The organism is Geobacter sp. AOG1 (genome assembly GCF_019972315.1).
GTDB lineage: Bacteria > Desulfobacterota > Desulfuromonadia > Geobacterales > Geobacteraceae > Geomobilimonas.
This window is the reverse complement of the sequence record NZ_BLIZ01000001.1, coordinates 2,415,901-2,473,571: the sequence shown is the minus strand read 5'-3', so window position 1 is coordinate 2,473,571 and position 57,671 is coordinate 2,415,901. Positions and strand designations below refer to the sequence as shown.

General features: G+C 59.2%; 45 protein-coding genes (2 of these 45 only partly in view). 14 read left to right on the top strand and 31 right to left on the bottom strand.

Features of this window, described 5'->3' with window-relative positions; genetic code table 11:
* The 3 genes from LDN04_RS11270 to LDN04_RS11260 form a co-directional block, all read right to left on the bottom strand.
* A protein-coding gene (locus LDN04_RS11270) for a methyl-accepting chemotaxis protein (RefSeq protein ID WP_223910315.1) crosses the window boundary here: on the bottom strand, positions 1 to 1,039 show its 5' portion. 953 nt of this gene lie to the left of the window's left edge; the window shows 1,039 of its 1,992 coding nt (coding positions 1-1,039); its start codon is at positions 1,037 to 1,039; its stop codon lies off the left edge, out of view.
* A 121-nt stretch (positions 1,040 to 1,160) separates the two neighbouring features.
* On the bottom strand, positions 1,161 to 2,246 hold the full coding sequence (locus LDN04_RS11265) for a 6-phosphofructokinase (RefSeq protein ID WP_223910312.1): 1,086 nt from the start codon (positions 2,244 to 2,246) through the stop codon (positions 1,161 to 1,163).
* 43 nt (positions 2,247 to 2,289) lie between these two features.
* On the bottom strand, positions 2,290 to 2,775 hold the full coding sequence (locus LDN04_RS11260) for an HIT domain-containing protein (protein WP_223910309.1): 486 nt from the start codon (positions 2,773 to 2,775) through the stop codon (positions 2,290 to 2,292).
* A gap of 396 nt (positions 2,776 to 3,171) precedes the next feature.
* Between LDN04_RS11260 and LDN04_RS11255 the strand changes: the two genes are divergently transcribed.
* The gene (locus LDN04_RS11255; RefSeq protein WP_223910306.1) at positions 3,172 to 5,433 is read left to right on the top strand and encodes an NADP-dependent malic enzyme; all 2,262 of its coding nucleotides are present in this window, start codon (positions 3,172 to 3,174) and stop codon (positions 5,431 to 5,433) included.
* Positions 5,434 to 5,581: 148 nt separating this feature from the next.
* On the top strand, positions 5,582 to 6,262 hold the full coding sequence (locus tag LDN04_RS11250; protein WP_223910303.1) for an energy transducer TonB: 681 nt from the start codon (positions 5,582 to 5,584) through the stop codon (positions 6,260 to 6,262).
* A gap of 17 nt (positions 6,263 to 6,279) precedes the next feature.
* On the opposite strand, the gene LDN04_RS11245 is transcribed toward LDN04_RS11250, so the two are convergent.
* The 6 genes from LDN04_RS11245 to LDN04_RS11220 all read right to left on the bottom strand — a co-directional run bounded on the left by LDN04_RS11245 (position 6,280) and on the right by LDN04_RS11220 (position 14,337).
* Positions 6,280 to 8,820, bottom strand: coding sequence for a tetratricopeptide repeat protein (locus tag LDN04_RS11245; RefSeq protein WP_223910300.1), 2,541 nt, complete (start codon positions 8,818 to 8,820; stop codon positions 6,280 to 6,282).
* A gap of 68 nt (positions 8,821 to 8,888) precedes the next feature.
* The gene (locus tag LDN04_RS11240) at positions 8,889 to 10,793 is read right to left on the bottom strand and encodes a DUF3488 and transglutaminase-like domain-containing protein (protein ID WP_223910297.1); all 1,905 of its coding nucleotides are present in this window, start codon (positions 10,791 to 10,793) and stop codon (positions 8,889 to 8,891) included.
* Complete coding sequence (locus tag LDN04_RS11235) at positions 10,780 to 11,616, bottom strand: DUF58 domain-containing protein (protein WP_223910293.1); 837 nt, start codon at positions 11,614 to 11,616, stop codon at positions 10,780 to 10,782. Before LDN04_RS11235 ends, LDN04_RS11240 begins: the two co-directional genes overlap by 14 nt.
* 26 nt (positions 11,617 to 11,642) lie before the next feature.
* Positions 11,643 to 12,584 (bottom strand): MoxR family ATPase, encoded by a 942-nt coding sequence (locus LDN04_RS11230; RefSeq protein ID WP_223910290.1) that lies wholly within the window; start codon positions 12,582 to 12,584, stop codon positions 11,643 to 11,645.
* Positions 12,585 to 12,745: 161 nt separating this feature from the next.
* Positions 12,746 to 13,234, bottom strand: a complete 489-nt coding sequence (locus LDN04_RS11225; RefSeq protein ID WP_223910287.1) for a YchJ family protein — start codon at positions 13,232 to 13,234, stop codon at positions 12,746 to 12,748.
* 140 nt (positions 13,235 to 13,374) lie between these two features.
* Complete coding sequence (locus tag LDN04_RS11220; RefSeq protein ID WP_223910284.1) at positions 13,375 to 14,337, bottom strand: NADPH:quinone reductase; 963 nt, start codon at positions 14,335 to 14,337, stop codon at positions 13,375 to 13,377.
* A 551-nt stretch (positions 14,338 to 14,888) separates the two neighbouring features.
* Here LDN04_RS11220 and thrC point away from each other — a divergent pair.
* Entirely contained in the window at positions 14,889 to 16,274 is a 1,386-nt protein-coding gene (thrC, locus tag LDN04_RS11215; protein WP_223910281.1) for a threonine synthase, read from the top strand.
* 160 nt (positions 16,275 to 16,434) lie between these two features.
* A complete protein-coding gene (locus tag LDN04_RS11210) occupies positions 16,435 to 17,115 on the top strand; it encodes an HAD family hydrolase (RefSeq protein WP_223910278.1) in 681 nt (226 codons plus the stop codon).
* A gap of 302 nt (positions 17,116 to 17,417) precedes the next feature.
* On the opposite strand, the gene LDN04_RS11205 is transcribed toward LDN04_RS11210, so the two are convergent.
* From LDN04_RS11205 to LDN04_RS11165, 9 genes are all read right to left on the bottom strand, one after another.
* Positions 17,418 to 18,728, bottom strand: coding sequence for a homoserine dehydrogenase (locus LDN04_RS11205; protein ID WP_223910275.1), 1,311 nt, complete (start codon positions 18,726 to 18,728; stop codon positions 17,418 to 17,420).
* Positions 18,729 to 18,788: 60 nt separating this feature from the next.
* Positions 18,789 to 19,199: a transcription antitermination factor NusB gene (gene nusB / locus LDN04_RS11200; protein WP_223910272.1), complete on the bottom strand. Its 411-nt coding sequence runs from the start codon at positions 19,197 to 19,199 to the stop codon at positions 18,789 to 18,791.
* Positions 19,199 to 19,666 carry a 6,7-dimethyl-8-ribityllumazine synthase gene (gene ribE, locus LDN04_RS11195; RefSeq protein ID WP_223910269.1) on the bottom strand — a complete coding sequence of 156 codons (468 nt, stop codon included), beginning with the start codon at positions 19,664 to 19,666 and terminating at the stop codon, positions 19,199 to 19,201. Before ribE ends, nusB begins: the two co-directional genes overlap by 1 nt.
* A 73-nt stretch (positions 19,667 to 19,739) precedes the next feature.
* Positions 19,740 to 20,945, bottom strand: coding sequence for a bifunctional 3,4-dihydroxy-2-butanone-4-phosphate synthase/GTP cyclohydrolase II (locus tag LDN04_RS11190; RefSeq protein ID WP_223910266.1), 1,206 nt, complete (start codon positions 20,943 to 20,945; stop codon positions 19,740 to 19,742).
* Between the two features lie 98 nt (positions 20,946 to 21,043).
* Complete coding sequence (locus LDN04_RS11185) at positions 21,044 to 21,688, bottom strand: riboflavin synthase (RefSeq protein ID WP_223910263.1); 645 nt, start codon at positions 21,686 to 21,688, stop codon at positions 21,044 to 21,046.
* Positions 21,673 to 22,758, bottom strand: coding sequence for a bifunctional diaminohydroxyphosphoribosylaminopyrimidine deaminase/5-amino-6-(5-phosphoribosylamino)uracil reductase RibD (gene ribD, locus LDN04_RS11180; protein ID WP_223910260.1), 1,086 nt, complete (start codon positions 22,756 to 22,758; stop codon positions 21,673 to 21,675). The genes LDN04_RS11185 and ribD overlap by 16 nt, the downstream gene beginning before the upstream one ends.
* A gap of 254 nt (positions 22,759 to 23,012) precedes the next feature.
* Complete coding sequence (nrdR, locus tag LDN04_RS11175) at positions 23,013 to 23,465, bottom strand: transcriptional regulator NrdR (RefSeq protein ID WP_214174874.1); 453 nt, start codon at positions 23,463 to 23,465, stop codon at positions 23,013 to 23,015.
* Complete coding sequence (locus LDN04_RS11170; RefSeq protein ID WP_223910257.1) at positions 23,462 to 23,923, bottom strand: cytidine/deoxycytidylate deaminase family protein; 462 nt, start codon at positions 23,921 to 23,923, stop codon at positions 23,462 to 23,464. Before LDN04_RS11170 ends, nrdR begins: the two co-directional genes overlap by 4 nt.
* A gap of 84 nt (positions 23,924 to 24,007) precedes the next feature.
* The gene (locus tag LDN04_RS11165; RefSeq protein ID WP_223910254.1) at positions 24,008 to 24,334 is read right to left on the bottom strand and encodes a peptide chain release factor-like protein; all 327 of its coding nucleotides are present in this window, start codon (positions 24,332 to 24,334) and stop codon (positions 24,008 to 24,010) included.
* 88 nt (positions 24,335 to 24,422) lie between these two features.
* On the opposite strand from LDN04_RS11165, the gene LDN04_RS11160 reads away from it, so the two are divergent.
* The 4 genes from LDN04_RS11160 (at position 24,423) to LDN04_RS11145 (ending at position 28,228) form a co-directional block, all read left to right on the top strand.
* Complete coding sequence (locus LDN04_RS11160; protein WP_223910251.1) at positions 24,423 to 24,971, top strand: HD domain-containing protein; 549 nt, start codon at positions 24,423 to 24,425, stop codon at positions 24,969 to 24,971.
* 89 nt (positions 24,972 to 25,060) lie between these two features.
* Positions 25,061 to 26,518: an RtcB family protein gene (locus LDN04_RS11155; RefSeq protein WP_223910249.1), complete on the top strand. Its 1,458-nt coding sequence runs from the start codon at positions 25,061 to 25,063 to the stop codon at positions 26,516 to 26,518.
* Between the two features lie 174 nt (positions 26,519 to 26,692).
* Positions 26,693 to 27,784 carry a phosphotransacetylase family protein gene (locus LDN04_RS11150; protein ID WP_223910246.1) on the top strand — a complete coding sequence of 364 codons (1,092 nt, stop codon included), beginning with the start codon at positions 26,693 to 26,695 and terminating at the stop codon, positions 27,782 to 27,784.
* A gap of 12 nt (positions 27,785 to 27,796) precedes the next feature.
* Positions 27,797 to 28,228 carry an archease gene (locus LDN04_RS11145; protein ID WP_223910244.1) on the top strand — a complete coding sequence of 144 codons (432 nt, stop codon included), beginning with the start codon at positions 27,797 to 27,799 and terminating at the stop codon, positions 28,226 to 28,228.
* Between the two features lie 173 nt (positions 28,229 to 28,401).
* Here the strand turns inward: LDN04_RS11145 and LDN04_RS11140 are convergent, their stop codons facing one another.
* From LDN04_RS11140 to LDN04_RS11110, 7 genes are all read right to left on the bottom strand, one after another.
* Positions 28,402 to 30,945: a PocR ligand-binding domain-containing protein gene (locus LDN04_RS11140; RefSeq protein WP_223910241.1), complete on the bottom strand. Its 2,544-nt coding sequence runs from the start codon at positions 30,943 to 30,945 to the stop codon at positions 28,402 to 28,404.
* Positions 30,946 to 31,168: 223 nt separating this feature from the next.
* The gene (locus tag LDN04_RS11135; RefSeq protein WP_223910238.1) at positions 31,169 to 33,787 is read right to left on the bottom strand and encodes a cation-translocating P-type ATPase; all 2,619 of its coding nucleotides are present in this window, start codon (positions 33,785 to 33,787) and stop codon (positions 31,169 to 31,171) included.
* Between the two features lie 77 nt (positions 33,788 to 33,864).
* A complete protein-coding gene (locus LDN04_RS11130) occupies positions 33,865 to 36,339 on the bottom strand; it encodes an AMP-binding protein (protein WP_223910235.1) in 2,475 nt (824 codons plus the stop codon).
* Between the two features lie 298 nt (positions 36,340 to 36,637).
* Positions 36,638 to 38,035, bottom strand: coding sequence for an efflux transporter outer membrane subunit (locus LDN04_RS11125; protein WP_223910232.1), 1,398 nt, complete (start codon positions 38,033 to 38,035; stop codon positions 36,638 to 36,640).
* Between the two features lie 145 nt (positions 38,036 to 38,180).
* Positions 38,181 to 40,139, bottom strand: coding sequence for a MacB family efflux pump subunit (locus tag LDN04_RS11120; RefSeq protein WP_223910229.1), 1,959 nt, complete (start codon positions 40,137 to 40,139; stop codon positions 38,181 to 38,183).
* Between the two features lie 2 nt (positions 40,140 to 40,141).
* Positions 40,142 to 41,329, bottom strand: a complete 1,188-nt coding sequence (macA, locus tag LDN04_RS11115) for a macrolide transporter subunit MacA (protein ID WP_223910226.1) — start codon at positions 41,327 to 41,329, stop codon at positions 40,142 to 40,144.
* A 369-nt stretch (positions 41,330 to 41,698) separates the two neighbouring features.
* Positions 41,699 to 42,205 carry a Spy/CpxP family protein refolding chaperone gene (locus tag LDN04_RS11110; RefSeq protein ID WP_223910223.1) on the bottom strand — a complete coding sequence of 169 codons (507 nt, stop codon included), beginning with the start codon at positions 42,203 to 42,205 and terminating at the stop codon, positions 41,699 to 41,701.
* A gap of 212 nt (positions 42,206 to 42,417) precedes the next feature.
* Here LDN04_RS11110 and LDN04_RS11105 point away from each other — a divergent pair, with 212 nt between their 5' ends.
* Both LDN04_RS11105 and LDN04_RS11100 read left to right on the top strand, forming a co-directional pair.
* Positions 42,418 to 43,866, top strand: coding sequence for an ATP-binding protein (locus LDN04_RS11105; protein WP_223910220.1), 1,449 nt, complete (start codon positions 42,418 to 42,420; stop codon positions 43,864 to 43,866).
* Positions 43,863 to 44,546, top strand: a complete 684-nt coding sequence (locus LDN04_RS11100) for a response regulator (RefSeq protein WP_223910217.1) — start codon at positions 43,863 to 43,865, stop codon at positions 44,544 to 44,546. The genes LDN04_RS11105 and LDN04_RS11100 overlap by 4 nt, the downstream gene beginning before the upstream one ends.
* A gap of 104 nt (positions 44,547 to 44,650) precedes the next feature.
* Here LDN04_RS11100 and LDN04_RS11095 read toward each other — a convergent pair whose 3' ends face one another.
* The 4 genes from LDN04_RS11095 to LDN04_RS11080 form a co-directional block, all read right to left on the bottom strand.
* Positions 44,651 to 45,370 (bottom strand): FadR/GntR family transcriptional regulator, encoded by a 720-nt coding sequence (locus LDN04_RS11095; protein WP_223910214.1) that lies wholly within the window; start codon positions 45,368 to 45,370, stop codon positions 44,651 to 44,653.
* Positions 45,371 to 45,512: 142 nt separating this feature from the next.
* Positions 45,513 to 46,754 carry a (Fe-S)-binding protein gene (locus tag LDN04_RS11090; protein ID WP_223910211.1) on the bottom strand — a complete coding sequence of 414 codons (1,242 nt, stop codon included), beginning with the start codon at positions 46,752 to 46,754 and terminating at the stop codon, positions 45,513 to 45,515.
* Between the two features lie 74 nt (positions 46,755 to 46,828).
* Complete coding sequence (locus tag LDN04_RS11085) at positions 46,829 to 48,199, bottom strand: FAD-binding oxidoreductase (RefSeq protein ID WP_223910209.1); 1,371 nt, start codon at positions 48,197 to 48,199, stop codon at positions 46,829 to 46,831.
* 171 nt (positions 48,200 to 48,370) lie between these two features.
* Positions 48,371 to 50,371, bottom strand: a complete 2,001-nt coding sequence (locus LDN04_RS11080; RefSeq protein WP_223910206.1) for an L-lactate permease — start codon at positions 50,369 to 50,371, stop codon at positions 48,371 to 48,373.
* Between the two features lie 252 nt (positions 50,372 to 50,623).
* On the opposite strand from LDN04_RS11080, the gene LDN04_RS11075 reads away from it, so the two are divergent.
* Complete coding sequence (locus tag LDN04_RS11075) at positions 50,624 to 51,145, top strand: lactate utilization protein (RefSeq protein WP_223910203.1); 522 nt, start codon at positions 50,624 to 50,626, stop codon at positions 51,143 to 51,145.
* The gene (gene ldhH, locus LDN04_RS11070) at positions 51,130 to 53,328 is read left to right on the top strand and encodes an L-lactate dehydrogenase (quinone) large subunit LdhH (RefSeq protein WP_223910199.1); all 2,199 of its coding nucleotides are present in this window, start codon (positions 51,130 to 51,132) and stop codon (positions 53,326 to 53,328) included. Before LDN04_RS11075 ends, ldhH begins: the two co-directional genes overlap by 16 nt.
* A 40-nt stretch (positions 53,329 to 53,368) precedes the next feature.
* On the opposite strand, the gene LDN04_RS11065 is transcribed toward ldhH, so the two are convergent.
* Entirely contained in the window at positions 53,369 to 53,872 is a 504-nt protein-coding gene (locus tag LDN04_RS11065; RefSeq protein WP_223910196.1) for a nitroreductase, read from the bottom strand.
* 13 nt (positions 53,873 to 53,885) lie between these two features.
* Positions 53,886 to 55,727: a UbiD family decarboxylase gene (locus tag LDN04_RS11060; protein WP_223910193.1), complete on the bottom strand. Its 1,842-nt coding sequence runs from the start codon at positions 55,725 to 55,727 to the stop codon at positions 53,886 to 53,888.
* Between the two features lie 402 nt (positions 55,728 to 56,129).
* On the opposite strand from LDN04_RS11060, the gene LDN04_RS11055 reads away from it, so the two are divergent.
* Positions 56,130 to 57,284, top strand: coding sequence for an ABC transporter substrate-binding protein (locus LDN04_RS11055; RefSeq protein ID WP_223910190.1), 1,155 nt, complete (start codon positions 56,130 to 56,132; stop codon positions 57,282 to 57,284).
* Between the two features lie 88 nt (positions 57,285 to 57,372).
* Positions 57,373 to 57,671, top strand: the start of a protein-coding gene (locus LDN04_RS11050) for a branched-chain amino acid ABC transporter permease (RefSeq protein ID WP_223910187.1). It continues 568 nt past the right edge of the window; 299 of the gene's 867 nt are visible here — the first part of the coding sequence; it begins with the start codon at positions 57,373 to 57,375; its stop codon lies off the right edge, out of view.

The window sequence follows — 57,671 nt, the reverse complement described above, 5'->3', positions numbered from 1 at the left end:
CAGCGGAACTGGTTTCATCCACCGAAGAGAGAACGCTTTCCGAAGACGACGCGATGTGGGCGGTAGTATCCGCCAGCGAAGTGACGGCACTTATAAGGTTCTGCACGTTGCGGGAGTACACTTCGCGGTTTTTCAGGAGACCTGAAAAGGTGTTCCCCAACTCAACCGTCAGGGTGTCGATCGCTCCGAGCAGGTTTATGCGGGTTATGGCGGACGCGGCCTGGTCGGCAAACAGCTTGATGGTATCCACATCCGTATCGTTGAGGGAGCGATGACTGAACTTGTTGTCGATACCGAACACGCCGACAGACTGACCTTTCACAACGATGGGGCAGAGAACAAAGTTGCGGGAGCGGAGAGGGCGGATACTGTCGAAGGGGGGCTGCAACTGGTAATCCTTCGGGTAGGTATTGATGTCCTCGACAAAATAGAGGCGCTTGTCGCTGAAGCACTTGAAGATGATCCCGCTCCGTTCGTCGAGAGGGACGGTCACCCCGGTCGTGTCGAACCCTTCGGATGCGGTGGCGGTTACGAAGTGGAGCGAGTTCCGTCCCTCGTCGGCCATGAGGATATTGACTCGCTCGTAGCCGAGGACATCGTGCAGTCCCTCGGCGCAGAGGGATAAGACCTCTTCCACATTGATCGACCGCTGGATCCGGCTGCTGATCTGATGGAAGTTCTTGATGTTGTTGTCCAGTACCTTGTAACGGTTTTCGAAAACCTCTTTCTGTGACGCCACCTCACGATGGAGGCCATCCATTTCGACGGCCCGTTCATGGAGTTGGTCGGAGGCACGACCGATGAAAAACCCCAGACACGACATCACGCAGGCCGTTCCGACCCCCATATAGGTATAAAGAGCTATATGGTAGGAGCTTCTGGTAATATCGGAGAATATCTGCTGCCAAAGCGCCTGGGCCGGATCGGGAAACAGGATGAGCCGGATGACGGTCCACGCAAACGGTGCACCGATACCAAGAATGAATCCGACCAAGGCGTAGATAATGCTTCTGTTCTTTGAGGTTGTGTGCGGTTGCATGCGGTAACATCCCTCCTCTGCCAATGTGAACGGATCGGTGACGGCTACACCCTGACAATAACCGCCCTTGCGGGCATTCGCGCAGTCTATGTCAGGCATGGCACAATGTCAACATCAACCTTCAGCGCCCCAGCATGATCCCCAGTTCTTCTGCAGCCCGGACCATGTCACCGCCGGGATTAACCAACTTGAGTTTTCTGACCGCCTTTTCTATGGCCACCGACCGGATCTCCCTCCCTTTGAGACAGACCATCTGGCCGAACGCTCCCTTTTCTATCAGCTCAAGCGCCTTGATGCCGAAACGGCTGCCGAGGCAGCGGTCGAATGTGGTGGGGGACCCGCCCCGCTGCAAATGTCCCAGCACCGTAACGCGGGTATCCATGTCGAGACAGGTACCGATCTCCCTTGCCACGTACTCGCCGATGCCGCCGAGACGTTCGATCTGGTGGGCAGCTTCAGCCTTTTTCCGCACCACCCGTTCCCCACCGCGGGGGTATGCCCCTTCCGCGGCCACGATGATACTGAAACGCCGCCCCCGCCGGCGACGGTCATCGACTGCTCGACAGATCCTCTTGATCTCGAACGGGATCTCCGGAATCAGGATCACGTCGGCACCACCGGCGATACCCGATTCCAGGGCGATCCATCCGGCATATCGCCCCATCACCTCCAGGATCATGACCCGGTGATGACTCTCCGCAGTGGTATGAAGCTTGTCGATGGCATCGGTAGCCGTCTCCAGTGCCGTGTTGTACCCGAAGGTGACATCGGTCTCCAGGAGATCGTTATCGATGGTCTTGGGAACCGCAACGATGGGGACACCCTTCCGCATAAGTTCCTGGGCAATCTTCAGCGATCCGTCCCCCCCGACGACGATCAGTGCCTCAATGCCAAGTTCCTTCAAGGTTGCTACAACCTGGTCGGAGATATCGATGAATTCCGTTGTGCCGTTCTTTTCCACGGGAAAGGAGAAGGGATTCCCCCGGTTGGTCGTTCCGAGGATGGTACCCCCCCGGGGCAGAATGCCGCGTACGTCGTCGAGGGTCAGGAGGCGGCACTTGCTCTGGTCGAGGAGGCCGTCAAAACCATCCTCGATACCTATAACTTCCCACCCCCGACCTATCAACGCTCCTTTAACTACCCCCCGTATCACCGCATTCAAGCCGGGACAATCGCCACCACCGGTGAGAATCCCTATTCGTTTCATGCAATTTCCTCCAAACTCGAATTGGTCAGAATGGAAATCAATCTCATGCCCCTGACATGAATGCCGGTCTCAGCCGTTCGTATGTTGCAGTGAGGTTTTCCGGCATGACGCGCACATCGTCGAGAACCGACATGAAATTGGTGTCACCGTTCCAGCGGGGAACTATGTGCAGGTGAAGGTGCTCATCGACCCCGGCGCCAGCTGCACGCCCCAGGTTTATGCCGATATTGAACCCGCCCGGAGAGGCCGTCGCCTGTAAAACATTACGACAGAGGCGCAGGGTTGCGAACAGGTCGAGCATCTCCGCCTCGTCCAGCTCGTTCAAATCCGCGGTATGCCGGTAGGGAGCAATCAGGAGATGGCCGTTCGTATAGGGATAGCGGTTCATCATGACGAAGCTGAGGGGGGTCCTGTGGAGAATCAGGCGCTCACGATCCCGTTCCGGTGTTTCGGCTCCGCAGAAGATGCAATCGGACGGTTTATCATTTATAATGTAATCCATTCGCCAAGGTGCCCACAACCGTTCCATATCCTCTGCCCTCACTAAAGCTCAATGTCCCGCATTGGGCGCCTCTTCCGGCAAGCACCTCCGGAAAAAAACTACTGAGTAACGTGACTCTATGACAAGACCTGCGGCCACATTGGTGCAGATTACAACGACCGGCACCGGAAAGCTGCTCTTTGCGCGGCACCTGGATTATTCACGAAAAAGCCGGGTTTTTCAATATTTTAAATACGACAAAATAGGCACCGCACATAATAAAATGATTTTATATTTTACCGATAATAAATACTTGACAACATCCTGGCAAAGGCATAGGGTAGTGCAATACGTAGGAATATAGGCTGTTTAAGAAGAAGAACTGTTGTTTTAATAGAATATTTTTTTAACCTAAATAAAACACAAGCAAAGGAGAAGCGTGAAATGGGAAAGAAACAGGAGGCTTTGGATTACCACTCAAGCGGCCGCAAGGGGAAAATCGAGGTCATTTCATCCAAGCCATGCTCGACCTCCCGCGACCTGTCACTGGCCTATTCGCCGGGGGTAGCCGAGCCATGCCTCGAAATCGAAAAAAATCCTGAAGACGCCTACAAATATACCGCCAAGGGCAACCTCGTTGCCGTTGTCTCCAACGGCACCGCCGTTCTCGGCCTCGGCAACATCGGCGCCCTGGCCGGCAAACCGGTCATGGAAGGGAAAGGTGTCCTCTTCAAGCGCTTCGCCGATATCGATGTCTTCGACATAGAAGTCAACTCGGAAGACCCCGATGAGGTCATCAAGGTCTGCCAGCTCCTTGAACCCACCTTCGGGGGGATCAACCTGGAAGACATAAAGGCGCCCGAGTGCTTCTACATCGAGGAAGAGCTGAAGAAAACCATGAATATCCCGGTCTTCCACGACGACCAGCATGGCACCGCCATCATCTCGGCCGCCGCGCTCATAAATGCCCTCCAATTAATCAATAAAAAAATTGAAGAAATACGAATCGTAATTAACGGTGCGGGTGCAGCAGCCATTGCCTGCGCCAATCTGGCCATCTCCCTGGGGGTGAAGCCGGCAAATATGATCATGTGCGATACCAAGGGGGTCATTTACAAGGGACGTACCGAAGGTATGAACAAGTATAAGGAGCGGTTTGCCGTGGACACCCAGCTCCGCACCCTTGAAGAGGCTGCAGATGGGGCAGATGTACTGTTCGGTCTCTCTTCAAAAGGAGCTTTCACACCGGAGATGGTGCGCAAGATGACAGTCAACCCGATCATCTTCGCCATGGCCAACCCTGACCCGGAAATCACGCCGGAAGAGGCCCGGGCTGTTCGCGGTGACGTCCTCGTAGCCACCGGCCGCTCCGACTACCCAAACCAGGTGAACAACGTCCTCGGCTTCCCCTTTATCTTCCGCGGCGCCCTTGACGTGCGCGCCACCACCATCAACGAAGAGATGAAGAAGGCGGCGGTGTTCGCCCTGGCCGAACTGGCACGTGAAGAGTGCCCCGATTCGGTATGCCGTGCCTACGGCAACGTAAAGTTCTCCTTCGGCCGCGACTACATCATCCCCAAACCGTTCGATCCCCGCGCACTCCTGAGGGTTGCTCCGGCCATCGCCAAGGCAGCCATGGAGTCGGGTGTTGCCCGCCAGCCCATCGAGGATATGGAGAAGTACGTCGAACACCTTGAGTCCCTGCAGGGAAAAGCCAAGGAAACCCTCCGGATGATCATCAACAAGGCCAAGAGCGATCCGAAGCGGATCGTCTTTCCGGAAGGTGACAACGAAAAGATCCTCAGGGCGGCCCATATTCTTATGGAAGAGGAAATCGCCACACCGATCCTCCTCGGCAACCATGACAAGATCATGGCGCAGATCGACGAGTTGAGTCTCAACTTCAACGGCAACTCGCCGGTCATTATCGATCCCTCTTCCTACGAGAAATCGGAAGAGTACGCCCTGGAACTTTTCAACCTGCGGCAGCGCAAGGGACTGACCCTTTCCGAGGCGCGCCGCCTGATGACCCGCAAATCCCGCACCCATTTCGGCTGCATGATGGTCCGACAAGGTGATGCGGACACCCTTCTTTCCGGCATCGACACACACTATCCCGAGACCATCCGCCCCGCTCTCGAAGTCATCGGCAAGCAACAGGGGCTCTCCAGCGTGCACGGCCTCTACATGATGGTTTTCAAGAAGGGGATATTTCTTATGGCAGACACAACGGTCTGCATCGAACCGACCGCCGAGGAACTGGCCGAAACCGCCATTCTAGCCGCCGAAAAGGCCCGGATGCTCGATATCGAACCGACTATTGCCATGCTCTCCTTCTCCAACTTCGGGTCTGTCCAGCACCCCCAGGCCCTCAAGATCAAGCGTGCCGTGGAGATAGTCAAGGAAAAGGCGCCGGGACTCATCGTCGACGGAGAAATGCAGTCGGACACCGCAGTTGTCACGGAAATCCTGCAGAAGAGCTTCCCCTTCGCTTCACTCAAGGAAGCGGCCAACATCCTCATTTTCCCCGACCTGAACTCGGGGAACATCTGCTACAAGCTTCTCCACCACCTGGGTGGTGCCGAAGCCATCGGCCCGATCCTGATGGGGATGAAAAAACCGGTCCACGTCCTGCAGCGTGGCGACGACGTGACGGACATCGTCAACATGGCCGCCATCGCCGTAGTGGATGCCCAGAACTCGTAACCGGCTGTTTTCACAATATATCAAAAAGGGGACTGACAGATCGTCAGCCCCCTTTTCTTTTGTTGCCCCAACCTCGTACTATTTGTTACTATCTATCGTGATCGTTGAAATCCATGACGGTCCGATCCCCTGTTTCGGAGTCCGGGCAATGAACGCAGTATCACACTTTCAGCTGAAAAAGAATTTCTTCCCTCTCATGCTGGTCACATCCCTTCTATGCCACGCCCTGCTCTCCCTGTTCCTGCTGCAACCCCATCGGGTGGGAGACATGATACCGCCGGTTCCGGTATTCGACCTTACGATGACCACTCCCGTCATCCCTTCCCCGGTTGTCAAACCTGCGACAGCAGTGCAGCCAGTAGCTGCCGAACCAGAAGCACCCGCTTCACCGGCTCCGCGCGCGGCACAAACCGCCCAGAACACATCAACAACCACCCCGGCGGTACCGGAAGATCTCCACAAAAGCGGCATCGAACTTGGCCTGACGAACGGTTATTTCAGCGGGATCGGAGAAGGAGAAACCCTACGGGATGATATCCGGGAATACTACTTTGCTATGCTGCGGCAGATTAACGAAAAGTGGTGGCTTCAGCCGGGCAGCCATCAGGGAGCGGCAGGGAACGCCATCGTCAACCTCGTCATAGCCAAGGACGGCGTGGTAGTGCGGAGTCTGCTGGTTCAGGGATCGGGCAATCCGGTGTTCGACCGGCAGATACTTCAGGCGGTAACGGCAGCGAGCCCGCTCCCACCGCTGCCGGAATCATACGGAAACGATTTGTTCAGTGCACCGCTTCGTTTCAAGGCACCCCTGAGCCTCATGTCATCATAACGATGAACTTTCTGAAATCAGTCATCCTCAAAATCGAAGATGCTTAGTCCCTGGAACTCCGAATCCTCTCCACCCAGAGCGGCAATTCGGGCTGACGTATCACGGAACCCGCGGCCGATAGACCGAACCTCTAAGTAATAGGGCAACGCCTCAGTGGGGCGTCCCGTGGTTTCCAGCAGGTGTGCCAGTTCATAGGTGAGGCTTTGAATCTCACCCTTTCTCAGACTTTTCAGAGCCACACCGTTACGCAGAAGCTCCTCGGCCTTCACCGCATCCCCCTTCTCCCGGTAGCACATGGCCTGCAGGGTAAGGCTGTCAGCAATTCGCTGCGGATCGTGAGACGCCTGCTCGAACTCTCCGATCGCATCATCATAGAGTCCCATCTCCTTGTAGGCAATCCCCAGGTTAAAATGGGTTTCCGTGTCGCCACTTTCCACCTGCTGGTCAAGCCCCTTCTTGAACGCGGAAAAAAGTCCGTCCAGGCTGTACTTGTCGCTCGAACCCGTATCTGCTCCGGCATCCGTACCGCCATCGGCAAAGAGTTCCTCACCGAGGGTGGAGAGATCTACGTCATCACCCCAAAAGCCGGTCAACGCCTCTGTACCCTCGCCGGCCCCTTCGCCGAGGACGGTCGCTAATTCATCCAGTTCAACGCCGGTCTCCCCGCTGGCAATAACTTCCTCTACTACCTCGCCAGCAATGCCTTCCCGGGTCAGCCAGTCGTTTTCGGAGTCGATATTGAGAACGAGTGCAACGGTTCCATCTTCGGCCGGCAATGGTTCGGAATCTTCTGCCAACGTCTCCGCAACAACCCACCCTGCTTCTTCGCTCGGAGCCGCAGCGTCATCAACGACAGGTTCGAGTTGAAGCTCCTCCAGCTCATCGTCGGCGGTCTCTCCCTCGGTGAAAAGTTCCCCCATTTCGCCATAGTCAGGGACAAAAAGTTCGCCGGTGACGATTTCAGGCTCGTCAAGGGGCTCAGCCCTCAGCTCCAGGTCGGCAGGGAACTCTTCCTCCAAATCTTCTTCGAGCAGATCCTCGGGTTCAAGCGTCTCGTCGGCCAACGGGGCGGACAGTTCCTCAAGCTCTTCATCATCCGGCTCCGCTTCCAGGATCTCTTCCAGGATTTCTTCCGGCGCCTCTTCCATCAACTCAACTTCCGGCTCCAGTTCCAACTCTTCGATCTCATCAATCTCGGCAACGGGGACAACAGCCGCATCGGCCACTATCCCGGAATCAACAAACGGGGGGATTTCAACGGGCAGATCTTGGGTCGGGAGTTCAGAATCCAACTCCGGCTCCAGTTCCTCAGACCCACCGACCGGTTCCACCACATCGTCGGGAAGGGGGAGATCGATCTCTTCCTCCCAATCCGTAACCTCAGAGGTGGTCGGCACGGATACCGTCGCCATTCGCGGTTTTTCGTCAGCAACACCCTTCCTGGAAGTCAGCGCCTTCTCGGTGGTTTCCCGAGACACCGCAGGTGAAGTCTGCGGAGCCGGAGGAGGAGCCATTCGCGCCGCCAGAGCTGTCAGTTTCCCCTTGTCACCGGCCGCTTCGTAGAGTGCTCGTAACCCGTCGAAAACTCGCTTATCCTTCGGCAGCAATTTCTCGATTTCCGCGTAGAGCGCCTCCATACGACCGGCCTCGCCAGCGGCGACGAATGCCAGTACCGATCCTGAGAGAAACTCGAGGGCTCCCGGGATGTTACCGGCATTGAGATAAAGCATCACAAGATCCTCCCGGAGAGATGTCTCCCCCGGAAACAGCTTGATTATCTGCTGTAGCACCCCCTTCAGCTTTTCGGTTTCTCCCAACCTGCGGCAGACGTCAGCCAAGAGCCGCCAAGCGCGTAAATTGGCAACATCGGTGCGGATGAACTGCTGCAACTGGGGGATGACTCCCGCGGTTTCCCCCTTGTCCAAAAGGGTCGCGATGAAATCAAGCTGGAATTCTTTCTGCTCGGGAAAAAGAACCTGGATTCGGGTGCACACCTGGGAAAAGGCCTCGTGATTCCCCTGTTTCCAGAGCAACAACGCCAGTTGGGTAAATTCCTGGTAGGCCTTGTCAGTCTGGCCCGCGGAGAAATGCAATTCGGCAAACTGCAACTGTGTGGTGAGGTTTTCCGGGTCGAGGTTGAGCATGCTCTCCAACACCCCGAGGGCATCATTGAGCCTGCCTGCACGCTGGTAATGATTGAGCACAATGCCATATTCGGTAAGGGCATTGCCGGTCAACCCCTGCTTTTCGTTGAGTGTGGCAAGGGCAAGGGATATGTCGATGTCGGCGGGGGTAAGTTTCTGTATCTGCTTGTAGACTGCAATGGCTTTGAGGAAATAGGTATTGTCGGAATAATACTTGCCGATAGCCTTGTACTCGGCTACCGCCTCGTCCTTGCGGTTGATCTTTACCAGCAGCTCGGCAAGCCGCTGCCGATGGCGGATGTCGTTGGGGTCGAGAACGACAACCTGCTCGTAATCCTTTATTGCGCGGTCAATCTGACCTTTGGCAATGAATTTCTGGGCGCTCGCCAGATATTTTTCTTTGGCAGTACTCAAGGGAATCCGTGAAATATTTCTTTATTTTCTCGCAGTTAAACTAATTGAATCGGCACGGCATGTCAAGCCTAATGAGGTGCTGCGAGTAGTTCTGCCAGGAGAAACCGAAGCTGGACATATTCGTCTCGGGACAGTTTCCTGTCATGGTACACCGCTTTTCCGTAAATATGAACAAACCGGGTAATAAGCGGTTCGTCAAGAGTCCGGGCAAGATCATACAAGCCCTTGTCCGGCGGCCATTCCACTCCATACCGTCGCCGCACCAGTCTGAATAGGTTCTTCAACAGCCGCTCCTCCCTGCTGACCCTTTGCCAGACATATAATCGCCAGATCGAGAGCGCCACCAGGAGCGGTACGGCTATAAACAGCAATGGCCGAAGGGAAAGATGACTCGGAAACGACAGGTGACGAAGACGGCCAGCCCGATTGAACAGAGATATCTGGCGCTCCAGATCGTAATTGATTATCGTCAGGTTCCAGAAATAACTGAAGGCGTCGAGATACATCCGGACCCTGCGGTTGAGCCCCCGCTCCCCTGCCCCCTCCACTCCGGCAAAATTGACTGCCCAGGCACTCGGATCGACCATGACCCACCCCTTGCCGTCGAGGTAGGCCTCCACCCAGACATGAGCCCGGTCTTCGGTCACCACGTAATAGCCACCCACCTCATTGTACTCGCCGCCGTAGTACCCACCTACCAGCCGGGCAGGGACGTCGGCGGCACGGAGAAGAACTGCCAGGGTCGAGGCGAAGAACTCGCAGTGGCCAGGCTTTCCATCGAACAGGAATTGCCCGAGGGGATCGCTGCCGGTCGGCAGATTCATCGTTGAGTAACGGAGCTTGCGATCGACGAAATACCTTTCCAGGAGGTCTAGCCGGTCGGCATCCGTTTTCCCCCGTCGGGCTATCTGTCGCCCCAGGGAGACAAGCCGGTGCGACAGGTCGGAAGGGAGCCGCAGGTAGAACCCCCTGTCAATCCCGCGACTGGTGATAACCGCGCCGGGGACGGACTGGGTCTCATACCTGAGCCGCCGCCCGGAGGGCATGGCAGTATGCACGATATCGGAATCAGTGGCGAAACGGACACCGGTCAGATGACGTGGAACGTTCAGGGCAAGCAAGTAACGGGACCTGCCCGGCTCCGGGAAGATGGTCTGGCTCACCACGCTGCCCGGCCCCGGGATGCCCCTCTCTGCACCGGGAACCGGCTTCCGCACCCAACTGTCCCCTTCCAGGGTGTTGAGTACTATACCACGCCAGTAGAGCTGGTTTTTTGCCAAGGGGGGAGAATCGGCACGAAACACGACATTCTTGACCTCGGTGACGGCCGGAGCCGCCCCCGGCTGTACCTTGTCGCTCAGTCCGGTCGCAGCACCGGACGATACGTTGAGGACGTTCCAGAGGGGAAACGGGGTCCGGGGAAGGATGACGAAGAAGAGGAGAATAAGCGGCATGGCCGCAAGCGGCATGCTGGCGGCAACGGTTACAACCTTCACCATGTCGTCCCGGGCGATGACTGTGTCGCCGTCGCGGTCGTAGAAAGTCAGTAGCACGAGAGAAACCGCGATCAGGACGAGGAGCAAAAGAAGATAGACAAGGAAGGCGGCACTCAGGTTGAGAAGGGACGAGCCGGCCAGGGCAAACAGTGCCAGCGCATAGATCTGGAGATAGTGCCGGCTCCCCTTCTCGCTCGCGAGACGTACCGCCAGAAGAATGACGAGAAGATTCACCGCCGGTCCTACCAGATTGTCACGGGAAAACTGAATGCCAAAATAGATGAAAAAAAGGATGGATACGACCGTCGGCACGTGGCCGCGCAGCACCGCGCCGCGTCGGTCGGCAATGACTGCGAATAGGAGCACCGCCGGAAACAGGAACCGGGGGATATTGTCCAGATAGGCAACGAGCGGAACAAAGCCGAGAAGGGCAATGCCGTACGCCAGGATATCCAGTACCGATTTAATCCTTACCATACAACGCCAGTTCCGTCAGGAGCCGCAGCCGGTGTCCCCGGGAGTCGGCCGGCTTGAGCAGTCGCTTCCGCAGCTTGAGCCCCACTGGCCGCCCCTCACGCATCAACCGGTTCACGAGGTAGGTCGCGCAGGAGAGCTTCTCTTCCAGGTTCCTTGCCGGCAGCCGGTCGATGTCGATCACGAGGGGTTCCCGCGCCGTGGCACTCAGCTCCTTGACCTTCAGTTCGCCATGCCGAGCCGACAGGCGCCAGTGGATCATCTTGAGAGGGTCGCCACCGCTGTAAGCGACGATCCGGTCGACGTCTCCCTCGTGCCCCTTCCCCCGCGCGGACAGGGAACCGCTCCTGCCATGGCTGCGCGAATCTGCCGCACCCGGGCAGCCAAGGGGTGCGGGGAAGACCATGGTCCGCAGATCGAGGGGAAGGGTGCGGCAGCGGACGAAAAAATTGATGGGGAAGGGGGAACAGACCGTCACCACCTCGACGGTGTGGAGACCACGCCCCGCGAATGCCGTCATGAGGGATGAGATCGCCATCCCCTGGCGATCCATCAGCTTGAAATCGGCGGTCGCCCCGTCACAGTGGACCTGGAGCAGGAACGAAGGCAGCAGGCGCTTGCGGTTGGTGAGTCGCAGGGTAAACAGGGTGGAAACGCCGCTGTAGAGCTCGTCGGGAGGAGTCAGGACCGCATCGAGGCCATGGATGTTGAGCCAACCTAGGACGCCCGATACCGCCATAAAGCCGAGCAGGGCTGAAACGATGAAGAAGAGGAGGTTGTTTCCCGTATTCACCGCAGCGAAGCCGATCAGCAGGGTTATGGCCACGTAAAACGCGCCGGCCTTGGTAAGAGTCAGACCAGCGGTACCGGTATGCTTCCGAGGATGGCGGATAAGAGTTCCTCCTTGTTAATGCTCTCCTGCTCGGGGCGGCAGATGAGGCGATGGGAACCGACCGCCACCGCGACTTCTCTCACATCCTCGGGAACCACGTACTCCCGTCCCTCCAGGTAGGCATTGGCACGGGCGGCCTCGGCGATATTGATCCCTCCCCGGGTCGAGATGCCGGAGAGGAGCAGGTGATGGTTGCGGGTCGCCGTAACGATGGCGTAAATATAGTCCGTCACCTTATCTGACAGATACACCTTTTCTTTCACCGCCTGCCGGGCAGCCAGGATGTCGTCAGCGCTCACTAGCGGCTCGATGTGGCGGATGTCGTCCCGGATGCTGCCGTAGGAGATAATGGACTTTTCCAGCTCCTCGGGGGGGTAGCCGATGCCGGTTCTGATGGTGAACCGGTCCAACTGCGATTCGGGCAGGGGATAGGTTCCGACCTGCTCCAGGGGATTCTGAGTGGCAATGACGAGAAACGGTTCGGCCAAGGGATAGGTCACCCCCTCCACCGTAACCCGCCGCTCCTCCATCGCCTCCAGCATGGCGCTCTGGGTCTTGGGCATGGCCCGGTTCACCTCGTCCACCAGCACGATGCTGTTGAAGATAGGCCCCCGGATGAACTTGAAAGCACTCTCCTCCCGATTGAAAACGGAAAGCCCGGTTATATCCGACGGCAGCAGGTCGCTCGTGCACTGAATCCGGCCAAACGAGAGACCGAGCACGTTGGCCAGGGCCAAGGCCAAGGTCGTCTTGCCCAGACCGGGTATGTCCTCCAGCAGGATGTGCCCCCCCGTCAGAAGGGCGATCAGCGAGAGCCGGACCGCCTTGTCCTTCCCTTTCAGGTGCCTGCCGGTAAGTGTGTCCATGACGGTAAGTATTTCTGCGCGTTTGGGGAGGTTCATGGCAGTGTCGGTTCCTTCATGCTGAGATGGGAAAAGTGTATCACAGGATCGATGGATTGCAGAAGGGAGAGAAGACGATGGCGTACAAACAGGCGTGTTTCAGGAGGCTCTGGCTGCAGTAAAGCGACAGGGGGAATCCCCTGTCGCCATCAAGGGTCTACTCACTTACCGCAGCATTTCTTGAACTTGGCCCCGCTCCCGCAGGGGCAGGGATCGTTGCGCCCCACCTTCGGCTCGCTCCGTACGAGCGGTTTGGGTGCCACCAGATTTCCATCGGTGAAATACCATTTCCCGCCATCCTTCTCAAACAACGCCAGCTCATGGTGGACCTTGCGTCCACCCTTGTCCCGGTAGGTGGCCCTGAATTCCACCTCGCCGGAGGTATCGTCCCCCCCGCCATCCTTAGTGGCGACGATCTCCAGCTTCTCCCACTCCGCGCTCTCCGCCCACTCCCGGGTTCCCTTGTGGTCATACCCCTGGCGATGCTTCGGGTGGGTGGTCTCGAAAATATAATCCGTATCGACCGCCACATAGGCACTGTAGCGGGAACGCATGAGTTGTTCGGCGGTCTGGGCCGGCCGTTTTCCCCTGATGATTGATTCGCAGCAGTCGACAAAGGGGAGGTTCGAGCCGCAGGGACAATTGGACATGAAATACTCCTTGAAAGAAAATAGGAAGCCACCTCGACGACCGCGCAAAAACGGGTGCCGAGAGTGCGACACCCGCTGTATAAACTTTTCACGCCCCGGTTGTCAAGTAATGCATTGTAAATGAAATGAAAGGTACGGGACTAGGGGATGAGTACGATCTTGCCGAGCGTGCTCCCCTCCAGTACCGAATGGTGGGCTGCCGCTGCCTCGGCCAGGGGTAATTCCCGGCTCACCAGCGGCCGCAGGGTGCCATTGGCAAGACCTGCCGAAAAGGCGGCATGCATACTGGCCAGCTCTTTTTCCGTGGCATTGAAGAGGGTCATGCCGAGGATGGCTGCCTCCCGCCCCATGGCACTGCGCGGGTCAATCTCAACCCTGCCCCGGCTGCCGATGACCACGACCCGACCGTCTTTCGCCAGCGCGGCCAGGTCATGGTCCAGGTTCACGTTGGCCAGCATCTCGACGATAACGTCGACCCCCTTGCCACAGGTCAGTTCCGTCAGCTGCTCCATATACCCGGCGGTGTGGTGATTGAGGGCATGCCGGGCACCCTGAGCCAGCACCAGTTCCATCCCCTTATCAGAACCTGCGGTCCCGATCACGATGAGGCCGGCCGCAACGGCCAGTTGAAGGGCGGCGATACCCACCCCGCCGCTGGCACCATGAACCAGCACGGTCTCTCCCGCCAGGGCGTGCGCCCGCTGAAAGAGAGCACGATAGGCGGCTCCGTACGGGACCCCGATAGCTGCTCCCTGGCCAAACCCGATCCCTTCCGGCAGCGGATGGGTCTGGAACTCCCTGCAGAGGAGCTCTTCGGCGTAAGTGCCCGAAAGCGAGCCGGCGACATAGACCCGATCCCCCACCCGTCGATGGTTCACATCAGGACCGACGGCACTGATGACTCCGGCCGCATCGAGGCCGGGGGTATAGGGAAGCTTCATGTCCGGCCGGTACAGGCCGGAACGGATATAGGTATCCACCGGGTTTACCCCGATGGCAGAGACCTTGACGACCACCTGGCCCGGACCGGGGGTCAGACCGGGCACCTCCTCAAGGCGCATGGTTTCGGGAGGACCGAACTCATGGACACGTATCGCTTTCATGGATTTCTCTCCTTTCAGCAGCGTTTCGTCTATCTTTCGGAAATTCTGCACATTTCGATACAGTATAGCACCCTTACCCCGGAGGGCCACCTTCTCCACAGGGATAGAATTCCCGCGCGGGTTGACCACCGGGAAAACGCACCTAAACCATAGTTTCTAAGTTTTGCCCTACAAACATCCTACCACCATCACCACAACTCTAAGCAAAACCCTTTTTATTTGATAGTTATATAGTAATACCTCAACTTTCACCAAAGCATTTACCCTGCATTACACAGACATCACGGCAAACCTGCACCAACAACTGTAAGGACTACTCAACGTTAACATTTAGCTATCACGCCTCCACGCTAACACTTCATTTTCACGCTATTAAACAGACCACACGACACATATATCTACTTACCACAGTATCTGCTTACCTATATACACTCCGCAAGTTACCCGGCACTTCGCCACCCTGTTTCCCCACGTGCAAAGACTTCCCATTTCAGCAATTTCCTGCTAGACTACGGCCTCTTGCAGCGCTACTCCACGTACAGGATGAACCGATGAACTACATAAGCACCCGCGGCCAGATCGAACCGGTCAGCTTCAAAGACGCTGTCATGATGGGTCTCGCCACCGACGGCGGACTTCTCCTCCCCGAGCGGATACCGACACTCTCTGCGGCAACCCTGGACGTCTGGCGGGAGCTCTCCTACCAGCAGCTCGCATTCGAGCTCATTTCCCTCTATGCTACCGACATTCCGGCGGACGACTTGAAGGACCTCATCGACCGCTCCTATGCCACCTTCGACAACCGGGAGATCACGCCGGTGGTGCATGAGGACGGAGTCTACATTCTGGAGCTCTTCCACGGCCCGACCCTCGCCTTCAAAGATGTGGCACTGCAACTCCTGGGAAACCTGTTCACTTACCTGCTCAAGGAGCGAGGAGAGAAGATGAACATCGTGGGCGCCACCTCCGGTGACACGGGGAGCGCCGCCATCTACGGCGTGCGGGGAAAAGAAAACATCAACATCTTCATCCTCCATCCCCACCTGAAGACCTCTCCCATCCAGGCGCTGCAGATGACCACAGTCACCGACGCCAACGTTCACAATATCGCCGCCAAAGGGACCTTTGACGACTGCCAGAACATCGTCAAGAGCCTCTTCAACGACCTCCCCTTCAAGGAGAAATACGCCCTCGGGGCGGTCAATTCCATCAACTGGGCACGGGTTCTGGCACAGGTGGTCTACTATTTCTACGCCTGGTTCCGGGTGACCGACAACGGCGGCGCCAACATCGTCTTCTCCGTCCCGACGGGGAACTTCGGCGACATCTTCGCCGGTTACATCGCCAAAAGAATGGGGCTCCCGATCAGCAAGCTCCTGCTCGCCACCAACGAAAACAACATCCTCACCCGGTTCATCAATGATGGTGATTACTCACTCGGGGACGTGGTACAGACCGCCTCCCCCTCCATGGACATCCAACTGGCATCCAACTTCGAGCGCTACCTCTTCTACCTGTACGATGAAAATCCGGCACGGGTGCGGGACGCCTTCGTACAGCTTGCACAAACGGGACGGATTGCTTTCAGCGAGGCAGAACTGGCCCAGGTACGGAATGAATTCCTCTCCCGCTCCGTCAACCAAGTCGAGACCCTGGAGACCATCGCTACCTTCCATAAGGCCACCGGCTACCTCCTCGATCCCCACACAGCGGTGGGCGTCCGCGCCGCCCAGGAACTGGTGCCAACCGACGCCACTCCGATCTGCCTCGCCACTGCCCACCCGGCCAAGTTCGGCGAAGCGGTGGAACAGGCCACCGGCATCGCGCCACCCTTCCCCCAAGCCCTTGCGGGAATCGACAGGCTCCCGAGCCGCTGTGTGGTGCTGGATGCGGACCGGGCCGCGATCAAGGCATTCATAGAAGAAAAGGCCCTTTGACGGCCATATCCCTCGACATTCGGTATTCACGGTACACAGGTAAACATATGCACCGCCGTAACATGCCAACATATTTGATCAATCGCATCGACATTAGTAATGTCAACATCGTGGAGCTTTCATCCTGATTACTGAATATCCCTGTTAATTCCGATTTCCTATGCACATAAACTGGAAAGATATTGACACCGTTCTCCTCGACATGGATGGGACATTGCTGGATCGCCATTTCGACGACCACTTCTGGCTGGAGCACGTCCCCCACACCTATGCGCGAAAGCACGCTCTTTCCGTGCAGGAGGCGAAGGACATTCTCATTCCGCTGTTCCGCTCCCAGGAGAAGACCCTCAACTGGACCGACCTGGATTACTGGTCCGAGCGACTCGGGCTCGATATCCCGCTCCTTAAACGGGAAGTGGATCACCTGATCGCCGTCCACCCGGGGGTGGTGGAGTTTCTCCTTTTCCTTAGACAACATGAAAAGCGCATCTGCCTGGTGACCAACGCCCACAGCAAGACACTTGAGCTAAAGATGCGCAAAACCCGTGTCGGGCAGTACTTCACCGACATCATTTCAGCCCACGAACTGGGGCTCCCCAAGGAGGAACCTGCCTTCTGGGGGAAACTCAGGGAGAGGATACCCTACGACCCGGCACGCACACTTCTGGGAGAGGACAGCGAGACCAATCTCTCCACCGCCGCCGCGTATAACATTGGCTACCTCATCTACGTGAGCCGTTTCAGCTCCACCGCAACACCGATCCCCTCATCCAGCTTCACCTCAATCCACTACTTCAGCCAACTCATCCCGCCAGCGGGCTCCCTGTCGGTTCGATTGTAATATCTCCTCACCCATGAATATGGTCTTCCCACATTCCCGTGGACTTCCGTCGTGGTCTCGGGAGTGGAGGGAAAGTCCGAACGGCAAGCGGACGCCCGCCGAAATCAACTCCTACGAGCCATGCTGGATGCAGCTCTGCATGTCCTTCTCTCTGGGAACCAGTCAAGGTCCGCAGCGAAGGGCCGACCGTAGCGGACGAGATTGCGACGGATGTCCCTCGTTCACGGAATTACCAGATACTACGCAAAACGGGGCACCCCTGTGGGGGTGCCCCGTACTAAAAAATCGCTGAATGTGAAAATTTATTCCAGGTTGTCCTCGATCCGGATCAGGTTGCTCTTCTCCCTGATGAAATCCAGTTCGTCAATTTCGTTCAGAGCGGCGCGCACGTCCTTTTCCTGGGCCTCGTGGGTCATGATGACGATGGGGACCGTTTCGCCAGCACTCCTCCCTTTCTGGATCATGGACTCGATGCTGATGCCATGCCGCCCCAGTGCCCCCGCAATCTTTGCCAGAACACCCGGCTTGTCCAGGGTACTGAAGCGAAGACAGTACTTGCTGACGATCTCACCCATCGGCTTGATGCCGAGCGTCTTCACCCGCTCTTCCAGGTAGCCCAGAGGTGCGGTCCTCCGGCCGATGCCGGCCAGGATGTTGCGGGAAATGTCCATCAGGTCGCCCACGATGGCGCTGGCGGTAGGATCCATGCCGGCCCCGCGTCCGTAGAACATGACCGGACCGACGAAATCGCCGGACAGGCGGATGGCGTTGAAAACACCATCCACGTCGGCCAGGGGGTAGTTTACCGGGATCATGGTCGGATGGACGCGCGCCTCGATCCGGTCTCCGTCCCGCTTGCCTATGGCCAGGAGCTTGATCTTGTAGCCGAAATCCCGGGCGAAGTTGACGTCGATGGCGGAAATGGCGCTGATACCCTCGGTATGGATATGGTCGAAATCGACACGGGTACCGAAACAGAGGGAGAGGAGAAGGCTCAGCTTGTGGGCGGTATCGACCCCCTCGATGTCGAAGGTCGGATCCGCCTCGGCGTATCCCAGTTCCTGGGCATTCTTCAGCACTGCACCAAAATCCGCACCTTCCTGGGTCATGCGGGTAAGTATATAGTTACATGTACCATTCAGGATGCCGAAGACCGTGGCGAAGTTGTTCGCCGCCATGTTCCCCTTGATAGCCGAGAGGACAGGGATACCGCCACCTACCGCCGCCTCAAACAAAACCTCGACACCCTGCCGGGCAGCAGCCGCATATAACTCTTCCCCGTGCACCGCCAGAAGCGCCTTATTGGCAGTCACAATGTGCTTGCCGTGCTCTATGGCCCGGAGAACAAAGCGCTTGGCAGGGTCGTAGCCACCGATCAGCTCGATGACAATGGCGATTTCCGGGTCGGTCAGTACCTCGTCCACATTGGTGGTGAGCATTCCCGCCGGCAGGGAAATACCCCGGTCGGTGGTAATGTCCAGATCGGCAATCCGCTTCAGGACGAGCCGGGCACCGAGCTTCTCCTCGATCAGCTCACTATTATTCATCAGCAGCTTGGCCACGCCGGTACCGATGGTACCGAAACCAAGCAGACCGATCTTTATCTCCTGCATAACCCCTCGCATGTTTATATGTATATGAGCCGGGGCAATTCATGGATTGCCCCGCATGTATCACTTGTCCGGCGCGTTGGAGGCCACTTCGTCAATGATGCCGTTAATGAAGGCGGCGGATTCATCGGTGCCGAATTTCTTCGCTACCTCTATCGCCTCGTTGATGGTCACGTTTTTCGGTATGTCATGCCGGTAATGGAGCTCGTAAACCGCTATCCTGAGGATGTTAAGGTCGATCTTGGCCATGCGGCCGAGGCTCCAGTTCTTCGACTTCTCCTCGATAATCCGGTCTATCTCGTCCCGGTGCTCGGCCACGCCGAGCACGAGGTGCTCGGCAAAATCCCGGACTGTCGGCGCCGCCCGATTATGCTCCCAGAACAGCACAAGCGATTGCCTGAGTTCCATCGGATTGAGGTCGAAGGAGTAGAGAGCCTGCAGCGCCAGTTCGCGACTTTCCCGGCGTGATCCCACTATTTCAGACCCTTCAGCAAATTTACGGTCTCAATGGCGGTCATGGCCGCATCGAATCCCTTGTTCCCTGCCTTAGTGCCGGCCCGCTCCACCGCCTGCTCAATGGTATCGGTGGTAAGGACACCGAAGGCGACCGGCACACCGCTGGAGAGGGAAACCTGGGCGACTCCCTTGGAAACCTCCGCCGCCACATAATCGAAATGTGGGGTAGAGCCGCGAATGACGGCACCGAGGCAGATCAGGGCATCGTATTTGCCGGACTGGGCCATTCTGGCGGTTGCAAGGGGGATCTCAAATGCTCCCGGCACCCGGGCGACGTCTATACTCTTATCATCCGCACCGTGGCGAACCAGGGCGTCCAGCGCCCCTTCCAGTAGTCGTTCCGCGATGAAGCTGTTAAACCGTGCTACCACGATCCCGACCTTCAGCCCCTTGGCGTCCAGCTTTCCTTCAAAGAACTTGGGCATATCCTTGTTCCTCCTGGCAAATGATTCGTACTCTATCCCTTAAGGAACGTACAGATGCGGAAAAGTCACGCTCCTAAATATTCTCAAGCAGATGGCCCATCTTCTCGCGTTTGGTCTGTAAATACTTCAGGTTGGTCGTGGACGGCTCCGTCTCGATGGGGACCCGTTCCACGATGTTGATGCCATACCCTTCGAGTCCGATTACCTTCTTCGGGTTGTTGGTCATGAGCCGGATGCGCTTCACCCCGAGGTTGACGAGGATCTGTGCGCCTATCCCATAATCCCTCAGGTCTGCCTTGAATCCGAGAGCCAGGTTCGCTTCGACCGTATCCTTCCCCTGGTCCTGGAGGGCATAGGCCTTCAGCTTGTTGACAAGACCGATCCCCCGCCCTTCCTGGCGCATATAGAGGATGACACCCTTCCCTTCCCGCTCGATCATGGCCATGGCATCATGGAGCTGGTCGGCACAATCGCACCGTTTGCTGCCGAATACGTCACCGGTCAGACATTCGGAATGGACCCTCACGAGGACCGGCTCGTCACCCTTGATTTCCCCTTTCACCAAGGCCAGGTGCTCCAGCTTGTCCACGTCGTTCTCATAGGCGATGGCGCGGAAGTCGCCGCCGTAGCTGGTGGGGAGAATCACATCGGTCGCCCGGCGCACGAGTGATTCATGCTTCAGACGATAGGCAACCAGGTCGGCGATGGTGCAGATCTTGAGACCATGCTCCTTGGCGAATTTCTTCAGCTCGGGCATCCGGGACATGGTACCGTCATCGTTCATGATCTCGCAGATGACGCCGGCCGGCCTGAGCCCTGCCAGGCGAGCCATGTCGACAGAGCCTTCGGTCTGGCCGGCACGTACGAGCACACCTCCCGGCTTGGCCCGGAGAGGGAAAACATGGCCGGGGCGGGACAGATCCCCGGGGCGCGCGTCATCCGCCACTGCGGTGAGGATAGTGTGCGAGCGGTCGGCGGCAGAGATGCCGGTAGTGACGCCCCGGCGCGCCTCGATGGAGACGGTGAAGGCAGTCCCGAAGGAGGAGGTATTCTCACTCACCATGAGCGGCAAGTCAAGTTGGTTGCACTTCTCGGCGGTCATGGTGAGACAGATGAGCCCTCGGCCGAAACGGGCCATGAAGTTGATCGCCTCGGGCGTAACCATCTCTGCGGCCATGGTGAGGTCGCCCTCGTTCTCACGGTCCTCATCATCCACGAGGATCACCATCTTCCCCTGGCGTATGTCTTCTATCGCATCTTCAATTCTGGCTACTGTCATGTCCTGAATCCTGTCTATCCTGAGAACTAAAAACAACCTGAGGTACTGCACACTGAAAAACCGGGATACCACAAACCATTACAGCGTCGTTCTTTATGTCACAGAAAGCCGTTTTTGGCAAGGAGTTCCAGCGTCAGTCCCGTGCCGGCGTCCTTCTGTCCCCCAAGGAGTCGCTCCACGTACTTGCCCAGAATGTCGGTCTCGATGTTCACTTCGTCCCCCGGTTTCCGGAACTGCAGCGTGGTGCTCACCGCCGTATGGGGTATGATGTTGACGCTGAATCCGCCCTCGGTGACGGTGTTGACCGTCAGACTGATGCCGTCGATAGTCACTGATCCCTTTGCCACCACATAGCGAACGGCGTCGCGGGGGAGGCGGAAGTTAAAGACGGTATTGCCCGACTGTTCGCGCCGCTCGACGATAGTGGCCACGCAATCCACGTGACCGGTGACGATATGGCCGCCGAGCCGGTCGGAGAGACGCAACGCCCGTTCCAGGTTCACCGGCGTGCCGGGCTTGAACCCACGGAATGCGGTTCGCTCCAGGGTCTCGGGGGAAACATCGAAGACAAACGTTCCCCCACCCTGCGTGACAACGGTGAGGCAGACGCCGTTGATGGCAATGGAATCCCCCAGACGAACGGCATCGTCAGGAAACGTGGCGGCCACCGTGAGCCGGGCGGCGCTGCCGGTGCGGTCGAGCTGGACTACTTTCCCCACTACTTCGATCAGACCTGTGAACATGCAGCCTCCGGATACCCTTCCAACAAGATATCGTCGCCGAACCGCCGCGTGGCGATACGCGCCAGCCGCAGTGTTCGGTCGATCCGCTCCGCCCCCGGCCCGGCAAAGGGATCGAGTCCGTCTCCGCCGACGATCTTCGGTGCGTAGAAGAAGAGAAATTTGTCGATGAGGCCACGATGAAGCGCACTCCCCGCCAGTTCACGCCCTCCCTCCAGAAGCACCGACTGCACCCCCCGCTCTCCCAGTTGACGGAGCAGGTCCGTCAGGTCCACGTGGCCGTTAAATCCGGCACACCGCAGCACCTCGGCGCCTGCCGCTTCCAGCCGTACTATTTTCGCCTCGTCCCCCGACGTGGTGGCGATTACGGTTGGCGCCGATGAGTGGAGATGGAGCAGCCGGGCATGGAGTGGAATGCGCAGGGTACTGTCCACCACCACCCGCATCGGGTCCTTCCCACCAGGCAGGCGGGAGGTCAACTGGGGGTCGTCGGCCAGTACGGTCCCGGCCCCCACCATAACAGCATCCATCTCGCTCCGCAGTTTGTGGACGTACCGCCGTGACCGGTCATTGGTGATCCAGCGGGAATCTCCTGTCGCCGTGGCGATCTTGCCGTCCAGGGTCAACGCGCTCTTCAGAATGACGAAAGGACGGCCGGTGGTAACATGCTTGATGAATGGCTCGTTGAGTCGGTGGCATTCCTCTTCCAGCAGGCCGGACTCCGTCACGATTCCCGCACGCCGCAGCAGCTCAAGACCACGCCCCGCTACCAGCGGGTTGGGATCGACCATACCGACGAAGACCCGCCCCACCTTCGCCTCGACGAGCGCATCGGCACAGGGAGGGGTCTTGCCATGATGAGCGCACGGTTCCAGTGTCACGTAGACATCGGCTCCCCGGGCAGCATCCCCTGCCTGAGCCAGGGCATGTACTTCCGCATGGGGGGTCCCCGCCTTCCGGTGCCACCCTTCTCCCACGATCACGCCGTCTCTGACGACGACGCACCCCACCGCCGGATTGGGAGAGGTCTTCCCCACCCCCTTCCGGGCTAGGGCAAGGGCTCGCCGCATCATCTGCTTCTTAAAATTCTCATACGCTTCGGTATTCAAATCAAATTCCCATACCAACGAACGTGATTTTTTCACAAGGTCAAGGCACCCGAGGGATGACGCGGAGTCGTAGTACCAAACATCAAGAATAAAATCGCTACACCGCACAATTTCGCTTGCGAAATTAGACCGCGAAGGCGCCCCTGCGGGGGCGGTCGTCAGGCCGAGTCACAAGGAATCACGAAGGAAAACGCAGAGATTGCGGAAAAGGCGCGTTCCTACTTTTTGAGGAGGTCCTGCAGTTCCGACATGAACTCGTTGATATCCTTGAACGACCGGTAGACCGAGGCGAACCGGACGTAAGCCACCTGGTCCAGGTCGTGGAGCTCGTTCATCACCCATTCACCGATGGTAGTACTCGGCACTTCTTTTTCGCTGCTCTCCTGAAGCCGCGTCTCCAGACGGTCCACCATGTGTTCGATCGCCTCCGCCGACACCGGTCGCTTCTCGCACGCCTTCTGGATCCCGGCGATCAGCTTGAGGCGGTCGAAGGGCTCCCGCCGGCCATCCTTCTTCTCCACGAGGGGAAGAATATCCTCAACACGCTCGTGGGTGGTGAAGCGCTTGCCGCATGATTCGCATTCGCGGCGGCGGCGGATGGTGGAGCCCCCCTTGTCGGGACGGGAATCGACCACCTTGCTGTCGGCAAAGGAGCAGAACGGACATTTCATGGAGAGACTCCCGGTGTGGGGAATTTTTCGACGACCACTCCCGACTCGCGGACCATCTCCTCCGCCAGTTGGTCCGAATACCCCATTTCGTAGACGACGCGCCGGATACCGGCATTGATGATCATCTTGGAGCAGATGATGCACGGCATGGTGGTGCAGTAGAGGGTTGCGCCGTCGATGTTGGTGCCGTGTTTGGCGGCCTGGATGATGGCGTTCTGCTCGGCATGGAGGCCGCGGCAAAGTTCGTGGCGCTCTCCGGAAGGAATCTGCAGCTTTTCCCGCAGGCACCCCACCTCAAGACAGTGTGCCACGCCGGAAGGAGCACCGTTGTAGCCGGTGGTCAGGATGTTTTTGTCCTTCACCACCACCGCCCCGACCTGCCGCCGCAGGCAGGTTGAGCGCTTGGCGACAAGATGGGTGATCTCCATGAAGTATTCATCCCAGCTGGGACGGGTCATAGGGCGCTCCTCGGCAATTTATCAGCGTAAAATACCCCATTGGGGTCGAATGGTCAAGAAATTAGGGGGTTTACAAAACGCCGATCACTCGTCCCCTACCTGACGATGATGGCGGCGGGCGGCATTCCGCTTTTTCTCCGTAATCCGCCGTTCCTTTTCTCCCTTGGGAACCCGGGTAGCGAGCCGTTTTTTCACTTTTCGTTCACGCTTGCGGAGAGCTTCCTGAAGCCTCTCCATTGCCACCTCCCGGTTGCGGAGCTGGGAACGGTTCTCCGTGGCCTGGACCACGATGCCGGTCGGGAGGTGCCGGATGCGCACCGCCGAATCTGTGGTGTTGCGGTGCTGGCCGCCAGGGCCGGAAGCACGGAAAAATTCGATCTTCAGGTCCGTTTCTTTGATCTCTACCGACATGACATTCCTCGAAGCCGTTTCAGTTCCGATCGTTGACAGCAGACGCCGGACTGTTCCATAATACCCGTAATTTGCACCGAGGTAAACCATGGATCCCACAGCTCTTCTGCAACACTATTTCGCCGATGCACCCGAAGCCGGGACAATCGTGCTGGAACACAGCCGGCTAGTGGCGGCCAAGGCCCTGCAGATCACCGACCACTGCTGCATGGCAGGACTCGACCGGCAGTTCATCGAAGAAGCGGCACTCCTCCACGACATCGGCGTCTGTCGCGTCCATGCGCCGGGCATGGGCCTTATCGGCGCGAATCCCTATATCTGTCATGGCATTCTGGGGAGGGAAATTCTGGAACGTGAAGGGCTGGCGCGTCACGCGCTGGTCTGCGAGCGGCACATCGGGGTGGGACTTACTATCGAGGACATCCGAGCCCAGCAGCTCCCCCTCCCGCACCGGGATATGGTCCCCGTCAGCCGGGAGGAGCAGATCGTCTGCTGCGCAGATCTGTTCTATTCGAAGCATCCGGGCAAGATAGCCGTTGAAAAATCACTGGCTGATGTGAAGCAATCCCTCGCAAGATTCGGCAGCAACAAGGTGTCCACGTTCGAAACCTGGCAACAGCTCTTCTCCCTCACCTGACCATGAGCACCCGATTGCCCTTCCCTTGCGTTATGATAAAGTAGCACTGGTTGCCTGCAGCTGCTATCAAAAGGGAAGGTACACCTGCCATGCCCGTTCCGTCTACCCTCAGAAATATTTCCCCCACCGTCTGGGAACTCCCCGTCGGCCATAAGCCGGGGATGCTCGTGCCGGCACGGATCTTCGCGACGGAAAAGCTGCTGAACGCCATGGACGCCGGCGTGTTCGAACAGGTGTCCAACGTCGCCTGCCTCCCCGGCATCATCGACCACGCCTACTGCATGCCCGACGGCCACTGGGGATACGGTTTTCCCATCGGCGGGCTGGCCGCCATGGACCCGGAGTCGGGAGTCATCTCTCCCGGCGGCATCGGTTTCGACATCAATTGCGGCATGCGGCTCGTACTGACCAACCTTACCTACGACGAGGTGCAGCCCCAACTGCACCACCTGGTGGACCAGCTCTTTTACCGGGTTCCGGCTGGCGTGGGGGGGCATGGTTTCGTCAAACTCTCCCACGACGAGTTTTGCCAGGTGGTGGAACAAGGGTCCCGCTGGTGCCTGAAAAACGGCTATGCCTGGCCCGAGGACCTGGAAATGACCGAGGAGGGAGGATGCTTCGCCGGTGCCGATGCCACCAAGGTGAGCGCCAAGGCCATCGACCGGGGGTATAACCAGATCGGCACCCTGGGTTCGGGAAACCACTACCTGGAGATCCAGGTCGCCCGGCAGGAGAACGTCTTCGACGCGGAGACCGCCCGCACCTTCGGCATCGCCCGTCCCGACCAGGTGGTCATCATGTTTCACTGCGGCAGCCGCGGCTTCGGCCACCAGGTGGCGACCGACTATCTCCAGACGTTCCTCGGAGTCATGGAGAAGAAGTACGGTATCCGGGTCAACGACCGGGAGCTGGCCTGCGCCCCCTTCCGGTCCCGGGAAGGGCAGGACTACTTCGCCGCCATGAAGTGCGCCGTCAATATGGCCTTCGCCAACCGGCAGGTGATCCTCCACCGGATCAGGGAGGTGTTCGCCGACGTCTTCCATCGCGACCCCCGCGATCTGGGGATGAACATGGTCTACGATGTGGCCCACAACACCGCCAAGCTGGAGCGACACAGGGTACAAGGTAACATCATGGAAGTGCTTGTACACCGCAAGGGGGCGACCCGCGCCTTCGGCCCCGGCATGGAGGGAATCCCCGACTGCTACCGGGAGACCGGCCAACCGGTCATCATCGGCGGGAGCATGGAGACCGGCTCCTATCTTCTCGCCGGCATGGCCAGCGGAAACCAGGCCTTCTATACCACCGCCCACGGCAGCGGCCGGACCATGAGCCGCCACCAGGCAAAGAAGCTCTTCAAGGGGCAGAAGCTGCAGCGGGACATGGAAGCACGGGGCATCTATGTGCAGACCGCCTCCTACGGCGGGCTCGCCGAAGAGGCGGGAGCCGCCTACAAGGACATCGACGATGTGGTGGAAGCCACCGAACTGGCAGGGCTGAGCCGCCGTATCGTCAAGCTGATTCCGGTCGGCAACGTGAAGGGATAGATTGGCATAAGCCCACTGAACTCCCTCCCCCTTGATGGGGGAGGGCCGGGGTGGGGGCGAAAAAGCCTGGCAACTCTGCACTCCCGATCACCCTCCCGCTCACCCCTTCCCATCAAGGGAGGGGGAATAGACGTTAGTGCATGAACTGTCAATATTTCATATTACGGAGGGAGCATGGCAAAAAAGGTATTCATAGGTGCAACGGGACAAAACTGTGGCAAGACCACCATCAGCGTCTCGCTTATGCATCTGGCGCGCAAAAAATACAACCGGGTCGGCTTCATCAAGCCCATCGGTCCGAAGATTGAATATTACGACGATTTCATGGTGGACATGGACGCGGTGCTCATGGCAAAGGCCTACGGGCTCGAAGAAGACATCGCCCTCATGTCGCCGGTAGCACTCCACCAGAACTTTACCCGCGACTACCTCGCCGGCCGCCTTGCCGACCTGGACCTGGAAAAAAAGATCATGGAAGCGGTGGAGGAACTGGACGCCAAGTACGACCTTCTCATCATCGAAGGTGCCGGCCACGGCGGCGTCGGGTCGGTCATCGGCCTTAACAACGCGCGGGTGGCGAAAATGCTCGGCGCGCCGGTGTTCATCGTCACCGAAAGCGGCATCGGGCGGGCCATCGACGCCATCAACCTGAACCTCGCCCTCTACCGCCAGGAAGGGGCCGACGTCCGCTCCGTCATCATGAACAAGCTTCTCCCCGCCAAGCGGAACGATATTCTCGGATACCTGCACACCGCCTTTGACGGCAAGGGTATCCATGTGGTCGGCGGCTTCAACTACTCCCCCATCCTCGCCAACCCTACCCTCTCCCACATCGGCAAGCTCCTCAAGCTCCCTGTCCACGGCAATCCCGACGAACGGAGCCGGATCATCCACCACATCCAGTTGGGTGCCGCCTCGTCCCAGCGCGTAGTGGACGCCCTCCTGGAATCGACCCTGGTGGTGGTAACCGGTTCCCGGGACGAACTGCTCGTCACCCTCGCATCCCTCTACCACATCCCCGACTACCGGCACAAACTGGCTGGAATGGTGATCACCGGTCATGCCCCAGTTTCCAAGATCAGCCAACAGATCCTGGACGACAGCTCCATCCCCTACATCCGTGTCGAGGAAACCACCTCGACAATTTTTACTACTCTCATGGATGACGTGGCCAAGATCACCGCGGAAGACCAGGAAAAGCTCAACTGGATCAGGGCCAACGCCGAACAGGATATCGACTTCGCTGCGCTTGATGCACTGCTGTAGCGCGGAAACGCCATGCCCTACCGCTACATCGACGACATCGCCACCGCCGACGCCGCCTTTGCCCTCTGGGGTGAGAGCCGGGAAGAACTGTTCCGGTCCGCCGCCGAAGCACTCGTGCACGAGATGGTGGAAAACCTCGCCGCCATCCACCCCCGGGAAACGGTGGAGTTCACCCTTGAACAGGGCGCACTCGACCTGCTCCTCATGGACTTCCTCAGCGAGCTGATCTACCTGAAGGACGCACGACAGCTTCTGCTCAAAGTGGATGAGCTGGAGATCGGGGAGGGGCCAGACGGTTTCACGCTGCGATCCAGCTGTTGCGGCGAACGGATCGATCCGGCACGTCACCATCTGCTGGCGGACGTGAAGGCGGCGACCCTCTACCGGTTGCGGGTCGAACAGGTGGATGGGAGGTGGGAGGGAACCGTGGTGCTGGATATCTAGATCTCAAACCTGAACGGTCGGCTTCACGGGTCTGCTTGTCGCGATGGCCCCTTGAGGTTAAACTGGCCATCCCCGGCCGTTGACCTGTCGGGGATATTGGTCAGGCCCAGCGGTTGGTGGGAACAATGACTTTTTACCAGACGTTTCCTGGTCATCTGCAACGCAGTAAATAATTACTTCGTATTCAACCACGCATCCAGCTTGGCAAGTAAATCCTTCAAAGCAAACGGTTTGGAGAGATGATCGTTCATCCCGGCAGCTATGCATCTGTCAAAATCATCCTTCATGGCATTTCCGGTAAGCGCAATTACCGGAATGTCGTGCCGGCGCACGGGTGAAGTCGGATCGCGGATGATGGCGGTGGCTTCGTAGCCGTTCATTTCCGGCATCATGCAGTCCATCAGTACCAGGCCGTAGTCTGCTTCCTCAAGAGCCAGCAGTGCCTTCTTGCCATTACTGGCCACATCCACGTCGTAGCCGTACCGACCCAGCAGGGCTCGTACTAATTGTTGCGTGGTTGGATCGTCCTCTGCCAACAGTAGGCTGATTCTGCTGCCGACTGCCTGCCTCTTGATGGCGGGGTCGGGTGCGGAAATCGGTTTGGGCGGCACAAGCTCGCCTTGAACCAGCTTCTCCAAAACGACGGTGAACCAGAAGGTAGAGCCCTCACCCTCGGTACTCTCCACACCGATACTTCCCCCCATCAGTTCTGCAAGCCGCCTGCAAATCGCCAGACCTAACCCTGTGCCGCCGAATTTGCGGGTGGTGGAACTGTCGACCTGGGTGAACGGCTCGAATATATGTTCCAGCTTGTCGACCGGTATGCCGATGCCGCTGTCGTTAACCTGAAAGCGAAGAGTTGCTGAGTTTGCATCCTCTTGATCTTTCCGGATATGAAGCGTTACCGTGCCTTTGGGGGTGAACTTGATGGCATTCCCTACAATGTTGGTGATGATCTGACGAAGTCGCCCAGCATCGCCTTTTACGGCAGTCGGCACGTCGCTATCTATCGACGAGACCAGTAGTACCGCTTTTTCCCGTGCCTGCAGCGACAGGAGGTTGATGGTATCGGAAATCACCGGTCTCAGGTCAAATGCAGAAAGGTCCAGTTCCAGTTTGTCCGCTTCGACCTTGGAGAGATCGAGGATGTCGTTAAGCAGGTGTACCAGTTCTACGCCGGAATTTTTGGCGCTTTCGGCGTAACTGTGCTGTTCAGTGGTCAGTTCGGTGTGTTCAAGCAATTCGAGCATGCCGATAACGCCATTCATCGGCGTACGGATTTCGTGGCTCATGGTAGCCAGGAAGCGACTCTTGGCGATGTTGGCGGCTTCGGCGGCGGCTTTGGCCTGCTGCAACTCCCGCTCTGTCTGCTTGAGATCGGTGACATCGTGTACCATCCCCTCGGAGCGGATAATCTTGCCTGACGCATCTCGTAGATGTTCGCATTTTTCATACACATAGCGAATCTGTCCGGTGTCCTTGCGGATAATCCGGTGCTCGATCTCGTAACCGTCTTTGCCTTCCTGTATTGAACCTTCATACGCCGAATTAACAGCATCGCGATCTTCCGGATGCACCGCCTCGAGAAAGGCTTCATAGGTGGCGGTAAATTCCTGTTGTTGCAGGCCAAATATGCGATAGATTTCGTCAGACCAGACTAGCCGGTTTGTCATAAGATCAAGTGACCAGGAACCTAACTGACCAATTTCCTGCGCCTTGTTCAATAGACGCTCACTTTCCTTAAGTTCGGCCTCTGCCTGCTTGCGCTCGCTTATATCGCGGACAAAGGAGCAGTTGAGTTCCCTGTTGCCCAGCTTGACATAGTTGTCGACGACCTCCACCGGGAACACCCCGCCGTCTTTTGCGATCAACTGGTTTTCAAATGTTAACGTACCCCTGCGTCTGAGGTCGTCAAAATACTGCGGCCACTTTTCGGCATTGAAGCGGGTATTGACGTCGGGGACATGCAGCCGGAGCAATTCATCCCTCGTATAGCCGAGAGAGCGGCAGGCAGCTTCGTTGACATCCACGATACTGGCGTCGGGCGCCACCCAGAAGAGTGCATCGGATGCGACCTCCACACTCGTGCGCGTCAATCGCAGTGCCTCCTCCGCCCGCTCCCGTCTGGCCAAGGTATCCGCAAGGATCACATTGTTGTAGTTCGCCTTGGAGATCATCCGGGCAAGTTTTGCATAGAATTCCATGGCTTTGCTGACAGTCTCCCGACTCCAGCGCGGTACCCGGTCCAGTGCCGCCAGGTACTCTGTCTCGTCATAGCCATAACGCCGTGCCTGGGTGCGAAACAGCTCATAATCCGGTTCCTCGTCCTCATAGAGAAACTGTCCCAGAAAAACGTTGCCGATATGCATGTCACCCAGCATGACCGGTGTGACGATATCCCACATGTTGTTTTTGCAGCGGTACTCCTTGAAGGTTCCCGGCGGGACGCCACTGGAGAGGGATATGTCGCTTTCGTGGCAGAAGGCGCAGGATTCCGGAACTGCCCTGTGGAACTTGACGCAGATATCCTGCCATCCGGTGCCTACCAGAACATTGCCTTTAAGGTCGATGATACCGATACCGATACCGGTAAGAGCATAATAGTTGTCCATCATCTCCTGGAGGGCACGAGCATCGATGACGTCTGACAGCTCGACATCCGAAAAATCCGGCAGATCCGACTTGTTCTGCTGAAGCTGTTCCTGAGGCATCGCCATAATTCCCTCTGTATGTTCTGACCTAAAAAAACTTATATCGTACTGCTTCAGGCTGGCATGTTGTGACGGTCCCAGGAAGTGTCAGTTGAGGTTTCTCAGCCCCATAATGCATCGCTGTTGAATACCCACTATACGGAAGTTACGATAAAAATATTTCAATAAGAATGCACTATATATATTTACTGACCATTCTTGTCAATGATGAAGGCATGCTTATTGAGTCTCAACGCTGCAACAGCCGGAGCAGGTACTTTTCACCTTCCCCCACCGCCAGCATGCCGACGGCAAGGATAAGGGTCATGGCCAGTTCTACAGGAGCGAGGGGAACAGTGGTAAAGAGGTGATTGAACACCGGCAGGTAGACAGCAGCCAGTTGCAGCACGAGGGTCAGGAGAACGGCAGCTACGAGCAGCCGGTTACTGAACATTCCGATCGTGAAGAGGGACTGCCGCTTGGAGCGTACGATGAAGGCGACCGCCATCCGGTTCACCACCAGGAAGGTAAAGATCATGGTCTGCCAGGCCATGCCGTTAGTCATGGCGTAATGCTGGAGGAGCAGGGCGACGATCCCGATCTGGAGACCGAAGCCGGCGATGAACCAGCCACGACCACCGGCAAAGACCTCCTCGTCCGGTTTCACGGGAGGCCGTTCCATGACATCGGGCTCCGCTGGTTCTGCCGCCAGTGCCAAGCCGGGGAGGCTGTCGCAGAGCAGGTTGAGCCAGAGGATCTGGATGGGAAGGAGCGGCAGCGGCAGCCCCATCAAGGGTGCGCAGCAGATGGCGACGAGGGTGCCGGTGTTGGAAGTAATGGAATAGACGATAAACTTGAGGATGTTGGCGTAGATCCGCCGCCCTTCCCTGACCGCCTTGACGATGGTAGCGAAGTTGTCGTCCAGGAGGATCATGGCCGACGCCTCCTTCGCCACATCGGTGCCGGTTATCCCCATGGCGACCCCGATGTCGGCCCGCTGCAGGGCCGGCGCATCGTTCACTCCGTCGCCGGTCATGGCGACGTAATGTCCCTTATCCTGGAGCGCCCGGACGATCTTCAGCTTCTGCTCCGGGGCGACCCGTGCGTAGACCCGCACTCTCTCGACTTCCCGCTCCAGTTCCTCCAGCTGCATATCCTCCAGGTCCCTGCCGGTAAGCACCAGCTCACCCCCGTCGGTGAGAATGCCGACCCGCCGGGCGATGACCCGGGCCGTGACGGGATGGTCGCCCGTGATCATCACCGGTGTGATCCCCGCCCCGCGACAGAGGGCTACCGCCGCCACCGCCTCCTCGCGGGGGGGATCCAGCATGCCGACCAGGCCTATGAGGGTAAGACCGGTTTCCGCATCCGTTTCCAGCAGGTCGGGCACCCCTTCCCAGCAGCGCATGGCCAAGGCCAGCACCCGCAGTCCCTGATCGGCCATAAACTCACTGGCACGGTGCAACTCCTCTCGATCAAAGGGGGAGGGACCGGCGGCTGTCAGGAGGTGGGTGGAGCGTGCCAGCACCACCTCCGCTGCGCCCTTGGTGAAGGCAACAAACCCTCCCTCCCCCCGGTGAAAGGTGGTCATGCACCTGCGTCCGGCATCGAAGGGGAGTTCCGCCAGCCGGGGGAAGCGGTGGACCAACTCCTTCTTGTCGTACCCTCCTGCCGCAGCCATGGCGTAAAGGGCCACCTCGGTGGGGTCCCCCACCCCCGCAGCAGCACCGGCATAATGGACATCGTTGCAGAGGGCTGATGCCGCCAGCAGCCATTCACCAGGGGTCACGGCAGGGGGGCCTGCCGGCGCCGGCAGTTCGACCGGGGAAATAAGTCGCCCCTCCAGCCATACCTGTTCGACGGTCATCCGGTTCAGAGTGAGGGTGCCGGTCTTGTCGGAGCAGATGTGGGTCACGGAACCGAGGGTCTCCACCGCCGGCAGGCGGCGGATGAGGGCGTTTTGCTGCACCATCTTGCGCGCCCCGAGGGCGAGGGAGATGGTGACCACGGCGGGGAGCGCTTCGGGAATGGCGGCAACGGCGAGGGAAACGGCGGTAAGGAACATGAGGAGGGGCGGTTCCCCCCGAAGGAACCCGAGCAGAAAGACTGCAGCGCAGACGAGCAGGATCACTAGGGCGAGCCGCCGGCCGAAACCCGCCAGCCGCTTCTGCAAGGGGGTCTTCACCTCTCCCATCGTCTGGAGCATGGCGGCGATCTTCCCCAACTCCGTCTCCATGCCGGTGGCAATAACCACCCCCCTCCCCCGCCCGGTCACCACCACCGTCCCCTTGTAGGTGAGGTTCATCCGGTCCCCCAGGGGAAGGCGGTCTCCGGCAAGGGGATCAACGTTTTTTTCAACGGGAACCGACTCGCCGGTCAGGGCAGACTCCTCCGCCTGGAGCCGTACCGCCTCTACAAGCCGCAGATCTGCCGGCACCACGTTTCCCGCCTCCAGAAGCACCACATCCCCCGGCACGATGAGTACCGCAGGAATCTGCACCGGCACGCCATCACGCAGCACCGTAGCCGAGGGTGCCGCCATCCGTTTCAGGGCGGCAATCGCCTTTTCCGCCCGGTATTCCTGGATAAAACCGATCACCGCATTGAGAACGACGATGGCCAGGATCGCCAGGGCATCGTGGAAGTCCCCCAGCGCCGCCGACAGGATCGCTGCCCCGAGGAGCACCAGGATGGCGAAATCGATGAACTGGGCAAGGAGCATGGCCAGCGGCGTGCGGGCCCGCTTTTCCACGAGTTCGTTGGGACCGTGGACAGCCAGCCGCGCCGCCGCCTCCTCCGCGGTGAGTCCCGCGAGAGAGGAGCCGAGATCGGCAACGGTATCGGCGATACTCTTTCGATGCCACTCCATGGTTTAAACCCTTCTGGGCAACTCTCTACGTCCCCTGCGTCCCCTGCGTCCTCTTTGTCACCTATGTCCTCTATAACTTACAATTTTTCTATCGCCTGCCGCGTCGCTGCAACGATCTCCTCCGCCCCTTCCCCCCGGAAGCGGAGCGGCTCGCCGAATGTGACCGTCACATCACCCCGCTTCGGCCAGAACGCCCCGCGGGGGTAGACATACTCCAGCCCCCGTATCCTGACCGGCACCACCGGCATTTCCAGTTCCTGGACCATGATGCCGAGCCCCTGTTTGAACGGAAGCAGGGTGCCGTCCTCTGACCGCTCCCCTTCCGGGAAGACCAGCAGGTTTATGCCGTGGTCCGCCAGCCGCCCCATGAAGCGAAGAGAGCTGCGAAAGCCGCGGGTCTGGGGGAGGGGAAAGAGGTTGAGGGCGATGGTGCCGTACTCGTAGGTAGAACGCTTCCAGAGCTGCTGAAAGATGTTGCGAAAATTCTGGAAGAAGAACTCGGCCCAGACTGCCGTGGCGGTCCGGTAGCGCAGGGAGCTTGGCAGAGCAGACATGATGGTCGGCTGGTCGAAATAGCTGAGATGGTTGGCGGCAAACAGCACCGGCCCGTCAAGATCCGCCAGCCGGTGGGAACCCTCGACCCACAACCGGACGAAACAGGCAAGGAGCGGCCGGTGAACAACGAGGTCACAGGCCATCCGGATGAAGCGCCCCCAGGGACGGTTCGGCCAGAACCGGAACCGGTCGCGGCTTTCCACCTTTTCCCGCCGGGCAACGATGGCACGCAGGTCGTTCACCCGGGTCTGGGGTCCGATGAGTGAATCTTCCAGGTCGAGGCGGAACTCCTGCTCCAGGAAATTAACCAACTCCAGCCGGCCGATGGAGGTAAGCCCCAGATCCGCAACCAGGAAAGCATCCTCGCGGATTTCCGCTGGGGAAGCCCCGGTGGCACGAGCGATGAGACCGACAAGGAGGTCCGCGACCTCGCCGCTCGGCACTTCACGCCCCTGCTTGAGTTTCTCCTTCACCATGAACTTGCGGACCTTGAGGGTGGTGGTCTTGGGGAATTCCGCCTCGGGCCAGAGGGAAAAGCCGGTGATCTGGTGCAGCGTATCCAGGCCGGCATTGGCCTCCCGGACGATCTCGTCGGCGGGTCGGCCGCTCCCGTCCAGAATGAGGACCGCATGCACTTCCTCCCCCGCCCCCCGGTCGAGACCGATCACGCACCCCTCTCGCACCCCCCTGACCCGGCCGAGCACCCCCTCAACTTCGTCGGGATAGACGTTGATTCCCGCCCCCGTGACGATGAGTTCCTTCTCCCGCCCCCGGATATGGAGCCACCCTTCGGCATCGATCTCCCCCAGATCACCGGTCCTGAACCAGCCATCAGGGGTGAAGGCGGCGCGCGTGGCGCCATCGTTGCCGTAATAACCGGGGAAAACGTTCGCGCCACGGGCCAGAACCTGGCGCTCGTCAAGCCTGATCTCAACACCTGGCAGCGGCATACCGACCGACCCGACCAGCTGGCGCTCCATGGTATTGGCGGTCAGGACCGGTGCGCATTCGGTCAGTCCATACCCCTCCACCACCGCGAAGCCGAGGCCGCTCCAGAACCGGAACACCTCCGGGTCAAGGGGGGCGCCGCCGGAGACGAAGAGGGTGAAATGGGGGCCGAACTTGCGCTGGATGGGAAAGAAGAGCCGTTTCCTGGTGGCCGGGGAAAGCCCCGCTGAACGCTCCAAAAGCCAGCCGACCGGCCTTTTCAGATGCCGTGCCGCCAGCTCCCCCATGATGGAGGTCTGCAGCAGCTGCAACAGACGGGGAACGGCAATGACGGCGTAGACATCCTCTTCCGCCAGCGCTTCCATGATGGCCGACGGCTTGAGCGTGCGGAGGTAGACGATGGCACTCCCCCGATAGAGGGGGGTGAAAAAGCCCCCCATCTGCTCGAACATATGGGAGAGGGGAAGGAGGGAAAGGAACCTGAACCGGTCCGTCACGACGGGGATATGGCCGTTCACCTGGAGGAGATTGGCCATCAGGTTGCGGTGGGTGAGAATCACCCCCTTGGGGTTGCCGGTGGTCCCCGAGGTGTAGATGAGCTGGGCCATGTCGTCCGGGTTCGGGGTTGCGGTGTCCGCCAAGGGAGGCGTATCGGCAAGGAGGTACGGCAACTCTTCCAGCATGACCGACGGCCAGCCGGTCAGCCGTTCCGCCTTGAAGCGGCTCTGGATGACCAACCGGGCGTCGGTCAGGCGGGCAATGGTCTCGGCCCGCTCCCGACCCGACATGAAATCCACCGGTACCACCACCGCTCCCCGGGCCGTGAGTCCCCAGAAAGCAGTCACCCACCAGGGTGAATTGGGCCCCCAGATGACGACCCGGTCCCCCGCCCCGACCCCCTGGGCCGCCAGCCATCCATTCATCCGGAGGGACAAATCGGCGAGCTCCCGGTAGGAAAGGGAGAGACGGCGCACGCCGGTTCGATAGACCAGCGCGCTCTTCTCTCCGCGGGAGTGGAACGTGTGGAACAGGTCGAGCAGGGTCTGCATCGGGCTCCTCGGTAAAAGCTTGATGGTGTGGACTCTGCTAGCAAGAGTAGTCAATATTTCAGGATTGTCAAAGCACGAGGGGCTGTTTACAAAGGGCCGCGATGCAGGGAGGTACCGCACCGCGGCCAATGGTTCCCCGACCTGGTGCCGTGGATACCATGGAATGGTGGTGTTATACCAATTTCTGATCAAGGATGAAATCAAGGCGGCGAGGATTGAGGCGACGCAGGCGTACAGACAGTACGTTGAGGAGCCGAAGACGAGCCAACGCAGATAGCGCCTTGATGTGGAATTGGTATTATCGCAGGTTCGTACCTCCTCCGAGGGACTGGTACAGTTTCATCTGGCTGGTGAGACGATTCAGCCGGTTCTGCGCCAACGATTTTTCCGCGCTCCGCCGGCTCTCCTGGGCATCCAGCCATGACTGCAAAGGGGTCGCCCCTGCACGATAGCGGACTTCGGCCAGTTCCTCCGCCTTCCGCGCCAAGGCCAGAGACTCTTCCAGGAGCTTGTTCTCCTCTTCGTAACGGGTTCGGCCCGCCAAGGCGTTCTCCACGTCGCTCAGGGCGGAGTAGAGTGTCTGGCGGAAGTTTACGACCGCCTCCTCGTACTCCGTCTTCGAGATCTTCACGTTCAGCTTCATGGTATTCCACTGGATGAACGGCAGCGTCAAACCCGCTCCCAAGGCGGCGTAAGGGTTTTGCAGAACGTTTAACAGACTGGTGCTGCTCGTACCAAGGGTGCCGGTGAGGGTGAAAGCCGGATAGTAACTCGCCCGGGTATTGTCGATGTTAGCCAGGAATTTTCTGAGCCTCTGTTCCGCCGCCTTCAGATCGGGGCGTTGAGCCAGCAGGCTTGCAGGGAGTCCGGCAGAAACCGTCGGAAGTGCTTCGTCCGGCAATCGTTGCCGTTCGGGCACGCTGTTCTCCGGCGCCTGGTCGAACAGGATCGCCAAGGCGTTGCGTGCCTCCGTGCGCTGCCGAAGAAGCTGCGTCAATTCGGCACGCTGGGAGGCGACTGTCTGCCTGGCCTGAACCAGATCCAGGGAGGAAACGGCCCCGGCCTGGTATTTCACTTCCACCAATTCCAGGATCTTCTCGGCATAAGCGATGCTCGCGTGGGCGGTGTCAATCAGCTCGTTCAGGTAGGCGATCTGCCAGTAATCGGCTGCCGTGGTGCCGATCAGCGCCAGTGCCGTGCTCTGCCGGTCAGACTCGGTCGCCTCCGCTTCCCATCGGCTGGCGTCGCGTGCGCTGGCAAGCCTTCCCCACAGATCCAGCTCATAGCTTGCGGTACCGGTGGCACCGCTTGACTTGCTATCCACGTGATTCTTCAGGTCGTGGCTTATGCTGCTGCTGGCCGTTACACTCACGGAGGGGCTAAGGTTGGTATCGGAGAGACTGGCATTCAGCTGGGCGCGACGCACCTTGATGGCGGCTGCCGCCAGGTCGTTGTTGGTTGTGAGCGCCCGTTCAATTAGTTCGGTCAGGGTCGAATCGTTGAAATCACGCCACCACTGCTCTTTTGTGGCGACGGATGAGCCGGTGACGGTTGATGCCTGCCACTGCTGCGGCACTGCCACGTCCGGCCGGACGTACTGGCTGCGCGGAAGCAGGCCACTACATCCTCCCAGGAGGAGAGATAGTACCAACAGCATCAGGGTGGTGATTCGGTTTTCGTTTGTTTGGTGCTTCACAACTTCCTCCAATTTCCTCCCATGACTGGGCAAAAAGCTCCAGATGCAAGGCTTGCGAGATCTGAGGAATGAGGCGTACTACTGGTACGCCGCAGTGACGAGGGTCGAGCGTAACGCAGCAGATGGACTTTTTGCACAGCCATGCCTACTCCCGTGCCAGCGCTTCGATCGGATCCAACCGCGCCGCGTTACGCGCCGGAAGGAAACCAAAGATGACACCGATCAAAGTTGAACAGAAAAATGCCGAGACAATGGACATGACCGAAAACTGCATGGCGAAGCTCGTCACGAACAGGGAGAACACCTTGCCGACTCCCCAGGAGCAGACAATGCCTATCATCCCCCCCAACAGGCAGACCAGGACCGACTCGATGAGGAACTGCTGCATGATATCCTCCTGACGTGCCCCGACCGCCATCCGGATGCCGATCTCGTGGGTCCGTTCCGTCACCGATACCAGCATGATGTTCATGACGCCGATGCCGCCGACGATGAGGGAGATGACGGCAATGGCCGAGATCATCAGCTTCAGCGTGGTGGTGGTCTTGTTGATGGTCTTCATGATGCTGTCACTGCTGTTCGTATAGAAGTCCTTGCGGCCGTGACGCTGGGTGATCAGCTTTGTGATGCTCTGTTCCGCCACCTGGTTGGAGATGCCGTCCTTGACACGCACCGAGATGGAGCTGAAATACTGCTGCCCCAGCAGACGGTTCATTGCAGAGCTGTAGGGAATCCAGACCTCAAGGTTCGAGCTGTTCCCCATGGGGCCGTCCTTCTCCTTGGTGACACCGATCACCCGGCAGGGGAGTTCGCCGATGAAGAGTATCTTGCCGATGGGGTCTTCCGTGGAGAAAAACTTCTTGCGGGTGTTCTGGTCGATCACCACCACCTGGGCCTGCTGTTTCACCTCATCAGCGGTAAAGGCGATGCCGTCGGCGATGTCGTACCCCTTGACCCGGAAGTACTGTTCGCTCACGCCGTTCACCGAAGCATTGGCGGTGGCGTTTCGGTAGCGAAGCAACTGGCTCCCCCCGGTTGCCGGGGAGGCGCTGTCCACGTATACCTGTGCTTTCAGCGCCTCCAGGTCGGACTGCACGAGGGTCTGGATACTGGCAGCGTCCTCGTCCCCCCAATCCTTGCCGGGGTTTACGTCGATAACGTTCGTCCCCATAGCACTGATGTCCTTGATGACCTTCTGCTGCGCCCCCTGCCCCAGCGCCACCACCGAAACAACCGAGGTGATGCCGATGATGATCCCGAGCATGGTCAGCAGGGTCCGCATGCGGTGGGAAAGCATGGCGATGAGGGCCATCTTAAAAGCCTCAGCAAATCTTCCCCAATTGGCTTGGACAAAGTTGACCGACCGCTCGGCTGAAATCTTTGTTGGCAGAGTGGCAGTCGTTGTTGCCTGTCGGTCCGGGTTGGCCTGATCACGGACAATCGTGCCGTCGCTGATCTCGATGATCCGTTCGGCATGGGCGGCCACCTGCTGGTCGTGGGTGACCAGAATGATGGTGTGGCCGTTGGCGTGCAGTTCATGCAGGACCGCCATCATTTCCTTGCCGCTCTTACTGTCCAGAGCGCCGGTAGGTTCATCCGCCAGGATGACGTCACCGCCGTTCATCAGCGCCCTGGCGATACTGACCCGCTGTTGCTGACCGCCGGAAAGCTGGTTGGGACGATGCTCGCTCCGATCACCAAGACCAAGGCGCTCAAGAAGCTTGCGGGAACGTTCCTGCCGGGAATGTTTGTTGATACCGGCGTAGATTGCCGGTATCTCGGTATTCTGAGCAGCGGTCAGGTGCGGCAGCAGGTGGTAACGCTGGAAGATAAACCCGAAGTAGTCCCGCCGGAGGCTGGCAAGTTCATCATCGGAGAGGCTGCCGGTCTCACGTCCGTCGATCCGGTAGCTCCCCTCGCTGGGGCGGTCCAGACAGCCGAGGATATTCATCAGCGTGGATTTGCCCGAACCGGACGCGCCGACAATCGCCACCATTTCCCCGGCCCGAATGGTCAGGTCAATCCCTTTGAGAACGTCGATCTGCTGATCCCCCGTCGAGAAGCGGCGCACCAGACCGTATATTTCCAGGAGCGGCTTCCCCATGGCTACCGTCTCCCCGGAGGGGGCATTTTGCTTGAATCGGTTTTCGGCAGGCTGGAACTGTCGCCGATGATTACCTTTTCCCCCTCTTTCAAGCCGTCCAGAACCTGAATCTGCACATTGTTGGAGATGCCGGTGCGGATCGTCCGGGTTTCCGGCTGTTCCCCCGCCAACACCCGAACAGTCGCCGTGCCGTCCTTCTGCTTTTCCCCAAGAGCCGAAACCGGGATGCAGAGCGCCTGTTTCGCCTGATTCAGCACCACCGCCACCTGGGTGGTCATGGACACTTTCAGCTTGTTATCGGGATTGGGCACTTCAAAGAGGCCGTAGTAGTAAATTGCCGAACTGGAACTGCTGGTGCTGCTCGTTCCGGTAGTTGAGGTCCCGTTTACCGGACCGGGCTCTATGGCCCGCAGCCTCCCGTAATACCGGGTATCGCTGTCCCCCAGCAGGGTGAAGTAGGTCGAAAGTCCGGGCTTGACCCGCGTCACATCCGCTTCGGAAATTTTTGCCTTGACCGTCATGGTATCCAGGGTGGCCAGGGTCAGAATTGTCGTGGCCGACTGGTTCGATACCACGGTCTGCCCCTCTTCGGTGTCGATGGAGATGACGGTCCCGTCGATGGGGGCATGGATACGGGTGTAACCCAGGTTGGCCCTGGCCGTATCAACCGCAATGATCGCCTTTTTGATCTGGGCCACCAGGGAGGTGATGTCACACCGGGTGCTCTCAAGCTGGGCTTGCGCACTCTCAAGGTCGGCACGGGAACCGGCATCCTTGGCGTTCATCTGGCTCTGGCGCTGGTAGGCCAGCTCGTACTGCTTCAGGAGAGCCTGCTTCGAGCGCTTCTGCGCCTGCAGGTTCTCCACCTGGGCTTCGGCGTCCTTGAGGGTGTTCTGCGGGAGGACCGGGTCAATCTCCGCCAGCAGTTGCCCTTTCTTCACCTTGTCGCCCAGGGCGACGTGGAGAGTCTTGAGCTGCCCATTGACCTGGGCCCCAACCGCGACCGTCTTGAATGCCTTCAGGATACCGGTGGCGAGCACGCTCTCCTCCAGGGCAAGGCGGGAGGCCGGTGCAGTGATGTAGGTGATCTTCTGGGGTGCGAAGAACTTCCTGGCGGCCGCAGCCCCGGCCGATACCACGAGAATGACAATGATGGCGATTATGACCGTCTTCTTTTTGGGAACATTCATGGCTTGTTTCCTTTGCTGCGAATTGCATTACTACCGGCCCGGGCGAACGTGATCACGTGGTCGGTAAAGGCAGGCGTGCCTAGAATCTGCTTAAAATGAATACCTGTCCCCCGGAACCGGAATAACCGGTAACGTTCGTTCCAAAAGTCGCAATGTCTGCCACCGATAGGTGTATCGCGAGGTGCAGTGTTCGTTGGGACATATGGGCTGTCGCTCATCTGCGTCACAGCTAAAAGCCCGTTGGCAGCTAAAACACCAGAAATAATAGGTCGTTGCCATATTTTTGGTCACCTTTCTGCAGATGCATTTTTCGAAAACCGGCACATGCCACCCCCGGCTGCCATACAGCCGGGGGTGGTCGTCACGAAATCAGGGAAGGGGCTCGTCGTCAGGAGGGGGAGGAAGCCTTTCCCCTTTCCCCATGGGGGGGCGAAGTTTTTCGAGCTTTTGCCGCTGCTCAGGGGTGAGTATGCCGTTGATCTGGCTCTGTATCCGGGCACGGGATACTGCCAACTCGACCTCGACCTGAGCCTGGTTCGTGGCAACAGTTCGGACAGCCGCCTCGTCAAAGGGAGTGGCCTTCGCAGCATCATGGAGCTGCTTCCGGTACGCCTTCATTTTTTCCATGAGCGGCCCGTTCTTCTCCCGCTCTGCCGCAAAAATGGCCTTGATCTGTGCCTGCTGGGCATCACTCAAACCCAGTTCCCGGGCCATGCGGGCAAGGCGTTTCTCAGGGAACATCTCCCCCGTCGGTCCTCGCCCTTCCTGCATCCCCTTTGCCGGCCTGGTAGTGGCAGCGCTCACCTCCCACGTGCCGTAGCTCCCCCCTGCCAGCGTCGCCGCCAAAAAAGTACCAATGATGATCTGTCGTTTCACGATGTTTCTCCTTTCGTCACTCTTTATGGACGCCACCGACGCGACGTCATGCGCTGGGAAAACAAATACCAGGGAAATGTGGCTGAATTGTGGAGGAAATGAGGAAAGGCGGTAATGCACCATTTTGAAGATGGTTATCCGCCAATTTCTTGTGATAAAGTTCAATCAGCGGGTTACTGAAAACGAGACGTGGGCTCACATGGGGTAGAGCAATGAAGATCGGCATCACTCAGCGGCTTTTCCTGGCGATCCTGGCCGCCGCGTTCCTGTCAGTGGTCAGCATGTTCATCATCATGCAGTGGAGCATCGACCGAGGATTCAAGCGCTATGTGGGGAGCATCGAGCAGACGCGCCTCACCAGGCTTGCCGGACAACTGGAAGAGCGTTACGCGACGCAGGAAAGCTGGGATTTCCTGAAAAACGACCCGGGCGCGTGGCGTCGCATCCTTGTCGCCTCCATTCCCGACGAGGAACCGGGCACTCCGGACCGAGCACGGCGGGGTCAGAACGCCTCTCCACCTGACGGAAAGGACTCTCGCCCTCCCCTGCCACCCCACCTGGGGCGTGGCTTCGCCATGCGGGTTTTCCTGCTCGATACCGGCAAACTGCCACTCATCGGTCCGAAGGATATCCCCGCCAATGCCGTGACCAGGCCACTCCATCATCAGGACCAGATCGTGGGATACCTGGGGCTCCTGCCGCGCAAACAGCTGTCTGACGAGCACCAGGTCCGTTTTCTGAAAGAGCAGAAATTCGCCCTTGCCATGGTGGCGGGAATGGTAGTACTGGTGGCCGCTGGCTTCTCCCTCCTCCTGGCACGCCGTCTGGTCCGGCCGATCCGGGCCTTGGCCACTGCCACCGACCGCCTGGCGGCCGGGGAATTCGCCGCGCGGGTACCGGTAACCTCCGGCGACGAACTGGGTCATCTCGCCCGCGATTTCAACGCCCTTGCCCTGACCCTTGAAAAAAACGATCAGGCAAGGCGCCAGTGGGTCGCGGACATCTCCCACGAGCTGCGCACCCCCCTGACCGTCCTGCGGGGAGAAATCGAGGCACTCCAGGATGGCGTCCGGCCGGTGAACCCGCCGGCAATCCATTCCCTCCATGGGGAGGTGCTCCGCCTGGGACGCCTGGTGGACGACCTCTACCAGCTTTCGCTCTCCGACCTGGGGGCATTGACCTACCACAAGGAAGAACTTGACCTGACCAGCCTCATCTCTACCGCGCTTGCCCCCTACCGCCAGGAATTCGCCCGCAAAAACATCACGCTCGCCACCGCCGTCCCCTGGGAAAAGCCGGCAATGATCTTCGCCGACGCCGAACGGCTTCACCAGCTCTTCACCAACCTGCTGGACAACGCGCTGAAATACACCGACCCGGGGGGAGAGGTCGCAATTCGTCTCACCTGTAGTGACGGCATGGCAAAGGTCGACATGGAGGATTCGGCACCAGGAGTGGCGAAGGAAGACTTGGACAGGCTGTTCGACCGGCTCTATCGGGTGGAGACATCCCGGAATCGCGCCGCCGGAGGTGCCGGACTCGGCCTGGCCATCTGCCGGAACATCGTCGAGGCCCACGCCGGCAGCATCGCCGCTCGGAATTCGGCGCGGGGTGGTATAGAAATCAGCGTTACGCTGCCGCTTGCGGAGGGAAACCGATGACCGGAAAGGTTCTGGTTGTGGAGGATGAGCAGAAGCTTGCGGAACTGTTGCGGGATTACCTGCGGCAGGGGGGGTTCGATCCGTTCTGCCTGGCAACCGGTGGAGAGGTGGTCCCCTGGGTCCGGGAACGGATGCCCGATCTCATCCTGCTCGACCTGATGCTGCCGGGTCGTGACGGCTTGGAGATCTGCAAGGAGATCCGCACCTTTTCCTCGGTGCCGATCATCATGGTCACCGCCCGCATCGAGGAGATCGACCGCCTGCTGGGGCTGGAACTGGGAGCCGACGACTACATCTGCAAGCCGTACAGCCCGCGGGAGGTTGTGGCCAGGGTGAAGGCAGTCCTGCGCCGTACCGGCGGGGGGCAGACACTTCAGTCGTCCGGACTGGTTCTCGACGAGTCACGCCTGCAGGCGACACTCAACGGCCACGACCTGGAGTTGACGGCGGTGGAATTCAAGCTGCTGCAGTTCCTGGCCGCCAATCCTGGCCGCATCTACGGCCGGCAGCTGCTCATGGACCGGATCTACCCCGACCAGCGCATCGTCAGCGACCGCACCATCGACAGCCACATCAAGAAGCTGCGCAGAAAGATCGAAGAAGTGAGCCCCGGCGCAGATATCATCCATTCGGTCTACGGCGTCGGCTATAAATACGAGGCAGTGCAGCCGGACGAATAATGCGGGAGCCGGCTCCTGTTACCACTTCTTAAAAACGTTCCCGGACCTGAAAAAGGCCCACCTGCCGAAACGGGTGGGCCTTTCACGTTCATATGAAGGTACTATCAGTTTTTTGCCTGCCGGACGTAGGCGCTGCTCCGCTGTTCGGCAAAAGTGAGGTGGGCCAGCATGGCGTCCCGAGCCCGCTCCGGGTCACGGTCCCTGATGGCCAGGAAGATGGCCTGGTGCTGGCCGAACAGGGTGCGGTGGTCCTCTCCGGCCATGTAGACCGCCCGCCAGACACTATTCTGGAACTCCTGCATGGCATCGAAGATGCTCTGCATGAGGTGCTGCCAGACCACGTTATGGGTGGCCCGGGCGATGACGATATGGAAATTGGCGTCCAGATCCTGCGACGGCTTCATACCGTCCAGATTCCGCTCCATCTGGGCAACTATTTCCTCCAATTTCCGCACATCCTCCGGAAGGGCCCGCTGGGCCGCATAGTAGGCAGTCCAGGTCTCCATCCCCTTCCGTACCTCGACGACGTCCAGCGCCCGCGCCCGTTCCACCTTGATGAGATCGGAGAGCGTATTGCCGGCCGAGGTCTCCACGAGGGACTTGACCACCGTCCCCCCACCCTGGTAGGACTCCACCAGGCCAGATGCCGCCAGCATGTTGAGGGCCTCCCGCACCGACGGGCGGGAAACGCCGAACATCTCGGCCAGCTCCCGCTCGGGGGGGAGCTTGTCACCCGGATTGAACTCCCCGGCCAGGATCGAGGTGCGGATCTGGTCAGCTATCTGGGTGGAAACCTTCTTCGGTTTGATCGGTTTGAAATTCATACTGTTCCAATAAAAAAAAGGGCTAATTTCAGCCCTTTTTAATACTACATTACCCCGCCGATGGCAACAAGATTACGGTTAAAATGCGCCATGGTACGGCTGGTGGAGTTGTCCTGGCTTGCTTCGGACAGCTTCTGCCGAATCAGCCGGTCATGCTCGTCTGTAACAGTTCGGTCAGATGGATGACCCGGACCTGGGGTTCCGTCCGGGCGAGGGCCTGTTTCAGCTGCAGCAGGCAACCGGGATTGCTCGTCACCAGGTACTCGGCGCCGGTGTTCCGGATCGTGTCGAGCTTGCGCCGGAGCACCCGGTCGGCCATCTCCGGTCGCTCGATGTTGTAGGTACCGGCACTGCCGCAGCAGGCATCCGCATCGGCAAGTTCCCGATAGTCGAGGCCCGGCACCATCCGGAGAAGCTGCCGCGGCTCGTTCCTGATTCCCTGGCAGTGGGCGATATGACAGGGGTCGTGGTAGGTGACCCGGTACGGCAGGGGGTGCAGCTTCTCCCCGAGCAGAGCCGCCCCTTCGACGAGCACCTGGGAGATGTCGCGCACCTTGGCGCTGAAAATAGCCGCATGGCCGTCACCTTCCAGGTGGTGGCCGTACTTCTTCAGTTCGGCACCGCAGCCGCCGCAATCGGTCACGATGAAGTCGAGGTCGTAGCTGCTGAACAGTTCCACGTTAAAGCGGGCCATCTCTTCCATGCCCGCCCGGTCGGAGGCGAGCATGTTCGGTGCACCGCAGCATTTCTGGGCCTTCGGGGTGATAACCCGGTAGCCGAGGGCGGAAAGGAGCTGGACGGTGGCGAAGCTCGCCTCGGAAAAGACCAGGCTCATGACGCAGCCAAGGAAAAAACCGACGGTCCCCCGCTCTTCCCCCTGGGCCGGCGTAACTTCCTGGAGAGTACGCCTGAGCGGGCTGGCCGGCAGTTCGGGGAGAAGTCCCTCCATCCGCGACAGGCGGGGTGGAAACATCTTGAGCAGCCCTAGTTTGCGCACTACTCTCTGCAGGCCGGAGCGTTGGTAGAGCTTCAGGGGGGATACCGCCGTCTCCAGGCGGTCCGGGTGGGGGAGGAGCCGGTGCAAAACGAGTTCCTCCATGAAGGTGAGTCCATCCCGGTCCTTCTTCTCGCACTTGAATTCGGCAACCAGTTCGCCGGCGTTCACCCCGCAGGGGCAGGCGGACGCACAGGCCTGGCAGTCGAGACAGAGGGAGAGATAGTCGAGGAACCGCTCGCTCGCCTCCAATTCCCCTTCCTGGAACTTGCGGACCAGCGCCACCCTCCCGCGGGGAGAAGCTGTCTCCAGGAAGGTCTCCTTGTAGGTCGGGCAGTGGGGAAGACACATGCCGCAGCGCATGCAGTTGATCAGTTTTTCGTAATCCATTGGAAACCCCGTGACCCGGGACTGGGGACCCGGGACCAGTAAAATCTTACCGGTCCCTGATCACCGGTCACCGTTTAAAACATTTTGCCGGGATTGAGAATCCCCTTCGGGTCAAATGCCGTCTTGATATCCCGCATCACCCTGATCCCTGATTCCCCCACCAGCTTCGGCAGGTACTTTTTCTTCGCCAGGCCGACGCCGTGCTCCCCGGTGATGGTCCCCCCCATGGCGATGGCGGCATCGAAGATCTCGGCAAACGCCTGATGGGCACGGGCGATCTCGTCCTTGTCCCGCTCGTCGGTCAGGCAGGTGGGGTGGAGGTTGCCATCCCCCGCGTGGCCGAAGGTGCCGATGGTGAGGTCGTATTTCCGTGCGGTCTCCTGGATCAGCTTCACCATCGGCGCGATGCAGCTCCGGGGGACGGTGGCGTCCTCCAGGATGGTGGTCGGCTTGACCCGGGCCAGGGCGGAGAGGGCCACCCGCCGGGCGGTGGAAAGCTTCAGCGCCTCGTCAGCCGTGGCGGCAGTCTGGAAGAAGGAGCAGCGGTGCTTCTCGCAGATGGCCCGTATGGCCGCGGCATCATCCTCCACCATCGCCGGGTGGCCGTCCACCTCGATAAGCAGCACCGCCTCCACGTCCAGCGGTAACCCCACCTTCGCGTAATCTTCCACGCACCTGATCGTCACCTTGTCCAGGAACTCCAGGGTCGCCGGTATGATCCGGGCAGCGATGATATGGGAGACGGTCAGGGCCGCCTGCTCCAGCTCGGGGAAATGGACGAGCATGGTTTTCTTCGCCTGGGGCTTGGGAATCAGCCTGACCATCACGTCGGTGAAGATGCCGAGGGTCCCCTCCGACGAGACAAGCAGGTCGTTCAGGTTGTAGCCCGCCACGTTCTTGACCGCCTTCCCCCCTGTTTTCAGGAGTTCGCCATTCGGAAGTATCGTGGTGAGCCCCATAACGTAGTCCGACGTTACGCCGTACTTGAGCCCCCGCAACCCGCCCGAGTTTTCTGCCACGTTCCCCCCCATGGTGGAGATGTTCATGCTGCCCGGGTCGGGAGGGTAGAAGAGTCCCCGCGCTTCCACGTCCCGGTGGAGGGCACTGGTAATGACCCCGGTCTCCACCGTGGCGGTCAGGTTCTCCTCGTCGATCTCCACGATCCGGTTCAGGCGGCTCGTCTGGAGGACCACCCCGCCGGCCGAAAGGGAGCCGCCGGAAAGATTGGTTCCCGAACCACGGGGAGTGACACTGATGCCGGCGTCATGGCAGAGCGCCATGACCCTGGCGATCTCCCCCGGCGTACCGGGGAGCACCACCGCTCCGGGGAGGCTTTCCAGTTCAGGCGTCGAGTCATAGCCATAGACTGCCAGCGACTCCTTGTCGAAAAGGGTGTATTGCTCGCCGACAATATTTTTCAGTTCATTAATGAACGAAGTTTCCATAACAACCTCATATCCTGTAGCGTTCCGTGGGATGTGGATTTTTCGTCCTGGCAAGGCTGTCAAGGAAGCGGGCGGAGGCGTAGCACCCAAAAATCGGGCATAAACAGCGCTACGCCGCACAACTGCTTCCGAAGACTTACACAGCCAGGGCGGAAAAGCCGCATCCCTCTCTCAAGGGATCATCCACTGGAAGACATATGCCTGCAGATATACAATGATCCCCACCAGAACAGTTAGAAAAATCGAATGCTTCAGGGTGAACCGGAACAGAGTCCCCTCCTCCCCAACCATGCCGGTGGCGGCGCAGGCTACGGCCAGGGACTGGGGAGAGATCATCTTCCCCATGACGCCGCCGCTCGTGTTGGCCGCCCCGGTGAGTATGGGGTTGATGCCGAGCTGTTCCGCGGTCGCCTTCTGCAGGCCGCCGAACAGGACGTTGCTGGAGGTGTCGGAGCCGGTCAGGAAGACCCCCAGCCAGCCGAGGAAGGGGGCAATAAAGGGGAACAGGTGGCCGGTCTTGGTAAACATGAGACCGAGGCAGTTGGTCATACCGGCGGCGTTCATGATATAGGCCAGGCCAAGGACCGACGCGACGGTGAGTGCTGGGAGGCGCATATCGACGAGGGTTTTCCCGGCAATCTTCACAGTATCCCCCACTCCCAGGCCACAAAGTAGCGCGGAGAGCAGCGCGGCAATGAGGATGGCGGTACCGGCGGCGGACATGAAGTTGAAATTGTACTGGGCGGCTATCCTTATGGGGAGCTGGTCGGCAAGGGCCTTATTGAGCGGCTTCAACTGATCTTTGGCGATGACTGGAGTAGACGCGGCTATCGCCGATTTCGGCATGCCACTGCCGGCGGCAACGCCCACCGCGGTCAGTTCCTTGGCCAGTTTCTGGATTTCGTCCTTCTTCTTTGCCAGCGCGTCGAATCCCTTGAGTCGCTCATCGGGAAGAACGGCCCCCTGGCCGGACAGACGTTTTTCCACCGGGATGAGTTGCTCTTCCAGACTCTTCAGTTCGCCCAGTTTCGTCGCCAGCGCCGCCTGTTTCGGGTCTGCCGACGAAAGGAGGGGGAGCTGCCTGTCGATCTCGCCCCTGACCGCTTCCGCCTTTTTCAGACCATCTTCGGGCTTAGAGACTTTCTTGACGATGGAATTGTGGAGACCTTCGACGGTAATCATCACCTTGCTCTTGTCGAGTGCGGTCTTGATGGAGGGAATCCCCCAGAGAAGGACCATGACCGTAAGGGCGAGGTAGGGAGTCCAGGCGCGGAACACTTCCGCGGTGGTGTAGTGATGCTGTTCCTTCCCCGCACATTCCGGCTCATGGTCGAACGTCCAGTTCTCCTTCGGATGCCAGACCCTGAGCAGGAGCACCAGGGCGACCATCGAGACGAGTGATGCGGTGATGTCGGGGAGATAGGGGCCCAGATAGGTTGCAGTGGCCCATTGGGTGAAGGCAAAGGTAGCACCGCAGGTAATGATCGCCGGCATCACCTCGATGGTTTTCTTCCAGCCGACCATGATGAGGATGACGTAAAACGGAATCATGGCCGAGATGAACGGCAACTGGCGGCCGACCATGGTGGAAAGCTTCATCATGCCGTCATCGCCGTATCCCATGACCCCCGCCAGGGCAACCACCGGGATGCCGATGGCACCGAAGGCGACCGGCGCGGTATTGGCCACGAGGCAGACACCCGCGGCATAGAGAGGGCGGAAACCGAGACCGACAAGGGTGGCTCCCGCGATGGCCACCGGCGTGCCAAAGCCGGCCGCGCCTTCGATGAAGGCGCCGAAGCAGAAGGCGATAAGGAGTGCCTGGAGCCGGCGATCACCGGTGACGCCGGCCAGCGAGGCACGGATGATCTCGAACTGCCCCCCCTTGACGGTGATGTTATAGAGAAAAAGGGTGGTGATGACGATGTAGAAGACCGGAAAGAGGCCGAATGCTCCCCCTTGGAGCGTGGCGAGAGCGGCCAGCTTGGCCGGCATCCCCCATACGCCGACAGCGATGACGAGGGCGGAACCGACCGCCAGCAGGGCTGCCCTGTGGGCCTTCATTTTCAGGAGGGCCAGGCAGACGAAGATGACGACGAGGGGGATGGCCGCCACCAGGGCTGACAGGCCGAGGCTTCCTGCGAGGGGAGTGTAGGTCTGAATCCATGGCATCGTAGTTTCTCCTTTTTCCACTAAAGTATTAGAGGCAGTCCGTCGCTCAGCATGGGTGGCGCTCAAGCATTCCTTTATCCATCGCCAGCACAATAATGCAACATAGTTTTACAAAGTTGTTATACCAATTAACAAGTTATTTTTTCCCTGTCAAGGACTTTTTAGAAATGCCGTTGTTTCCCGTTGACACAAGGCGTTTTATCATTTATCCTGTAAATATATTTTGGTAATGCCACTTCTTTGAGGTGCGTCATGGTAGAACTATTTCAGATCGCAGCAGAAGCGGTTGGTGCCGTTGTAAAACGGTTTACCACTTTGTCCGATGCGGCCGGCTACGTGACATCAGCAGTCGGCGCCGCCACCGTCGCCGCCCCCGACCTGCCGCCGGCTGTCCGCCGGGTACTCCCGGAGCTCACCCTTGCCGCGCCCGCTGATTTCGCCGTCGCCGGTGCCGGCATCAGCGTCGCCCGCGCCGGCATCGCCGCCACCGGCAGCCTCCTGCTGGAACTCAGCGACCCGACAGACCGGAGCGCCACCGCCCTGCCGCCGGTGCACCTGGTATTCCTCGACGCAACAACGATCGTTCCAACCCTGGCCGATCTGGCCGGGCTCCTGGCGGAAAACCTCAACCGCCCCGCTCCCGTCTACCTCTCTCTCACCACCGGCCCCTCCCGCACCGCCGACATTGAACGGGTCCTCACCATCGGCGTCCATGGCCCCAAGGAGCTGCACATCCTCATGATGGAAGGAGACGCGACATGGACAAGGGACTGATCCAGCAGAAGCTCGACAACACCTTCCTGCGCCGGGCTCTGAAGAATTTTGCCGCCGCCTATCCCGTGGCACGGGCCAAGGCGTTCGAAGGGATGGATTTCGAGGAACTGCGGGGACGGATATCCGATTTCAAGGAGGGGGGACTGGAACAGCTGCCGGCCCTGGTGGAGCAGTTCACCGCCAGCGCGGAGAAGGCCGGTGCACGGGTGCACCTCTGTACCACCCCGGACGACGCCAACCGGACCATCCTGGAAATCATCCGTTCGAAAAACGCCGACTTCCTCGTCAAGTCCAAGGCAATGACGTCGGAGGAGATCGAGCTGAACCACTACCTGGAGAAGAACGGGGTCAGCTGTCTGGAGACCGACCTGGGGGAATGGATCATCCAGCTGGCCGGGGAACGCCCTTCCCACATGGTGATGCCCGCCATCCACAAGAACAAGGAGGAAGTGGCGGAACTGTTCAGCCGGGAAACCGGCCGGGAATGCCCTCCCGACATTCCCTCCCTGGTCCAGACCGCACGTGAAGCACTACGGAGCGGCTTTCTCACCGGCCAGGTGGGGATGTCCGGAGCCAACGTGGCCATGGCCGACAGCGGCACCCTCGCCATCATCACTAACGAGGGGAACGGCCGGCTCGTCACCACCCTCCCCCGGACCCACATCGCCCTCGTTGGTGTGGAAAAGATCGTCCCCTCCCTCACCGAGGCCCTGGACGTCATCGAGATCCTCCCGAAAAACGCCACCGGCCAGAAGATCACCTCGTACGTCTCCTTCATCAAGGGACCGACGGGTGGCGACGGGCGGGAACTCCACATCGTTCTCCTCGACAACGGACGCCTGCGCCTTGCCGCCGACCCCGCCTTCCGCGAGGCCCTCAAATGCGTCAAATGCGGTGCCTGCGCCAACGTCTGCCCCATTTACGAACTGGTGGGCGGACACGTCTTCGGCCACATCTACGTGGGGGGAATCGGCCTGGTCCTCACCCCCTTCTTCCACGGCTTCGACAAGGCGGAGGAGATCCTCAAGCTCTGCATCGGCTGCAGGAAGTGCAACGAAATCTGCGCCGCCAGAATCGACATCGAAGGACTCATCGTCGATCTGCGGGACAAGATCAGGAAACCGTTCGGCCAGAAGTTTCTGTTCGGCACCCTCATGAAGAACCGGAAACTGTTCCACGCCGCACTCCGGACCGCCTATCTGGCCCAGAAACCGTTCCAGGGAGCAGGGGGGCGCATCCGGCACCTGCCGCTCGTCCTCAACCGTGAGACCGCCAACCGCTCCCTCCCCCCCATCGCGGAAAAGCCGTTCAGGGATCTGATCCTAGAAAAACCCGAGTCCCGGGTCCCGGATTCTTTAGGCCCGGTTCATGGGTCCGGGTCCCGAGAAAAAGTCCTTTTCTATTCCGGCTGTCTCGCCGACTTCGTCTATCCGGAGATGTGCCAGGACACAGTGACGAGCCTGGAAAAGCTCGGCTATACCGTCACCTTCCCCCAGAATCAGACCTGCTGCGGCATCCCGGCACGCTATTCGGGTGAGATGGAGGTGGCACGGGACATGGCGCGGATCAACACCGACGTGCTCCTGAAGGAAGATGCGGACTACGTCGTTACCATCTGCCCCACCTGCACCATGTCCCTGAAGCACGACTTCGGCAAACTGCTGGCAGACGAGCCGGTTTACGCGGAGAAGGCACGGCGGCTGGCGGAGAAGACGTTCAACTTTTCGGAGTTGGCGGCGAGAAAGGCGGGGTCCCGGGCCCAAACACCGGGCCTAAAGACCCAAACACCGGGCCTAAAGACCCAAACACCGGGTCTAAAGGACCCGGGACCCGAAAAGACGGGAGAGACGGTGACGTACCACGACGCCTGTCATCTGAAGCGGGGATGCGGGGTGCATGAGGAACCGAGAAAGGTCTTAAGGGAGCTGGCGGGTGTGGAAATCGCCGAAATGGAAGACTGTGACAAATGCTGCGGCTTCGGCGGCTCCTACTCCATCAAGTATCCGGAGATATCCCAGGAGGTTCTGAAAAACAAGCTGGAGACCATCGCGGCCACGGGAGCAAAGACAGTGGCGGTCGACTGCCCCGGCTGCAAGCTCCAGATCGAAGGTGGCCTGGAGGCGGCAGGCAGCCCCGTGAAGGTGGAACACAGTGCGACGCTGGTGGCGAAAATGATCGGCTGAGGGGGGACATAAAACACGGAAAGGCCGGGAGAAACCCCGGTTAGCACTCCTTGAGCAGCAACTCCTCCATCCCCTTCCGCTTCGACCGCTGGTTGCGCGACGCCGGGTGCCCCACCGCCAGAACCGCCATCAGTTCATAACGTGTCGGCAGTTCAAGGGCGACGTTCACCTCGGCGCTCCGGTTGAGGATCTCCCCGAGCCAGACCGCACCGAGGCCCAATCCATGGCTGGCCAGCAGCATGTTCTGCAGGCAGGCCCCCATCCCCTGGTGGTCCTTGGTGTCGTTGTACATCGCCTCCCGATCGCAGAAAACGGCGATGGCGACGGACGCCCCCTCGATAATCCGGCGGTATTTAGTCAGACCTGCCAGCTCCCGCCGTTTCCCTTCGCTCCGCACCACCACGAACCGCCACGGCTGGTTGTTGAGCCCCGACGGCGCCCAAGACCCCGCCCGGAGTATTTCCTGCACCTGTTCCGGCGTTACCAACTCACAGGTAAAATCCCGTACACTCCGGCGAGTATAAATAGCCTCAAGCACGTCCATACAATGTCTCCCTTCAAATAATGCCATGTAAAGGTCCACCCGCCGCGCTAAGCGCATCCACCCTCTTCTCTATCGCGGGATCGTCAACAAGTGGCGGCGCATGGTGGGGCTTGGAGCGGGCGTCGATGACCAACGGCCCTTCGCATCCCCAGTGCTTGCAGCGGGTGGCGGCGCCGATGCCATGGATGTCGCTGGCGGGGTTGGAGCGGGTGAAGGCGACCCAGAGGAAGTTGTTGAGGGTGCGGGCGGTAAAGTCACTGTCGTCCACGATGACCAGGAGGGGAAAGGCAGCCAGATCGCTGCGGCCGGTATAGAAGTCGCAGAATGCCGTCATGTCGGCGTCATCGCAGCCGCTGGACAGGGTGCACGGCGGTCCCTGCACGGCGAGAATACCGGGGAGACAAATACGCGGCGCGGTGAATTTTTCAGGGAGGCGGAGGTCGCCGGGAAGCTCCGTTGGTATTTCCCGTCGTTTCTCCCCTACGGCGGCGATCACCACCTTGGAGCCGCGGTTCAGCCCTTCCCCCGAATAGTCCAGGGTATCGATGGTGGTTCGGGTCTGGAAGTGAAGGTCCCGCCGCCAGTCGACCCGTTCCAGCATGTGCCGGAGGAAGGCAGGGATATCGTGGATGTCCAGTTCCGGGACGTCTTCACGGGCACAGATCCAGAGATATTTTGCCAGGGAGAGCTGCCCCTGGCCGAGAATGGCGTTGGCCATGGTGAGGATCTCCCGAGGCTCCCGCTCCCGGCTGTAGGGGACGTAGCGCTCGGAACCGATGGCGAGGAGAAGGGGATGGACTCCTGCCGCATCCACCGCATGGACCGCTTTTACCCCGGGAAGCACCTGGGGGATGAGGTCGCCGGTCAGTTCGTGGATGAACGCGCCAAAGGTGGTGTCCTCCTGGGGGGGGCGGCCGACGGTGGTAAAGGGCCAGATGGCGTCGGGGCGATGCCATACCTGCTCCACCCGGAGCACCGGGAAATCGTGGGCCAGGCTGTAATATCCCAGGTGGTCGCCGAACGGCCCCTCCGGCAGGGTCTTTTCCGGATCGATGGTGCCGGTTATGCAAAAATCTGCCTCGGCGGGGATAGGGAGTTCACCGTGACGGCAGACCATCTCCAACCGGTGCCCCCCCAAAAGGCCGGCAAAGGCAAGTTCCGGCATCCCTTCGGGGAGCGGCATGACCGCCGCAACGGTCAGGGACGGCGGGCCGCCGACGAAGATGTTTACCCTGAATGGTTTTCCCGCCTCCAGCGCTTCGGCGTGGTGGACACCGATGCCCCGGTGGATCTGGTAGTGGATGCCGATCTCTTCGTTCAGCCGATACTCATTTCCCGCCAGTTGAACCCGGTACATCCCCAGGTTCGAATGGCGGATGCCGGGCCGGACTGCGCTTTCCGAGTAGACCTGGGGAAGGGTGATGAACGGACCACCGTCGCCGGGCCAGGATTTCAGCTGGGGGAGCTGGTCGATGGTGGCAGTGCGGGAGAGGACCGGCCCGGTGAGGACCTTTTTGGGGAGCAGGTGCAGGGCGGCAAAGGGGGTGCGGGCAAGAGCCAGCGGCTCCTTCAGGAGCGCCAGCGGATTCACCTTGAGCGCCACCAGCCGCTCCATGTCCTGGAGGGTGTCCCGGAAGATGAAGCGGGTCCGCTCCATGGTCCCGAACAGGTTGCCGAGGAGAGGAAAACGACATCCGGCGACACGGGTGAAAAGGAGCGCCGGCCCACCCGCCTGGTAGACACGGCGCTGGATAGCGCCTGCCTCCAGGTTCGGATCGACCTCCGCCTCAATCCGGATCAGCTCCCCCTTCTCCGCCAGTTCCACCACGCATTCCTGCAGGTTGCGATACCCCATCCCGTAAACCTCGTTCTTTAGAGTTACAACCTGTTTAATGCAGCCACCGGGGCAAGTCAACAGGTAATTACTGCTCCAACGTTAAACACGCAAACTCTCAAAGTATGTCCCTCAACCACGTGGCCGATTTTGGCCACCCCCTGCTGGCCAATTCCCGCCACCCCCATCCATCCACACGAACAAAACAGTATTAACTGTATACGCAACTGACATAATTACAGCATGTTACTACCGTTAAAAAATATGGCATTCTAGTTGCTTACAAAATAAAACAACTTTTCATTTTTTGTATTGCGCTTTACTCAAGAGATGACCCTTTGCCCGCCATGGCCCCTTTCTGGTGTTCATTCTCGAAGCGGGTATACTTTAACCGTGTTACACATTACACAAGGAGGTACGACAATGATGAAAAGAGGATTCGTTTTTGTGCTGGCATTCTGTCTGGCACTGCCGGGAATCTCCCTGGCCGCCAACGTGAAGATCGGTTTCATCAACTCCATCACCGGCCCCGAGGCCCCTATCGGTGAAAACCTGACCAATGGGGTCACCCTCGCTATCGAAGACCTGAAGAAAAAAGGTATCGACGTACAACTCCTGAAAGAGGACGACACCGGCAAGCCCCAGATATCCATGAGTGCCATGGAAAAACTTGCCGGTCAGGGTGTTTCCGGTGTAGTCGGCCCCTACACCTCCGCCTGCGCCAATGCCGTCGCAAAACTGGCGGAGAAATACAAAGTGCCGTTGCTGGTGCCGGCTGCAGCCAAGGAAGAGATCACCCGCCAGCACCTTAAGTACGTCTACCGGCTCAATGCTCCGGCGGACCAGTACGCCTCCTCCCTCATCGACGCAGCCCTGGCCATGGGGAAACCCAAAACCGTCGCCTTTATCTATGAGAACACCGATTTCGGCACCTCTACCACGAAAACAGCCAAGGAATATGTGGCCAAGAAGGGAATCAAAGTGGTGGCCGACGAATCCTATTCCAAGGGCTCTCCCGATTACCGTTCGACCCTGACCAAGATCAAGGCCCAGAAGCCCGACCTGGTCTTCATGGTCTCCTACGTGGCAGATGCCATCCTCCTGATGCGCCAGTCCCGTGAAATAGGCCTTCAGCCCCAGGCGTTCCTCGGTGGCGGCGCCGGTTTCACCACCGTCCAGTTCGCCAAGGAGAAGGAAATCTCCAATAATGTCTTTTCCACCACGCAATGGACCGACGACGTGAACTGGCCGGGTGCCAAGGACTTCTTCAACCGCTACAAATCGAAGTTCGGCAAAGAGCCTACCTATCACGCAGCCTGCGCCTACCAGGCAATGCTGATTATGGCAGAAACCGCCAGCAAGAATGGCGGCGACCGCGAAAAAACCCGTGCTGGGCTTAAGAGCGGCTCGTGGAAAGGGATCATGGGCGATACCAAGTTCGAGGACTACGATGGGTTCACCAACCAGAACAAACACCAGATGCTGATTCTTCAGATCCAGAACGGCCAGTTCGAAACCGTCTTCCCGATCAAGTTCGCATCGAAAAAGCCGGTATTCCCGTTCCCGAAGTGGAAATAAAATCAGGGAGAAGGTTGAAGGCGGAGGGCTGAAGGGCTCCCTGTCTTCCCTTCAGTCTTCAACCTTCAACCTTCGGCTCGGAGTTTTTATGACCGTTTTATTGCAATCACTCATCAGCGGCATCCTGATCGGCGGGGTGTATGCCTTGATCGGGATCGGCCTGACCATCATCTTCGGCGTCATGCGGGTGATCAACTTCGCCCATGGCGACATCCTGATGGTCGGCATGTACATGACCTACATCCTCTTCACGTCGCTCGGTATCGATCCGTTCGTCTCCATAGTCATCACGATTCCGCTCATGTTCCTCTTCGGCGCGTTCCTGCAAAAGCTCTTCATCAACCGGATGCAGGGAGCACTCCCCCAGAACCAGATCCTGCTCACCAT

Excerpts from the sequence above, each read along its gene's own strand:
- LDN04_RS11155 (WP_223910249.1), top strand. The coding sequence starts at position 25,061 with ATGCCCGTTCCGTCTACCCTCAGAAATATTTCCCCCACCGTCTGGGAA.
- LDN04_RS11120 (WP_223910229.1), bottom strand. The coding sequence starts at position 40,139 with ATGGGGAAGCCGCTCCTGGAAATATACGGTCTGGTGCGCCGCTTCTCG.
- LDN04_RS11230 (WP_223910290.1), bottom strand. The coding sequence starts at position 12,584 with ATGAACCTCCCCAAACGCGCAGAAATACTTACCGTCATGGACACACTT.
- LDN04_RS11255 (WP_223910306.1), top strand. The coding sequence starts at position 3,172 with ATGGGAAAGAAACAGGAGGCTTTGGATTACCACTCAAGCGGCCGCAAG.
- LDN04_RS11065 (WP_223910196.1), bottom strand. The coding sequence starts at position 53,872 with ATGGACGTGCTTGAGGCTATTTATACTCGCCGGAGTGTACGGGATTTT.
- LDN04_RS11150 (WP_223910246.1), top strand. The coding sequence starts at position 26,693 with ATGGCAAAAAAGGTATTCATAGGTGCAACGGGACAAAACTGTGGCAAG.
- LDN04_RS11240 (WP_223910297.1), bottom strand. The coding sequence starts at position 10,793 with ATGGTAAGGATTAAATCGGTACTGGATATCCTGGCGTACGGCATTGCC.
- LDN04_RS11205 (WP_223910275.1), bottom strand. The coding sequence starts at position 18,728 with ATGCAGGAGATAAAGATCGGTCTGCTTGGTTTCGGTACCATCGGTACC.
- ribD (WP_223910260.1), bottom strand. The coding sequence starts at position 22,758 with ATGATGCGGCGAGCCCTTGCCCTAGCCCGGAAGGGGGTGGGGAAGACC.
- LDN04_RS11135 (WP_223910238.1), bottom strand. The coding sequence starts at position 33,787 with ATGGAGTGGCATCGAAAGAGTATCGCCGATACCGTTGCCGATCTCGGC.
- LDN04_RS11085 (WP_223910209.1), bottom strand. The coding sequence starts at position 48,199 with ATGGAAACTTCGTTCATTAATGAACTGAAAAATATTGTCGGCGAGCAA.
- LDN04_RS11225 (WP_223910287.1), bottom strand. The coding sequence starts at position 13,234 with ATGTCCAATTGTCCCTGCGGCTCGAACCTCCCCTTTGTCGACTGCTGC.
- LDN04_RS11080 (WP_223910206.1), bottom strand. The coding sequence starts at position 50,371 with ATGCCATGGATTCAGACCTACACTCCCCTCGCAGGAAGCCTCGGCCTG.
- LDN04_RS11190 (WP_223910266.1), bottom strand. The coding sequence starts at position 20,945 with ATGACAGTAGCCAGAATTGAAGATGCGATAGAAGACATACGCCAGGGG.
- LDN04_RS11100 (WP_223910217.1), top strand. The coding sequence starts at position 43,863 with ATGACCGGAAAGGTTCTGGTTGTGGAGGATGAGCAGAAGCTTGCGGAA.
- LDN04_RS11265 (WP_223910312.1), bottom strand. The coding sequence starts at position 2,246 with ATGAAACGAATAGGGATTCTCACCGGTGGTGGCGATTGTCCCGGCTTG.
- ldhH (WP_223910199.1), top strand. The coding sequence starts at position 51,130 with ATGGACAAGGGACTGATCCAGCAGAAGCTCGACAACACCTTCCTGCGC.
- thrC (WP_223910281.1), top strand. The coding sequence starts at position 14,889 with ATGAACTACATAAGCACCCGCGGCCAGATCGAACCGGTCAGCTTCAAA.
- LDN04_RS11220 (WP_223910284.1), bottom strand. The coding sequence starts at position 14,337 with ATGAAAGCGATACGTGTCCATGAGTTCGGTCCTCCCGAAACCATGCGC.
- LDN04_RS11145 (WP_223910244.1), top strand. The coding sequence starts at position 27,797 with ATGCCCTACCGCTACATCGACGACATCGCCACCGCCGACGCCGCCTTT.
- LDN04_RS11170 (WP_223910257.1), bottom strand. The coding sequence starts at position 23,923 with ATGACCCGTCCCAGCTGGGATGAATACTTCATGGAGATCACCCATCTT.
- nrdR (WP_214174874.1), bottom strand. The coding sequence starts at position 23,465 with ATGAAATGTCCGTTCTGCTCCTTTGCCGACAGCAAGGTGGTCGATTCC.
- ribE (WP_223910269.1), bottom strand. The coding sequence starts at position 19,666 with ATGCCCAAGTTCTTTGAAGGAAAGCTGGACGCCAAGGGGCTGAAGGTC.
- LDN04_RS11160 (WP_223910251.1), top strand. The coding sequence starts at position 24,423 with ATGGATCCCACAGCTCTTCTGCAACACTATTTCGCCGATGCACCCGAA.
- LDN04_RS11140 (WP_223910241.1), bottom strand. The coding sequence starts at position 30,945 with ATGGCGATGCCTCAGGAACAGCTTCAGCAGAACAAGTCGGATCTGCCG.
- LDN04_RS11075 (WP_223910203.1), top strand. The coding sequence starts at position 50,624 with ATGGTAGAACTATTTCAGATCGCAGCAGAAGCGGTTGGTGCCGTTGTA.
- LDN04_RS11090 (WP_223910211.1), bottom strand. The coding sequence starts at position 46,754 with ATGGATTACGAAAAACTGATCAACTGCATGCGCTGCGGCATGTGTCTT.
- macA (WP_223910226.1), bottom strand. The coding sequence starts at position 41,329 with ATGAATGTTCCCAAAAAGAAGACGGTCATAATCGCCATCATTGTCATT.
- LDN04_RS11250 (WP_223910303.1), top strand. The coding sequence starts at position 5,582 with ATGAACGCAGTATCACACTTTCAGCTGAAAAAGAATTTCTTCCCTCTC.
- LDN04_RS11260 (WP_223910309.1), bottom strand. The coding sequence starts at position 2,775 with ATGGAACGGTTGTGGGCACCTTGGCGAATGGATTACATTATAAATGAT.
- LDN04_RS11210 (WP_223910278.1), top strand. The coding sequence starts at position 16,435 with ATGCACATAAACTGGAAAGATATTGACACCGTTCTCCTCGACATGGAT.
- LDN04_RS11185 (WP_223910263.1), bottom strand. The coding sequence starts at position 21,688 with ATGTTCACAGGTCTGATCGAAGTAGTGGGGAAAGTAGTCCAGCTCGAC.
- LDN04_RS11060 (WP_223910193.1), bottom strand. The coding sequence starts at position 55,727 with ATGGGGTATCGCAACCTGCAGGAATGCGTGGTGGAACTGGCGGAGAAG.
- LDN04_RS11165 (WP_223910254.1), bottom strand. The coding sequence starts at position 24,334 with ATGTCGGTAGAGATCAAAGAAACGGACCTGAAGATCGAATTTTTCCGT.
- LDN04_RS11055 (WP_223910190.1), top strand. The coding sequence starts at position 56,130 with ATGATGAAAAGAGGATTCGTTTTTGTGCTGGCATTCTGTCTGGCACTG.
- LDN04_RS11130 (WP_223910235.1), bottom strand. The coding sequence starts at position 36,339 with ATGCAGACCCTGCTCGACCTGTTCCACACGTTCCACTCCCGCGGAGAG.
- LDN04_RS11095 (WP_223910214.1), bottom strand. The coding sequence starts at position 45,370 with ATGAATTTCAAACCGATCAAACCGAAGAAGGTTTCCACCCAGATAGCT.
- LDN04_RS11105 (WP_223910220.1), top strand. The coding sequence starts at position 42,418 with ATGAAGATCGGCATCACTCAGCGGCTTTTCCTGGCGATCCTGGCCGCC.